Annotated in this window: 52 protein-coding genes and 1 tRNA gene (1 of these 53 running past the window's edge); 36 read left to right on the forward strand and 17 right to left on the reverse strand. The window is 58.1% G+C overall.

What is annotated here, in order from left to right; translation table 11 throughout:
- Positions 1-502: 502 nt before the first annotated feature.
- From I2H19_RS10015 to I2H19_RS05610, 9 genes are all read left to right on the forward strand, one after another.
- Positions 503-1,126: a transporter substrate-binding domain-containing protein gene (locus tag I2H19_RS10015; RefSeq protein ID WP_324252735.1), complete on the forward strand. Its 624-nt coding sequence runs from the start codon at positions 503-505 to the stop codon at positions 1,124-1,126.
- A 5-nt stretch (positions 1,127-1,131) separates the two neighbouring features.
- Entirely contained in the window at positions 1,132-1,512 is a 381-nt protein-coding gene (locus I2H19_RS10020; RefSeq protein ID WP_411266900.1) for a type 2 periplasmic-binding domain-containing protein, read from the forward strand.
- 317 nt (positions 1,513-1,829) lie between these two features.
- On the forward strand, positions 1,830-2,414 hold the full coding sequence (gene hpf, locus I2H19_RS05580) for a ribosome hibernation-promoting factor, HPF/YfiA family (RefSeq protein ID WP_035137685.1): 585 nt from the start codon (positions 1,830-1,832) through the stop codon (positions 2,412-2,414).
- Between the two features lie 79 nt (positions 2,415-2,493).
- Positions 2,494-3,447, forward strand: a complete 954-nt coding sequence (locus I2H19_RS05585) for a DegV family protein (protein WP_006236249.1) — start codon at positions 2,494-2,496, stop codon at positions 3,445-3,447.
- A gap of 99 nt (positions 3,448-3,546) precedes the next feature.
- Positions 3,547-4,626 carry an NAD(P)-dependent oxidoreductase gene (locus tag I2H19_RS05590; protein WP_195621877.1) on the forward strand — a complete coding sequence of 360 codons (1,080 nt, stop codon included), beginning with the start codon at positions 3,547-3,549 and terminating at the stop codon, positions 4,624-4,626.
- 5 nt (positions 4,627-4,631) lie between these two features.
- Complete coding sequence (locus I2H19_RS05595) at positions 4,632-5,060, forward strand: hypothetical protein (RefSeq protein WP_195621878.1); 429 nt, start codon at positions 4,632-4,634, stop codon at positions 5,058-5,060.
- Positions 5,061-5,075: 15 nt separating this feature from the next.
- Positions 5,076-5,774: a hypothetical protein gene (locus tag I2H19_RS05600; protein WP_006236252.1), complete on the forward strand. Its 699-nt coding sequence runs from the start codon at positions 5,076-5,078 to the stop codon at positions 5,772-5,774.
- A 6-nt stretch (positions 5,775-5,780) separates the two neighbouring features.
- Complete coding sequence (locus I2H19_RS05605; RefSeq protein ID WP_195621879.1) at positions 5,781-6,866, forward strand: isocitrate/isopropylmalate dehydrogenase family protein; 1,086 nt, start codon at positions 5,781-5,783, stop codon at positions 6,864-6,866.
- Between the two features lie 126 nt (positions 6,867-6,992).
- On the forward strand, positions 6,993-8,078 hold the full coding sequence (locus I2H19_RS05610; RefSeq protein ID WP_195621880.1) for a hypothetical protein: 1,086 nt from the start codon (positions 6,993-6,995) through the stop codon (positions 8,076-8,078).
- Between the two features lie 114 nt (positions 8,079-8,192).
- Here I2H19_RS05610 and I2H19_RS05615 read toward each other — a convergent pair whose 3' ends face one another.
- Positions 8,193-8,432 (reverse strand): helix-turn-helix domain-containing protein, encoded by a 240-nt coding sequence (locus tag I2H19_RS05615; RefSeq protein ID WP_118388347.1) that lies wholly within the window; start codon positions 8,430-8,432, stop codon positions 8,193-8,195.
- A 9-nt stretch (positions 8,433-8,441) separates the two neighbouring features.
- Positions 8,442-9,080 carry a DUF2975 domain-containing protein gene (locus I2H19_RS05620; RefSeq protein WP_195621882.1) on the reverse strand — a complete coding sequence of 213 codons (639 nt, stop codon included), beginning with the start codon at positions 9,078-9,080 and terminating at the stop codon, positions 8,442-8,444.
- Positions 9,081-9,782: 702 nt separating this feature from the next.
- Here I2H19_RS05620 and I2H19_RS05625 point away from each other — a divergent pair.
- The 8 genes from I2H19_RS05625 (at position 9,783) to nagA (ending at position 16,473) form a co-directional block, all read left to right on the forward strand.
- Positions 9,783-10,226, forward strand: coding sequence for a PTS sugar transporter subunit IIA (locus I2H19_RS05625; protein ID WP_195621885.1), 444 nt, complete (start codon positions 9,783-9,785; stop codon positions 10,224-10,226).
- Positions 10,226-10,507 (forward strand): preprotein translocase subunit YajC, encoded by a 282-nt coding sequence (gene yajC / locus I2H19_RS05630; RefSeq protein WP_117583566.1) that lies wholly within the window; start codon positions 10,226-10,228, stop codon positions 10,505-10,507. The genes I2H19_RS05625 and yajC overlap by 1 nt, the downstream gene beginning before the upstream one ends.
- A 36-nt stretch (positions 10,508-10,543) precedes the next feature.
- Positions 10,544-11,026, forward strand: a complete 483-nt coding sequence (gene agaV / locus I2H19_RS05635) for a PTS N-acetylgalactosamine transporter subunit IIB (protein WP_117716286.1) — start codon at positions 10,544-10,546, stop codon at positions 11,024-11,026.
- 90 nt (positions 11,027-11,116) lie between these two features.
- The gene (locus I2H19_RS05640; RefSeq protein WP_035137676.1) at positions 11,117-11,917 is read left to right on the forward strand and encodes a PTS mannose/fructose/sorbose/N-acetylgalactosamine transporter subunit IIC; all 801 of its coding nucleotides are present in this window, start codon (positions 11,117-11,119) and stop codon (positions 11,915-11,917) included.
- Positions 11,907-12,989 carry a PTS system mannose/fructose/sorbose family transporter subunit IID gene (locus I2H19_RS05645; protein WP_022094609.1) on the forward strand — a complete coding sequence of 361 codons (1,083 nt, stop codon included), beginning with the start codon at positions 11,907-11,909 and terminating at the stop codon, positions 12,987-12,989. The genes I2H19_RS05640 and I2H19_RS05645 overlap by 11 nt, the downstream gene beginning before the upstream one ends.
- Before the next feature lie 184 nt (positions 12,990-13,173).
- The gene (locus tag I2H19_RS05650; protein WP_055310430.1) at positions 13,174-13,905 is read left to right on the forward strand and encodes a GntR family transcriptional regulator; all 732 of its coding nucleotides are present in this window, start codon (positions 13,174-13,176) and stop codon (positions 13,903-13,905) included.
- A 114-nt stretch (positions 13,906-14,019) separates the two neighbouring features.
- Entirely contained in the window at positions 14,020-15,186 is a 1,167-nt protein-coding gene (gene agaS, locus I2H19_RS05655) for an SIS domain-containing protein (RefSeq protein WP_035137674.1), read from the forward strand.
- A gap of 117 nt (positions 15,187-15,303) precedes the next feature.
- Positions 15,304-16,473 (forward strand): N-acetylglucosamine-6-phosphate deacetylase, encoded by a 1,170-nt coding sequence (gene nagA, locus I2H19_RS05660; protein ID WP_117769904.1) that lies wholly within the window; start codon positions 15,304-15,306, stop codon positions 16,471-16,473.
- A gap of 75 nt (positions 16,474-16,548) precedes the next feature.
- Here the strand turns inward: nagA and I2H19_RS05665 are convergent, their stop codons facing one another.
- Positions 16,549-17,133: a flavodoxin domain-containing protein gene (locus I2H19_RS05665; protein WP_229089801.1), complete on the reverse strand. Its 585-nt coding sequence runs from the start codon at positions 17,131-17,133 to the stop codon at positions 16,549-16,551.
- A gap of 157 nt (positions 17,134-17,290) precedes the next feature.
- On the opposite strand from I2H19_RS05665, the gene I2H19_RS05670 reads away from it, so the two are divergent.
- The 4 genes from I2H19_RS05670 to I2H19_RS05685 are packed head-to-tail and all read left to right on the forward strand — an operon-like array spanning position 17,291 to position 19,838.
- Complete coding sequence (locus I2H19_RS05670; protein ID WP_195621886.1) at positions 17,291-18,172, forward strand: aldose 1-epimerase family protein; 882 nt, start codon at positions 17,291-17,293, stop codon at positions 18,170-18,172.
- A 59-nt stretch (positions 18,173-18,231) separates the two neighbouring features.
- Positions 18,232-19,167 carry a hexose kinase gene (locus I2H19_RS05675; protein WP_195621887.1) on the forward strand — a complete coding sequence of 312 codons (936 nt, stop codon included), beginning with the start codon at positions 18,232-18,234 and terminating at the stop codon, positions 19,165-19,167.
- Positions 19,168-19,194: 27 nt separating this feature from the next.
- The gene (locus I2H19_RS05680; RefSeq protein WP_187359589.1) at positions 19,195-19,332 is read left to right on the forward strand and encodes a hypothetical protein; all 138 of its coding nucleotides are present in this window, start codon (positions 19,195-19,197) and stop codon (positions 19,330-19,332) included.
- Between the two features lie 32 nt (positions 19,333-19,364).
- The gene (locus tag I2H19_RS05685) at positions 19,365-19,838 is read left to right on the forward strand and encodes a YhcH/YjgK/YiaL family protein (protein ID WP_055310433.1); all 474 of its coding nucleotides are present in this window, start codon (positions 19,365-19,367) and stop codon (positions 19,836-19,838) included.
- A 214-nt stretch (positions 19,839-20,052) separates the two neighbouring features.
- Here I2H19_RS05685 and I2H19_RS05690 read toward each other — a convergent pair.
- Positions 20,053-20,128, reverse strand: a tRNA-Thr gene (locus I2H19_RS05690).
- A 157-nt stretch (positions 20,129-20,285) separates the two neighbouring features.
- Here I2H19_RS05690 and I2H19_RS05695 point away from each other — a divergent pair.
- Positions 20,286-20,765, forward strand: coding sequence for a PTS system mannose/fructose/N-acetylgalactosamine-transporter subunit IIB (locus I2H19_RS05695; protein WP_195621888.1), 480 nt, complete (start codon positions 20,286-20,288; stop codon positions 20,763-20,765).
- Positions 20,766-20,849: 84 nt separating this feature from the next.
- Here the strand turns inward: I2H19_RS05695 and I2H19_RS05700 are convergent, their stop codons facing one another.
- Positions 20,850-21,902: an aldose epimerase family protein gene (locus tag I2H19_RS05700; RefSeq protein WP_195621889.1), complete on the reverse strand. Its 1,053-nt coding sequence runs from the start codon at positions 21,900-21,902 to the stop codon at positions 20,850-20,852.
- A gap of 205 nt (positions 21,903-22,107) precedes the next feature.
- Between I2H19_RS05700 and I2H19_RS05705 the strand changes: the two genes are divergently transcribed.
- On the forward strand, positions 22,108-22,872 hold the full coding sequence (locus I2H19_RS05705) for a DeoR/GlpR family DNA-binding transcription regulator (protein WP_271745645.1): 765 nt from the start codon (positions 22,108-22,110) through the stop codon (positions 22,870-22,872).
- Positions 22,873-23,144: 272 nt separating this feature from the next.
- On the opposite strand, the gene I2H19_RS05710 is transcribed toward I2H19_RS05705, so the two are convergent.
- Positions 23,145-23,864 carry a GntR family transcriptional regulator gene (locus I2H19_RS05710; protein ID WP_195621890.1) on the reverse strand — a complete coding sequence of 240 codons (720 nt, stop codon included), beginning with the start codon at positions 23,862-23,864 and terminating at the stop codon, positions 23,145-23,147.
- A 72-nt stretch (positions 23,865-23,936) separates the two neighbouring features.
- Positions 23,937-24,857: a DUF7916 family protein gene (locus I2H19_RS05715; protein ID WP_022094155.1), complete on the reverse strand. Its 921-nt coding sequence runs from the start codon at positions 24,855-24,857 to the stop codon at positions 23,937-23,939.
- A 356-nt stretch (positions 24,858-25,213) separates the two neighbouring features.
- Here I2H19_RS05715 and I2H19_RS05720 point away from each other — a divergent pair, with 356 nt between their 5' ends.
- Both I2H19_RS05720 and I2H19_RS05725 read left to right on the forward strand, forming a co-directional pair.
- A complete protein-coding gene (locus I2H19_RS05720) occupies positions 25,214-26,908 on the forward strand; it encodes a PTS lactose transporter subunit IIBC (protein WP_195503282.1) in 1,695 nt (564 codons plus the stop codon).
- A gap of 162 nt (positions 26,909-27,070) precedes the next feature.
- Positions 27,071-27,466: a DeoR/GlpR family DNA-binding transcription regulator gene (locus I2H19_RS05725; RefSeq protein ID WP_271745648.1), complete on the forward strand. Its 396-nt coding sequence runs from the start codon at positions 27,071-27,073 to the stop codon at positions 27,464-27,466.
- Here I2H19_RS05725 and I2H19_RS05730 read toward each other — a convergent pair whose 3' ends face one another.
- The 3 genes from I2H19_RS05730 to I2H19_RS05740 all read right to left on the reverse strand — a co-directional run bounded on the left by I2H19_RS05730 (position 27,467) and on the right by I2H19_RS05740 (position 32,743).
- Positions 27,467-28,723, reverse strand: a complete 1,257-nt coding sequence (locus tag I2H19_RS05730; RefSeq protein ID WP_138340180.1) for an ATP-binding protein — start codon at positions 28,721-28,723, stop codon at positions 27,467-27,469.
- Positions 28,724-29,466: 743 nt separating this feature from the next.
- Positions 29,467-30,888, reverse strand: coding sequence for a 6-phospho-beta-galactosidase (lacG, locus tag I2H19_RS05735; RefSeq protein ID WP_229058862.1), 1,422 nt, complete (start codon positions 30,886-30,888; stop codon positions 29,467-29,469).
- Between the two features lie 76 nt (positions 30,889-30,964).
- Positions 30,965-32,743, reverse strand: coding sequence for a PTS lactose transporter subunit IIBC (locus I2H19_RS05740; RefSeq protein ID WP_195621893.1), 1,779 nt, complete (start codon positions 32,741-32,743; stop codon positions 30,965-30,967).
- 284 nt (positions 32,744-33,027) lie between these two features.
- On the opposite strand from I2H19_RS05740, the gene I2H19_RS05745 reads away from it, so the two are divergent.
- Positions 33,028-34,029 carry a LacI family DNA-binding transcriptional regulator gene (locus tag I2H19_RS05745; protein WP_195621895.1) on the forward strand — a complete coding sequence of 334 codons (1,002 nt, stop codon included), beginning with the start codon at positions 33,028-33,030 and terminating at the stop codon, positions 34,027-34,029.
- Positions 34,030-34,286: 257 nt separating this feature from the next.
- Here I2H19_RS05745 and I2H19_RS05750 read toward each other — a convergent pair whose 3' ends face one another.
- The gene (locus tag I2H19_RS05750) at positions 34,287-36,047 is read right to left on the reverse strand and encodes a PTS lactose transporter subunit IIBC (protein WP_022094682.1); all 1,761 of its coding nucleotides are present in this window, start codon (positions 36,045-36,047) and stop codon (positions 34,287-34,289) included.
- 176 nt (positions 36,048-36,223) lie between these two features.
- Positions 36,224-37,666: a 6-phospho-beta-galactosidase gene (gene lacG / locus I2H19_RS05755; protein WP_195621896.1), complete on the reverse strand. Its 1,443-nt coding sequence runs from the start codon at positions 37,664-37,666 to the stop codon at positions 36,224-36,226.
- A gap of 350 nt (positions 37,667-38,016) precedes the next feature.
- Here lacG (I2H19_RS05755) and I2H19_RS05760 point away from each other — a divergent pair, with 350 nt between their 5' ends.
- Positions 38,017-39,045 (forward strand): LacI family DNA-binding transcriptional regulator, encoded by a 1,029-nt coding sequence (locus I2H19_RS05760; RefSeq protein WP_040358938.1) that lies wholly within the window; start codon positions 38,017-38,019, stop codon positions 39,043-39,045.
- A 276-nt stretch (positions 39,046-39,321) separates the two neighbouring features.
- Here the strand turns inward: I2H19_RS05760 and lacG (I2H19_RS05765) are convergent, their stop codons facing one another.
- Positions 39,322-40,761, reverse strand: coding sequence for a 6-phospho-beta-galactosidase (gene lacG, locus I2H19_RS05765; RefSeq protein ID WP_022094685.1), 1,440 nt, complete (start codon positions 40,759-40,761; stop codon positions 39,322-39,324).
- Positions 40,762-40,827: 66 nt separating this feature from the next.
- On the reverse strand, positions 40,828-42,594 hold the full coding sequence (locus tag I2H19_RS05770; protein ID WP_195621897.1) for a PTS transporter subunit EIIC: 1,767 nt from the start codon (positions 42,592-42,594) through the stop codon (positions 40,828-40,830).
- 357 nt (positions 42,595-42,951) lie between these two features.
- On the opposite strand from I2H19_RS05770, the gene I2H19_RS05775 reads away from it, so the two are divergent.
- The 7 genes from I2H19_RS05775 to I2H19_RS05805 all read left to right on the forward strand — a co-directional run bounded on the left by I2H19_RS05775 (position 42,952) and on the right by I2H19_RS05805 (position 49,066).
- Positions 42,952-43,956 (forward strand): LacI family DNA-binding transcriptional regulator, encoded by a 1,005-nt coding sequence (locus I2H19_RS05775; protein WP_195621898.1) that lies wholly within the window; start codon positions 42,952-42,954, stop codon positions 43,954-43,956.
- A 214-nt stretch (positions 43,957-44,170) separates the two neighbouring features.
- Positions 44,171-44,509 carry a PTS lactose/cellobiose transporter subunit IIA gene (locus I2H19_RS05780; protein ID WP_006234827.1) on the forward strand — a complete coding sequence of 113 codons (339 nt, stop codon included), beginning with the start codon at positions 44,171-44,173 and terminating at the stop codon, positions 44,507-44,509.
- 220 nt (positions 44,510-44,729) lie between these two features.
- Complete coding sequence (locus I2H19_RS05785; RefSeq protein ID WP_195621899.1) at positions 44,730-45,752, forward strand: hypothetical protein; 1,023 nt, start codon at positions 44,730-44,732, stop codon at positions 45,750-45,752.
- A 307-nt stretch (positions 45,753-46,059) separates the two neighbouring features.
- On the forward strand, positions 46,060-46,488 hold the full coding sequence (gene lacA / locus I2H19_RS05790; protein WP_006234830.1) for a galactose-6-phosphate isomerase subunit LacA: 429 nt from the start codon (positions 46,060-46,062) through the stop codon (positions 46,486-46,488).
- A 63-nt stretch (positions 46,489-46,551) separates the two neighbouring features.
- Complete coding sequence (lacB, locus tag I2H19_RS05795) at positions 46,552-47,076, forward strand: galactose-6-phosphate isomerase subunit LacB (protein WP_006234831.1); 525 nt, start codon at positions 46,552-46,554, stop codon at positions 47,074-47,076.
- Positions 47,077-47,195: 119 nt separating this feature from the next.
- On the forward strand, positions 47,196-48,077 hold the full coding sequence (locus tag I2H19_RS05800; RefSeq protein WP_195621900.1) for an aldose 1-epimerase family protein: 882 nt from the start codon (positions 47,196-47,198) through the stop codon (positions 48,075-48,077).
- Between the two features lie 53 nt (positions 48,078-48,130).
- On the forward strand, positions 48,131-49,066 hold the full coding sequence (locus tag I2H19_RS05805) for a hexose kinase (RefSeq protein WP_195621902.1): 936 nt from the start codon (positions 48,131-48,133) through the stop codon (positions 49,064-49,066).
- Positions 49,067-49,322: 256 nt separating this feature from the next.
- Here I2H19_RS05805 and I2H19_RS05810 read toward each other — a convergent pair whose 3' ends face one another.
- The 3 genes from I2H19_RS05810 to I2H19_RS05820 form a co-directional block, all read right to left on the reverse strand.
- Positions 49,323-50,624, reverse strand: coding sequence for an ATP-binding protein (locus tag I2H19_RS05810; RefSeq protein WP_195621905.1), 1,302 nt, complete (start codon positions 50,622-50,624; stop codon positions 49,323-49,325).
- Positions 50,625-50,936: 312 nt separating this feature from the next.
- A complete protein-coding gene (locus tag I2H19_RS05815; protein ID WP_195621907.1) occupies positions 50,937-52,565 on the reverse strand; it encodes a UDP-glucose--hexose-1-phosphate uridylyltransferase in 1,629 nt (542 codons plus the stop codon).
- Positions 52,556-53,761 carry a galactokinase gene (locus I2H19_RS05820; protein WP_195621908.1) on the reverse strand — a complete coding sequence of 402 codons (1,206 nt, stop codon included), beginning with the start codon at positions 53,759-53,761 and terminating at the stop codon, positions 52,556-52,558. The genes I2H19_RS05815 and I2H19_RS05820 overlap by 10 nt, the downstream gene beginning before the upstream one ends.
- A gap of 382 nt (positions 53,762-54,143) precedes the next feature.
- On the opposite strand from I2H19_RS05820, the gene I2H19_RS05825 reads away from it, so the two are divergent.
- Positions 54,144-55,130, forward strand: coding sequence for a LacI family DNA-binding transcriptional regulator (locus I2H19_RS05825; protein ID WP_195621931.1), 987 nt, complete (start codon positions 54,144-54,146; stop codon positions 55,128-55,130).
- Between the two features lie 129 nt (positions 55,131-55,259).
- Positions 55,260-56,195, forward strand: partial view of an FprA family A-type flavoprotein gene (locus tag I2H19_RS05830; protein WP_195621909.1) — the 5' portion only. The gene runs 225 nt beyond the window's last position; only the first 936 of its 1,161 coding nucleotides appear in the window; it begins with the start codon at positions 55,260-55,262; its stop codon lies beyond the right edge, outside the window.

The following is a 56,195-nucleotide window of genomic DNA, read 5'->3' on the forward strand; positions in this document are numbered from 1 at the left end:
GGCGCCTTTAGACGCGTGCCGGAAATCCAAGGGTTATACCCTAAGAGCAAACCACCCCTTTTAGGGGTGGTTTTGATGGGGGCACGAATAGTCCGCTCCGACCTGCAAAATCTGTGCTCACGGTGCGAATGACGCCCCTAACCTTAAACTTTAGCTTGAACTTAGCTATAATGCGCTACGTTCCTGCCAGGCTGTGGTTGCGGACGGACGAAATGTCCATCCTAGTCCAAGACAGACGCGGTCAAAGGGATCCACGTAAGCGACCGCGTGCGCGCGGCGCGATCATGGCGCGTCCTAGATGTAAGCCGCACCGTCCGTTCTACTTTCTTTGGGGCAATACCGCCTCGCGGGCGAGCGGGCCAGTCGTGAAGGTGGCTACGGCCTCCCGAGCAAACACCCCGGTGCGCAAGTGTGGGGTCAAATACCAGGTCAGCTGGTGGGAACACCCGTTATTCCGCGCAACGCACGGATTGTATACGACACAGAAGGCAGGGTAGTGGACATGGTGAGGGGCAGCTTGATGCACGCGGCTCGGTTAAGCGCTGGGACCGCGGCGGTCATTGCCGTATTGGGCTTGAGCGGATGCGCGTTCAACCCACTGTCCACGTTCACGACACCCACGATTGACCAGATCGAGCGCGAGACCGTCACCCCTGCGGTGTCGGACGATGCCCTGGTCACTCCCGGCACCCTGACGGTTGCCCTCGATACCTCCGATGCCCCGCAGGCCATGCAGGGCGCCGATGGCAACCTCACGGGCTACGCGGTCGACGCTGCCCGCGCCCTTGCAAGCCGCATGGGCCTTAAGGTTGCCTTCGTCGATGCGTCTTCTGCCGATTCCGCGCTTGGCGACAAAAAGGCCGACATCTTCATTGGCGACATCAATTCCACGGATGGTGACATCAGCACGCTTGGTACTTGCCTGTACGACGCTGCGGCAGTGTTCGGAAAGACGAGCGACGGCGAGTCGCTGAGCGTTTCCACCGAAACGCTTAACGCCGCTACCCTGGCGTTCAGACCTCTTCGGCCTCGCAGGAAGCGCTCGCCAAGCAGAGCATCACGGCCAACCAAAAGACCTTCTCCAACATCAACGAGTGCTTTGAGGCGCTCGAGTCCGGCGAGATAGACTACGTGATTTGCGATTCCACGGCCGGCGGCTACCTTGCGCGCCTGATGAGCCAGATCTCTTATGTCGGCGCGCTCGAGACGCCCTCGACGCTCGGCGTCGCGGGCCTCGCGGCCAACGATGAGCTGTGCCGCGCCGTGAGCGATGCCCTCGACGGTATCACGGTCGATGGCACGCTCGAGGCGGTCCACTCCGTCTGGTACGGCACGATGCCCTATGACCTCACCACCAAGACGGTCTCGGGTGCCGACGTGCAGTCGACCGATACCGGATCTAGTGAGTCCGCATCCTCCGATTCGAGCAGCGATGGTGCAACCTCCGAGGATAAATCGTCCAGCCAGGAGGGCACCATCACCGACGACGACATTAACAAGCTCAATAGCTAGTTATTGCCAGGGGTGGGGTCTCCTATGCGCTAGGAGAGACGCCTCTTCACGGTTTCAACACGCACTGCCGGGTTTTCCCAACAGGGGAGCCCGGCATTTTCATCCCAATAAAACCAGCAGGTCAAAGCCAATTTTCGGGACCAAAAACAAAGTTGCCGTCGCCCTCCTATAGCGCACTTTGCCATAGAAAAGTGCGAGACTTCGGTATGCGGTATCAAGCAATCGTTATTCGGGTCTTTGGGAATTCGCGTGATTAAATGCACGGCAATGGGTACATAGCCAGTACAGTAAGTCCCCGAGGCAGATTGGAGCCACGTATGGATATCAAGGTTTCTGGACGCAAGACGACGGTAACCGATGCTCTGCGTGCGCATGTGGATGAGAAGATCGGCGAGGCGCTCAAGGTTTTCGATATCGAGCCCATGACGGTCGACGTCGTACTTCGCTATGAGAAGAACCCCTCGAACCCCAACCCGGCAATCGTCGAGGTTACGGTTCGTGCCCGCGGTTCGGTGATTCGCGTTGCCGAGCACGGTGCGGATATGTACGCCGCCATCGACCTCTCCGCCGATAAGGTCACCCGCCAGCTGCGCAAGTTCAAGACCAAGGTCGTGGACAACCGCCAGGGCGGTGCCAGCGCAGCGGATGTCGCACCGGTCGAGCGCGTCGAGGATTTGGCCGACCTGCTGCTGCCCGAGGAGGAGGACGACCTGCTCGTCCGCGAGAAGGTCATCGATGTCACCCCGATGACTGAGGAGCAGGCGCTGGTGCAGACCGATCTGCTGGGCCACGACTTCTACGTGTTCGAGAACGCGACGACTGGCCTCATCAATGTGGTGTATCACCGTAAGAATGGTGGATATGGCATCATCAAGCCCCGCATCGAAACACTTGACGAGTAAAATACGTTAACTTGCATGAGTTAACGGTTGGCGGCCATCCCATGCGGGTGGCCGCCTTTTTACGTAAGGAGTCGCTTTGATGGACAAGGCCGCATCCGCCGGTCATTCGGACCGTTGCCGCATCGTCGTCGATACTTGCTGCGACTTTAGCCCCGAGGTCGCCGCGAACCTCGATGTCGATATCCTGGGTTTCCCCTTCATTATCGATGGCGAGGAGCGCACGGACGATATCTGGTCGAGCATGAGCCCTAAGGAGTTCTACGACCGCATGCGCGCTGGCGCTCGCGTGTCTACCTCCGCCGTGTCGCTCGGTCGCTATATCGAGTTCTTTACCGAGTGCGCCAAAGAGGGCACACCAACGGTCTACCTGTGCTTTACCTCGGCGCTGTCGTCGAGCTACAACTCCGCGTGCCAGGCGGCGGACGCCGTGCGCGCCGAGTATCCCAACTTTGAGCTCTACGTGGTCGACAACGCTCTGCCCTGCGCGACCGGTGCGCTCTTGGCACTCGAGGCCGTGCGCCAGCGCTCGGCGGGACTGACCGCCAAGCAGCTGGTCGACTGGGCAAACGAGGCAAAGACCTACGTCCACGGCTACTTTACGCTCGAGAGCTTCGACGCGCTGGCTGCCGGCGGCCGCATTCCGCCCGCGGCGGCGCAGCTCACGGCAAAGCTCGATGTCAAGCCCGAGCTCTCCTACGACCTTGCCGGCTCGCTGTCGCTGATTGGCGTCAACCGCGGCCGCAAGAAGGCGCTCAAGTCCATCCTCAAGTCGTTCCGCGAGAACTACGTGCCCGACCGCACCATGCCCATCGCCATCATGACGGCCGATGCCGAAAAGGACGGTGACTGGCTCGAAGCCGCCATCCGCAAGGAGGAGGGCTGCGCCGACGTCACGATCATTCGCAGCTCCGTGGGTCCCACCATTGGCTCGCACGTGGGCCCCGGCATGGTGGCCTGCGCGTTTTGGGGCAAGAATCGCGCCGAGAAAGCCTCGCTTTCCGACCGCATCGCGCGCCGCGTGCGAGGCGAGTAGGTAGGCGCTGCGGCTGCAAGTGCCCTCAAGTCACGGCCGAAACGCTGGCACCGAGTATTTTAACCTGGTAACAACACCCAACCCAAAAGGAAAGGTTTCATGGCAAACAAGCTCTCCGTCGCATTCATCGGCACCGGAATCATGGGTGCCCCCATCGCCGGCCACATCCTGGACGCCGGCTACCCCGTCACGGTCAACAACCGCACCAAGTCCAAGGCCGCCGCGCTTATCGAGCGCGGCGCCGTCTGGGCCGATACGCCGGCCGAGGCCGTGGCGAACGCCGATGTCGTCTTTACCATGGTGGGCTATCCCTCCGAGGTCGAGGAGCTCTATCTGGCGGGCAACGGCCTGCTTGCGTGCACCAAGCCGGGCGCGGTCTTGATCGATCTCACCACGAGCTCGCCCGAGCTCGCCCGTGACATTGCCGAGGCCGCCCAGGTTTCTGGTCGCATGGCGTTTGACTGCCCCGTCACCGGCGGCGAGTCGGGTGCTATCGCCGGCACGCTCACGGCTATCGTGGGCGCTACCGAGAACGACATCGCCCCGGTCCGCGACATCCTTGCCACCTTTGCGGCCAACATCTGCTGCTTCGACGGCGCCGGCAAGGGCCAGGCTGCCAAGCTCGCCAATCAGGTGTCGCTGGGCGCCTGCATGGTCGGCATGGCGGACGCCATGGCATTTGCCGAGCTGAGCGGTCTTGACCTGGAGAAGACCCGCCAGATGATCCTGGGCGGTACCGGCAAGTCCGGCGCCATGGAGAGCCTGGCTCCCAAGGCGCTCGACGGCGACTACAAGCCCGGTTTTATGGTCGAGCACTTCATTAAGGACCTGCGTCTGGCGCTCGCCTACGCCGATGATCGCGAGCTCGCGCTGCCCGGCGCCGACGTCGCCTTTACGCTCTATGACATGCTCGACGCCATCGGCGGCGCCAAGCTGGGTACCCAGGCCATCACGGTCCTCTATAAGGAGGAGGCCGACGCCATTGCCGCCGGTCTGGACTGGTCGCAGTATCGTCCCGAAGAGCATGGCGCTCACGAGGAAGGCTGCGGTTGCGGCGAGCATGGCGACGACCACGAGTGCGGTTGCGGCCACCACCATGGCGAGGACCACGAGTGCTGCGGCGGCCACGGCCATGACGACGGCCACGAGTGCTGCTGCGGCCATCATCACGAGGAGTAGCGCCCATGAGCTGGACGTTCGTGGTACTAGCGCTGGTGCTCTTTCTCTTTGCGATCTACATTGGCTTTTTGTGCGGCCAGTGGGCGTGCGAAAAGCGCGTGATCACCAAGCGCGACTACTGGATTGCCAATTTTGCAGGAGCGGCGGCAGTCGTCCTACTGACCTGGGTGTTCTCGCTGTTCCCGCTGGTGCAGTTTGCGCCGATCGGCTGGCTCGGCGGCTTTATCGCCGGTCTTAAGATGAGCTTTGGCGAGTCCGTCGGTCCGTGGCGCAAGCACGACGAGGTCTTTAACGTCAACAAGGCCCACCGCGCCGCCGCCGACGCGGGCGATGCCGAGGAGCGTCGCCGCGCACGCCGCAATGGCGCGGCCGCCCGACAGCTCATCTCGGTCACCGATGACAGCAAGGGTGCTGGCAAGCATGCTAAGAAATAGTAAGAAGAGGTAACTATGGCAGAAAACAAGGAAGAACAGCTCACCGACGAGGAGCTGGCACAGCTTCAGCTGGCAGAGGAGAACGAGAACGCCGTCGACCGTCTGGTCAAGGAGCTCGGCTGCCCCACGCGCCGCATCCGTCAGTTTGCCGCTCGCGTGCTGCACCTGCTTGCCGAGCGCGATCCGCAGCGCGTCGTGCCCTGCGTGCCCGCGCTGATCGAGGCGCTCGACCGCCCCGAGGCTCAGACCCGCTGGGAGGCCCTCGACGCCCTGGCGGCGCTCGCCACCACCTGCCCCGAGCAGCTGGGCGATGCCTTTGAGGGCGCCGAGACCGCGCTGTTCGACGAGATTTCCTCCACGCTGCGCTATGCCGCCTTCCGCCTGCTGTGCGTGTGGGGTGCCACGAGCGTCGAGCGTTCGCGCGAGGCTTGGCCCATCCTGGACGAGGCTATCCAGTGCTACCACGGCGACCTTGAGTATCGCGACATGCTCGGTTGCCTGTACGAGTTTGGCCAGGGCGAGATTGACGCCGAGGTCGCCGAGAAGCTCGCGCTGCGCCTTAAGTTCGACGCCGAGAACGGCAAGGGCAGCTATCTCAAGGCCCGTTCGAGTGAGATTTGCGAAATGCTTGTTAAACGTTTTGGTCTGGATCTCTCCAAAAAGAAGAAGCGTGCTAGCGTTAAAAAATCTGACGACGCCGAAGACGAGGAGTAACAGATTATGGCGCACGATGTAGTCCTGATCCCCGGTGACGGTATCGGTCCCGAGATTACGCAGGCCATGCGCCGCGTGGTCGAGGCCACCGGTGTCCAGATCAATTGGAACGTCCAAGAGGCCGGTGCCGGCGTCATGGACGAGTTTGGCACGCCACTGCCTCAGCACGTGCTCGACGCGGTCGCCGAGACCAAGGTTGCTATCAAGGGCCCCATCACCACGCCGGTCGGTACGGGTTTCCGCAGCGTCAATGTGGCCCTGCGAAAGCACTTCGACCTGTATGCCTGCGTGCGCCCTTGCCTGTCGCAGCCGGGCGACGGCTCGCGCTTCCGCGACGTCGACCTGGTCATCGTGCGCGAGAACACCGAGGACCTCTACGCCGGCATCGAGTTCGATGAGGGCACTGCCGAGGTCGAGGAGCTCTCGCAGCTTGTCGAGCGCTCGGGTCAGAAGACCTTCGCCGCTGATTCCGCCATTTCAATCAAGCCGATCTCCATCGCCAAGAGCCGCCGCATTGTGGAGTATGCCTTTGAGTACGCCCGCCGCTGCGGCCGCAAAAAGGTGACGGCCGTGCATAAGGCCAACATCATGAAGGCGACCGATGGCTTGTTCCTGCGCGTGGCGCGCGAGGTGGCCGCCAACTATTCCGATATCGAGTTCAACGATAAGATCGTCGACGCCACCTGCATGGGCCTGGTCCAGAACCCTAACGACTTCGATGTCCTGGTTCTGCCCAACCTGTACGGCGACATCGTCAGCGACCTGTGCGCCGGCCTGGTGGGCGGCTTAGGGATGGCCCCCGGCTCCAACATCGGTGCCGACTGCGCCATCTTCGAGGCGACGCACGGCTCCGCGCCCGATATCGCTGGCCAGGATATCGCTAACCCCACGGCCGAGATTCTGTCTGCGGCTATGATGCTCGATCACCTGGGCGAGAATGACGCGGCCAATCGCATTCGCGCCGCCGTTTCTGCCACGCTCGACGAGGGTGAGCAGGTTACCGGCGACGTTCGTCGTGCCCAGACCGGCTCCGTTGAGGGTGCTGTGGGCACGCAGGCCTTTGCCGATGCCGTTATCGCGCACCTGGCCTAAGGCATGCAGACTGCAAACGCCTAAATAGTACTTAAGTGTTTGCGTATAACCTGAGAATCAATACGCCCGGCGCTCTGTCGGGCGTATTCTATTGCGGACTATGTTTCCTAACAAGGAGTAACTGATATGGGTCTGATTCAAAAGAAGGACGAGAAGGACGAGATCGACGGCATCCAGATCATCGAGCGCGGCGAAGGCCCCGACGGTGATGAGGAGGAGAAGATCGATCTGGTCGCCGGTACGTCTGCCGAGCACATTGCTGCCGGTACGACGGCCGAGGAGGAGGACGCTCGCCTGGAGGCAAAGATCGCCGCGGACGCCGCCGACGAAAACCTCATGCCCGAGGAACAGGACGAGGACGACGACTCCGACGCGGACGACCATGCATCAAAGCACAAGAAGACGATGATTGCCGCCTTTGTGGTCGCAGTCGTGATCGCTGCCGTGGTCGGCTTCTTTATCGGCAATGGCGGCTTTGGCGGGAAGGGCGTCGGCTCGGCGACCCTCACTGAGGACCAGCTCGATTCGACCGTGGCAAGCTACAGCTACAACGGCAAGAAGAGCGACATCACCGCGCGCGAGGCCATCGAGAGCCAGTACAGCCTCGACACCGTCAAGGATGGCGATGGCAACTACACCGCTCCCTCTGCCGACGTCATCCTGTCCTACGTGCGCAACAAGATTCTGCTCGATGCTGCCGAGGACGAGGGCACCACCGTCTCTTCCAAGGAGATGAAGAAGTACGCCGAGGATTCCATCGGCACCTCCGACTACAAGGCCATGGCCACGCAGTACGGCGTGTCCAAGGACCAGGCCAAGCAGATCGTCCGTCAGTCCGCGACGCTGCAGAAGCTCTACAAGAAGAAGGTGGGCGATAGCTCCGCAAGCATGCCGACCGCCCCGACCGAGCCTGCTGACGGCAACGAGGAGACCGCGAGCAAGGACTACGCCGACTACATCATCAACCTTGCCGGCGACGAGTGGGATAGCGAAAAGGGTACCTGGAAGGACGCCGATAGCACCTACGCTAAGGCCTTCGCTGACGATGCCTTTACGGCCGATAGCGCTACCTACAAGCAGGCCATGACCGCCTATTACACCGCCTACCAGCAGTACTCCTCGCAGGCTTCGAGCGCTAGCTCCAAGTGGACCGAGTACGCCAACGGCCTCTACGCCAAGGCCAACATCAGCATCTACGGCCTGTTTGCGTAAAGAGTCGCACGGCTCATCGAACATCTAGCCGATAGACAACAAATAGCCCGCCAGTACGGAAGTCGTTCTGGCGGGCTATTTGCGTTGAGGGCATGATCGGCGGCTTAATTATGGCTATTCATCTTTAAGCCCAAAAAGGCTATCGGCTTCATCGTCGGATATATATTCCAGCACATCGCCCGGTTGGCAGTCGAGTGCCCGGCATATCGCGTCAAGAGTTGAAAAACGTATGGCAGAAACCTTGCCCGTCTTAATGCGTGACATATTGACCTGGGAGATGCCCACACGTTCCGCAAGCTCTTTGGATGAAATCTTGCGTTCGGCGAGCATGCGGTCAAGCCGCAGAATAATCATGGATTCCCCCTAGAGCAACTCGTCATCTTGCTTTTGCAGGATATACCCGTAGCGGAAGATGCTGGCAATCAGGCAAATAATCAGGCCTGCAAAGAGCATGGAGGGCTCGAATAACTGGCCGACGAACGCATCCGTAAAGCTGCCGCCAAATCCTGAGAGTATCATTCCCGTGATTACGGCACCAAGAAGCCTCACGGCAACGCCGCCGATAAGGAATAAATGTCCTACTCGACGAAGTGTCTGGTTACATTCAAGGTCAAAGGGCCTGCCTTCCTTTTCAATGTTGAAGAAAAGCCTGCGCACGCTTATCGCGATGGTAAGCGCGAGACATGTCATCAAGAGGCTCCCTATGGCAGTGTGACCATCGTGTGCGACGAGCATAAGTGGGGCCTGCGCATCGGTACCGACGATAGCAAGGCATGGCCCCTCGCCGGCTTGAAGTTCTACGGATTGGAGACACGACCCTTGGGAGAGGCCAGGGAATATGAGTAGAAGGTCAATCGCAATGACTGCGAGGAGTCCCAGGGCGAGCGCGGTGGTAATGCAGATCGTGGCCCATTTGCAGATGCGAGCGAGCTTCCTCAGTTTGGCTATTGTCTGTTCGCGGCTGATGGTTTCATTCGATATAGATGCGTTTCGATGGAGCATAACCCCTCCAATCGGCGTTTTGGATGATACTTGTATCTTATCAGAATTAACGATAAACGATAAATAATTACGGATAATGAGTAAGTAATGATCGAAAACGATTAACGTGAGCTATTAGCTCATTTTGAATGCCGGAGTTTGGCGCGCGGGGGATGAGGACAAATGCCAAAACTTCCCGTGATCGCGCAAACGCTCCATCGGGTTCCCCTAATTCATCTGGGAAAACAACTGCAAACGATTGCAAGTGACCGGTGAACGGTCGAAAACTACCGTTCACCGATAATCTCAAAACTGGTTCTAACTGGTATTAAGTCAAAAAGACCAATTCACATATCTTCACAATGACCTGCAATTTTTCTACACGCTATTTTTAGCCGCCCTGCGTTGTTTAGGCGCAGGAAAAGTTCCGATCTTTTGCCAAAGCGTTTCGAAACGGTTTCAAAACCGCAGGTAGAAGTGTTAACGAGCGGTAAACGGTCGAAATATCACCGTGAGCGGTGCAAAAACGTTTTACCGTATGAATCAACGAAAGCGACCTCTTCTGTGGTGATATAGTGACAACAACACATCACGTGGTTACTACCAGTTTAGAAACCACTGGTCTTCAAAGAACGCTTTCCAAGAAGCTTTAAGGGCGATTGCCCGCTGGCTTCCGAAAATCATCGGACTCAGATCGTACACACCTTCGGAAGGGAAATTTGAATGGTTGGCTTTATTCTTACCGGTCATGGACAGTTCGCACCCGGCCTCGCAAGCGCTATCGCTATGGTTGCTGGCGACCAGCCCGCTTTTACCGTCGTTCCTTTTGAGGGCGACCAGGCTGCATCCTACGGTGAGGATCTCCGCGCCGCTATTACCGCCATGCGCGAGGAGTGCGATGGCGTGCTCGTCTTTACCGACCTGCTTGGCGGCACCCCGTTTAACCAGTCGATGATGATTGCCCAGGATGTCGACAACGTCGAGGTTCTGACTGGCACCAACCTTCCCATGGTTATTGAGCTTCTGTTCCTCCGCGGCAATGCCACGCTCGCCGAGCTTGGCGAGCAGGCCGTGACCGTTGGCCAGACGGGCGTCACCGCCCAGACGGTCGCATCCGTTGCCGACTCCGAGGAAGAGGATATCTTCGGCGACGAGGACGGCATCTAATGGCCGATTTCGGAGCCAGCGTCTTGAGCTCCTCGGTCGCCCTTTTAGGCCTGCTTGTCATCATGGGCTTGATTTACACCATCTGGTCGCAAATCAACATGAAGAAGAAGCAGAAGTACTTCAAGGAGCTGCACACCGAGCTCAAGCCGGGTCAGGAGGTTCTTTTCGCCGGCGGTATCTACGGAACCGTCAAAGGCATCGAAGGCGAGAAGGTCCAGATTAAAGTCCGATCCGGAGCCGTCGTAGATGTTTCGCGTTACGCGATTCAGGAGATCAAGTAACTGTCGTCAGCAAATAACGAAAGGAAGCTGATCAACATGGCAGAACCCAACATTCTTCTTACCCGCATCGATAACCGACTGGTTCATGGTCAGGTTGCCACCCAGTGGAACTCCACTCTGGGCTCCAACCTCATCCTCGTCGCCAACGACGACGTGGCGACCAACACCATGCGCCAGAACCTCATGAAGATGGCCGCTCCCGCCGGCGTCGCTACGCGTTTCTTCTCCCTGCAGAAGACCATCGACGTCATTGGCAAGGCGAGCCCGCGCCAGAAGATCTTCATCGTGGCCGAAACACCGGAAGACGTGCTTACGCTCGTCAAGGGCGGTGTGCCTATAAAGAAGGTAAACATCGGCAACATGCACATGTCGGAAGGAAAGCGCCAAGTCGCCACCTCCGTCGCAGTTAACGACGAGGATGTCGCTGCGTTTAAAGAGCTGCAGGAATTGGGGGTGGAGTTGGAGATCAGGCGCGTTCCGAGCACGCCTGTTGAGGACACGAGCAAGCTCTTCTCGTAATCCTCGTGATCCACGTTGTCAGGAGTGAAACCCTGACATTCTGTACGTGATATCCAAAGTGCGTACATACATTTTGAAAGGAGGAGCAAGATGGAATACACGATCTTCCAGGTCGCTCTGGTCTTCATCGTCACGTTCGTCGCGGCAATCGACCAGTTTAACTTCCTCGAGTCTCTCTATCAGCCCATCGTCACCGGCGCCGTCATCGGTCTTATCCTTGGCGACCTCAACACCGGTCTTCTCGTGGGTGGTACTTATCAGCTCATGACGATCGGCAACATGCCGATCGGAGGTGCTCAGCCGCCTAACGCCGTCATCGGCGGCATCATGGCAGCCATTCTCGCTATCGCTACGGGCCTCGAGCCCAACGCGGCAGTCGGCCTTGCCATTCCGTTCGCTCTGCTTGGTCAGCTCGGCGTTACCCTGGTCTTCACGCTTATGTCGCCGCTCATGTCCTCCGCGGACAACATGGCTCACAACGCTGACACCAAGGGTATCGAGCGTCTGAACTACTTCGCCATGGCTCTGCTCGGCCTGATCTTCGCTGTCGTCGTCACCCTGTTCTTCATCGCTGGCGCTACCATCGGTCAGACCATCGCTTCCGCCATCCCGACCTGGCTGCAGACCGGTCTCTCCGCTGCAGGCGGCATGATGCGCTTCGTCGGCTTCGCCGTCCTGCTCAAGGTTATGATGAACCGCGATATGTGGGGCTTCTTCCTCATGGGCTTTGGCCTCGCGCTCATCACCGTTGCCAACGATTCTCTGGCAACCCCTGCCCTGCTCATCCTCGCTCTCATCGGCTTCGGCATCGCTTTCTGGGACTTCCAGCAGCAGACCGAGCTGAAGGGTGCAGCTGTTTCTGACGGAGGTGACTTCGAAGATGGCATCTAATGAGTATGTGATCCCGGAGCACTACGAGGATCTCACTCCTGCTCCGCAGCTCGACCAGAAGACCCTCAACAAGATGGCTTGGCGCTCCTGCTTCCTGCAGGCCTCGTTCAACTACGAGCGTATGCAGGCTGCTGGCTGGCTCTACTCCATCATCCCCGGTCTGGAGAAGATCCACACCAACAAGAACGACCTCGCGGCTTCCATGAGCCACAACCTGGAGTTCTTTAACACCCACCCGTTCCTCGTCACCTTTGTTATGGGTATCGTGCTTTCGCTCGAGCAGAACAAGGTTGACATCCCCACGATCCGCGCCGTCCGCGTTGCCGCAATGGGCCCGCTCGGTGGTATCGGTGACGCTCTGTTCTGGCTGACGCTCGTGCCTATCACGGCCGGCATCACCTCCAACATGGCCATCAACGGCAACGCCGCTGCACCGATCATCTTCCTGGTGATCTTCAACGTCGTCCAGTTCGCTCTGCGCTTCTGGCTCATGAACTGGTCCTACAAGCTTGGCACCAGCGCTATTGACGCTCTGACTGCCAACATGCAGGCCTTCACGCGTGCCGCTTCCATCATGGGCGTCTTCGTCGTCGGTTGCCTGGTCGTCACCATGGGTGGCACCCAGATCAACCTCCAGATCCCCAACGGCACCACCCGTGGCCTCTCCGCTACTACCGTGATCGTCTCCGAGAAGGAGGCCGAGAACTTCACCGGTATGGAGGGCATCGATACCGAGACCGCTGAGGCCGGCACCATCGCCATGACCGATGAGGACGGCAACGCCCTCACCGCTTCCGATGCCGACGGCAACGCTGTCGAGTGCGGCGTCACCGATCTGGGCAACGGCATGGAGTCCGTTACCTACGGCACCGTCACCGAGGATCCGGTCAACTTCTCCGTTGCCGACACCCTCAACACCATCGTCCCGAAGCTCGTCCCGCTTATGCTTACGCTGCTGCTTTACTACATGTTCGCTAAGCACAGCTGGACCCCGACCAAGGGCATTCTCCTGCTCTTTGTCCTTGGCATCCTGGGCGCTGGCCCGCTTGGTCTCTGGCCGAGCATCTGGTAAGGCTCTAGCTTGAGGGGTGTGTCCCTACGCGGCTCACACCCCGACCCCTTAAGCCATGTGTATGTTAAAAGCCGCGTGCTCGAAAGAGCGCGCGGCTTTTGTTATCTTGATGATTCGGGTGTGGCAGACAGATAATGCTAAACACCCAAGGTAGTAGCCGAGTTTGAGAAAATGGGAGGATAGGATGGCAATCGGAGCGCGTAAGCAACCGCTGTACGATCAGCTGGTCGATATTTTGACCGAAAAGATCGACCATGAATATCGCGCCGGTGACATGATTCCTTCCGAGCGCGAACTATCGGAGCGCTATGGTCTCTCGCGCACTACGGTACGCCTGGCTCTGCAGGAACTGGAGCGTTTAGGATTGGTGGTTCGGCAGCACGGTCGCGGTACCTTTGTGACCGACCGTTCGGCAAAGGCAACCAATCTTATGCAGTCCTACAGCTTTACCGAGCAGATGCGCGCGATGGGTCGCGACCCCGAGACCACGATTCTCGAGTTTTGCGAGATGGAGGCCGATAAGAATCTGGCCGAGCATATGGGATTGCGTATCGGCGATCGCATTTTTAAGCTCAAGCGCCTTCGTTCTGCCGACAACATGCCCATGATGGTCGAACGCAGCTATCTACCGGTTCGTCAATTTCTGTCCCTAAAGCGACCGCTACTGGAGCGTAAGCCGCTTTACGATGTGATTGAGCAAGACTTTCAGCAAAAGATACGCGTGGCCGAAGAGGAGTTCTATGCGAGCATAGCCCGTCCCACCGACGCCCACCTTTTGGGAATTGTCGAGGGCTCGCCTGTGCTCGATTTGGTCAGGACTACGTATAACGAGTCAAACGAGGTTGTGGAGTATACACTCTCGGTTGCTCGTGCCGATCAGTTTAAATACAAGGTTTACCACCAGCGTAGCGACTAGTGTTCGCATCGTATCCATATGATGATTCTTTGCATTTAACTGGTTACTACCAGATAACCAACTGAAGTGTATAATTGCACGTCAGAGGATTACTTCTAGAGAGAGGTATTAGAAATGTTCGAGAAGAGTGTCGAGGAGCTCACCGAGCTCGGCGCCCAGATCACCACGGCCGAGATTGCTCAGCAGCCCGAGCTTTGGCGTGATACGCTCAACATCTATCGCGAGAACAAGGAGGCCATCGAGGCCTTCCTGGCCGAGGCTCGCGCTATGGGCGAGGGCCGTCTGTCCGTTGTCTTCACCGGTGCCGGTACGTCCGACTACGTTGGCGATACCTGCGCCCCGTACCTGCGTCACGCTGGCAACACTGATCTCTACGACTTTAAGCCCATCGCCACGACCGACATCGTGAGCGCTCCGCGCGACTTCCTGCGCGCCGAGGATCCCACGCTCGTGGTTTCCTTTGCCCGCTCTGGCAACAGCCCCGAGAGCCTTGCCGCCGTTGCCGTTGCCAAGGAGCTCGTCCACAACGTCAAGTTCCTCAACATCACCTGCGCTCCCGAGGGCAAGCTTGCCGTCGAGTCTGCCGATGATCCCAATGCGCTGACGCTGCTCATTCCGCGCGCCAACGACAAGGGCTTCGCCATGACCGGTTCTTATTCCTGCATGACCCTGCTCTCCACCCTTATTTTCGACACTGCCTCTGACGAGCAGAAGGCCGAGTGGGTCGAGACCATCGCCAAGATGGGCGAGGAGGTCATCTCCCGTGAGCCCGAGATCGCCGATTACCTGGCTGGCGACTTCAACCGCGTGACCTACTTGGGTTCTGGCTCCTTCGGTGGCCTTGCTCAGGAGAGCCAGCTCAAGATCCTCGAGCTCGCTCACGGTCTGGTCGCTACTTCCTACGACACCTCCATGGGCTATCGTCACGGACCTAAGTCCTTCGTCGACGATAAGACGCTCGTCTTCGTGTTCGTCAACAACGACGCCTACACCCGTCAGTACGACATCGACATCCTCAACGAGATCGGTGGCGACGAGATCGCTCAGCACACCATCGCCGTTCAGCAGGAAGGTGCCACCGTCTATGAGGGTGAGTCCTTCACCTTTAAGGGCTACGAGGCACTTCCCGAGGGTTACCTTGCTCTGCCGTTCGTGATGTTTGCCCAGGCTATCAGCCTGCTCAACTCCGTGCGCGTGGGCAACACGCCCGATACGCCGAGCCCCACCGGCACGGTCAACCGCGTGGTTAAGGGCGTGACGATTCACCCCTTCACCGCTTAATCGCGTCCCCCTGTAAGGGCGCCCGTCCGCTCATAACGGCGGGCGGGCGCTTTTTGTTTTACGTGAGCTGGGTATAAGCATCACCACAGTCAACTGCTTTAGAAGCAAGGAGTGCATATGAGCACGTACGCAATTAAGGCTGACAAGTTCTTCTTGCCGGCAGGCCCGCAACTGGGCGGCTATCTTATGGTCGAGGACGGCGTCTTTGGCGCCTGGCAGGCCGACGAGCCCTCTTGCGAGATTAAGGACTACACGGGATCGTGGATCGCACCGGGTATGGTCGATACTCACATCCATGGCTTCTACAACCACTCAACTACCGATAACGATCCCGAGGGCATCGATATCAGCTCAACCGAGCTCGCCCGTCGCGGTACCACCAGCTGGCTGCCCACGACGTTCACCGATGGCGTCGAGCAGATCAAGGACGCCTGCGCCGCTATCGCCAAGGCGGACGAGGGCCGCGGCCCCGACTTCTGCGGTGCTCGCATTCAGGGCATCTACCTGGAGGGCCCCTTCTTTACCATGAAGCACGTGGGCGCGCAGAACCCCGCTTATCTTATCGATCCCTCCGAGGAGGTCTTCGATCAGTGGCAGGAGGCTGCGGGTGGTCGCATCGTTAAGAGCGCCATGGCGGCCGAGCGCGACGGTGCCGCTGCTTATGCGGCTGCTCTGAACGCCAAGGGTGTGGTGACCAGCATCGGTCACTCCGACGCCACCTACGATGAGTGCATCGCCGCCATCAACGCCGGTGCCAGCTGCTTTACGCATACCTATAACGGTCAGCGCGGCCTGCATCACCGTGAGCCCGGTGTCGTGGGCGCTGCCATGTCCACGCCCGAGACCTACGCCGAGATCATCTGTGACGGCAAGCACGTAAACCCTGCCGCCATCAAGGCACTGCTGCAGGCAAAGGGCTGGCAGCACACGGTGCTCATCACCGACTGCCTGGGTTGCGGCGGCATGCCCGAGGGCAGCTACACCAGTGGTGGCATGGACGTCATCATGAAGGACAACCTGTGCTGGCTCGCCGACGGCAAGAGCATTGCTGGCTCGGTGCTCACGCTTGCCCAGGGCGTCAAGAACATTGTCGATTGGGGCATCGCCAGCGCCGATATCGCCATTCGCATGGCAACCGAGGTGCCGGCTCGCTCTGCACACATCGAGGATAAGTGCGGCAGCATCATGCCGGGTCGCGACGCCGACTTTGTCGTGTTCGACCATGAGCTCACCCTCGTCGAGACGTATGTTGGCGGCCAGAGCGTCGGCAACGCCTTTACCGAGTAACGATAGAAAAAGACGGCGGGCCCGAATCTGCTCGGACCCGCCGTATGGGTTAAACGCTCAAAAGCACCTTCACAGTTACAGCTTGTTAGCAATCTTCTTTGCCGTGCGCTTAACGCCGGCCACCAGGCCTCCTGCAGGATGCTCCTTCTCGTATGCTAGGCGCTTCTCGCGCTTGGCGTACTCTTCGACGATGATGTCGCCATACTCGTCTTCGATCTTGTCGAAGAAGTCGACGGCGCCCTTAATTTCCTCAGCGGTCGGGTGTCCCTTTTGCACACCGCCGGTGAGTTTGAACGGACCCCACGTATCAAAGCCGGGGCAGCCGTAGACACCCATAAAGATGGCCTGCCTCATGCGGCAGATGCCATCGATATCCTTGCCGTACCACTTGTTTTTGCCACCGTAGGTCATAAGGCCAAACACCTTGTCCTGCGGCTGCAGCACGTTCGTGAGCACGCGTGCCATGTCCTTGTCGATCTCGGAGTAATAGATTCCCGTGGCGACACCGATCAGATGATATTCGTGCAGGTTGGGATACTCGTTTTTACCGAGTGACTTCACGTCGAGGGTATCGATCTCGGGGTGTGCCTCGACGATGGCGTCCACGAGCTTTTTCGTATTGCCGTGATGGCGCGAGGCGTAGAGGATGATGGTTCGCATAAGAAGGCCTTTCAGCTGTAATTGCATCAATGTCTGTATGGTACCCCGTTGCATGGCTGGGATACCGGACGTATCGATGAACGTGCGGGTTTGTCCTTTGGTCAGGGCCGAGACGGGTTCTTGCGAGCAAAAAAGCAGTTGTTCGAAAGGATGGGCAATGGAATACGCTCTCTCCAACGATTCGATTTCTATTAAGGTGTCCACGGCTGGTGGTTCGTTTACCTCGATTGAGGCCGGAGGTCGCGAGTACTTGTGGCAGGGCGATCCCGCCGTGTGGTCCGGCCAGGCACCGATTTGCTTCCCGATTTGCGGAGGCTTGCGCGACAACAGCGCCATGACATTTGCCGGGCATCATGTAAAGCTCGCTCGCCACGGGTTTGCGCGCAAACAGGAGTGGAAGCTGCTGAGCCAAGGCGAGAACGAGCTGGCGATGTGCCTGGCTTCGGAGGATAATGCCGCGCTGCTGAGCGATTATCCGTACCCGTTTAAGCTTGTCGCTCGTTATACGCTTGAGGGGGATGCCGTGCGCGTCTCCTATGAGGTGACCAACGAGGGAACCGAGGACATGCCGTTCTTTATCGGCGGTCATCCCGGCTTTAGGTGTCCGCTCGATGAGGGCGAGGCCTATACGGACTACGAGTTGCGCTTTGAGAAAGACGAGACTGCGGAGCTCTGCACCGCCGTTCCCTCGACTGGATTGATTGACGTGGCAAACCGCTCCAAGAACCCCATGGTGGGAAAGACGCTGCCCCTGTCGCACGAGCTCTTCGATTTTGCGGAGACCATCTTTGACGTACTCGAGAGTCGTCAGGTCACGCTTTCCAAGAAGGGCGAGGACAAGGGCGTTCGCCTGAGCTTTGAGGGCTTCCCGTATCTCATTGTGTGGAGTAAGCCCGAGGGCGATTTTGTGGCAGTTGAGCCCTGGGGCGGTCTTTCGACCTGCTCCGATGAGGACGACGTGCTTGAGCATAAGCGCGGCTGCCTTGTCGCCAAGCCCAAGGAGACCGTCGTTAGCTCGTTCACGATTGAGATTCTGTAATTCCGTTTTGTCGACTCGTATCGCGAGGCACAAGGAGCCTGCGAGATAAGGAGCTAAAAATGATCCTCACCGTTACGATGAACCCGTCTGTCGATACGCGCTATCAGCTCGATGAGCTCATTATCGACGACGTTAACCGTGTGACGCCCGAAAAGACCGCTGGCGGCAAGGGCCTCAACGTGGCCCGTGTGCTGGGTCAGCTGGGCGACGACGTTGTGGCAACCGGTCTGCTCGGCGGCCACATGGGCGCCTACATGGCTGAGCTCATGGACGCCAACGGTATTAACAACGACTTTGTGCCCATCAAGGGCGAGACTCGCATTTGCCTCAACATCCTCCACGCCGGCAACCAGACCGAGCTGCTCGAGAGTGGCCCGGCAATTGCCCCCGAGGAACTCGATGCCTTTACCGCCAAGTTTACTGAGCTTGCGGGCAAGGCCGACGTCGTCACCATTTCGGGTTCTCTGCCCCGCGGTGTCGAGGCAGACTACTATGCCAAGATCACGGGCATTGCCGAGAACGCCGGCGCCAAGGTGCTGCTCGATACCTCGGGTGCTTCGCTCGAGGCCGCCCTTAAGTCCGAAATTAAGCCCGAGCTGGTCAAGCCTAACCTGACCGAGATCAATGGCCTTCTGGGTACGAGCTTTACCACCGACGATGTGGATGAGCTCCGCGCCGCGCTCGCCTCTGACGCCCGCTTCTCCGATATCCCCTGGGTCGTCGTGTCCATGGGCGCTGCCGGCTCCGTTGGCTTCCACAATGGCCGTGCGTTCCGCGCAAAGACGCCCGATATCCCTGCCGTTAACGCCACGGGCTCTGGTGACTCCACTATCGCAGGCTTCGCACATGCCATCGCTGCTGGCGCAGACGACGAGACGGTGCTGCGTACCGCCAACACCTGCGGCAAGCTCAACGCCATGGATCCCATGACTGGCCATCTGGTCATGGACCGTTGGGACGAGGTCTACAACGGCGTTGTCGTGACTGAGCTGTAAGAGTTTGGGCGACGGCTCCGGCATCGCTTGCTAGCTCATGTTGACGACAAGTGCGGTAGCATTGTGCCGGGGCGCGACGCCGACGTTGTCGTGTTCAATCCCGACCTTACCCTGGTCGAGACGTATGTGGGTGGCAACAGCGTCGGTAACGCGTTTATCGAGTAGCCGCCAAAGGAACGATCCGAGAGGGGATTTAGATGATTTACGGTGCACTGGGCGATATCGAGGAGTACCGCGGAATGCTCAAGGGCCTCGACGTGCTGATTGATTGGCTCGAGGAGAACGATCCGGCGGAGCTCGAGGTCGGCAGCCATCCGATTCTGGGCGACAAGGTCTTTGCGAACGTCATGGCTCCCACGACTCGTCCCGAGGCCGAGGCTCACTACGAGACGCATCAGCGCTATCACGACCTGCAGATCGACATTGAGGGTCGCGAGGCCTTTAAGGTTGCCACGGGCAGCCTGACGCTGGTCCAGGAGTTTGACGAGAAGGACGACTACGATCTGGTCGATTCCGACGCCTCGATCGCCGGCGATCTTGCTGACGACAAGTTTGCGCTGTTTGTTGCCGGCGAGCCTCATATGCCCACGCTCGAGTTCTCGGGCGATGGCGCGCAGCCGGTCAAGAAGATCTGCTTTAAGCTGCTTGCCGACGCTTACTGGGAGGAGTAACACGCTGTTCGTCTGAGCTGTTCGTCTGATGGCGTGATTCCCCTAGGGAAATCACGCAAGGACCCCGCCAAAAGTGTTTCCCCTAGGGGAATCACGTTTGGCGGGGTTTCTGTTTTTGAATAGGGGAACTGTCGACGCGGTGATGCTTGGGTTGGCGCATGCGCACTCAAAATCAGCAACAAAAAAGCCGCCCGAAGGCGGCTATCTTGTGCAATGGAGCCAGCGACCGGGCTCGAACCGGTGACCCCCGCTTTACGAGAGCGGTGCTCTACCAACTGAGCTACGCTGGCGGCCATGTAGTGACGCAACTGGGGCGTCAACGGCTGTCTATGATACGGGACATCGCACATCCGCGCAAGTGTTCTGACGGCTTTTCTCACTTTAAATGCACTAATATTGAAGGCGTGATGTCCCGCTCGTATGGGTCTCAAACAGAATGGGGCGGCGATGGCTCAACCCAAGATTCTTCTCACGCGTATCGATGACCGGTTTATTTACGGACAAGACGTTGAGCTGTGGAACGAAGCCGTGGGTTCCAACCTTGTCCTAATCGTCAACGATGAGATCGCGGCGGATTCACGCCAATGGGCACCCATGAGGGTGGCGGCGCCAGAAGGCGTTTGGACGCGGTTTTTCTCGGTGCAAAGGACTATCGACATCATTCATACCGCAACGCCGCGCCAGTTGATTCTGATCATGGTGGCCTCGCCCGCCGATGCGCTCGCGCTGGTTAAGGGCGGTGTGCCGATAACCAAGATCAGCATTGGCCATATGCAGGCAGGGGAGGGCAAGCACCCCATAACGCCCGCAGTCGCCGTAGACGGCGCAGATGTCGCCTCCCTCAAAGAGCTGCAAAAGCTCGGCATAGAACTAGAAATCCGTTATTTCCCCAGCTCCAATCCCGACCCCATCCAACTAGTCATTTAAGAACGTCCCCAATGACTAGGTAGCAAAGCGCCCGTCGGCGGTGGTGCCGGCGGGCGCTGCTGTGCGATATGTTGCGTTGTGGGCTTAGTGCCTCATAAAGTGGTATTCGATCACATTGCTGTAGGGGTGACCCGGGCCCACAATGCCCTGCGGGAACAACGGCTGGTGCGGCGTGTCGGGGTACATCTCGGCCTCGAGAGCAAAGCCGGCGCCCCAGCCATAGTTAGCATCGTCCTTGGCGTGCTCGTCGCCCAGCCAGTTGCCGGTGTAGAGCTGCACGCCCGGGGCAGTGGTGTAGTAGTCCAGCTCGCGGCCGGTCCACATCTCCTCGACGTGCATCGCGCGGCGGAGATTGCGGCCGTACTGATAGCCATCGATGCACAGACAGTGATCGTAGCCACGGGCCTGCTTAATCTGCGGATCGTCGGTCTCCATGCCAGGCGCGACGGGGCGCAGCTCGCGAAAGTCAAACGGCGTGCCCTCGACCGGAGCAATCTCGCCGGTGGGGATGTTCTGCTCGTTGATGGGCAGGTAGTGGGCAGCGTTGGCAACAAAGAAGTGCTCGCAGTCCATGTCGGCGTTATGGCCGGCAAGGTTAAAGTACGTGTGGTTGGTCATGGACACGTAGGTGGCGCGGTCGCTCTCGCAGCCGTATTCGATACGGAAGCGGCCGGTGCGTGTCACGGTAAACACGGCCGTAAAGGTGCGGTTGCCGGGCAGGCCCAGCTCACCGTCCTCAAGCGAGGTGGTCATGCGCACGGCGTTATGGACCTCGTCGAGCTCAACATCCCACACGCGCTTGTGCAGACCATGCTCAAGATCGCTGTGCAGGTTGTTGACGCCTTCGTTGGCTGGCATATGCCAGTCCGTGCCGGCGATGGTGATCGTGGCGCCCGCGGTGCGGTTTGCCACGGGGCCGATGGTCGCGCCAAAGCAGGCGGGGTTGTCAAAGTAATCCTCGAGCTTATCGAAGCCCAGCACCACATCGCGCACGTTGCCGGGAATGTCGGGCACGTCGATGCCCAGCACGGTGGCGCCATAGTCCATAATGCGAACGCAGATCTCGGGCCCGTTGAGGGTGTAGCGATGAACGGGGGTACCGCACGGCGCGGTGCCGAAAAGCTCGGAAGTGATCATTTGGTTCCTAACATCGAGGTATTTCGGACAAACTGTAGCGCGAACAGGCGAGATTATCACTACACCCCACTAAAGCAGGGGGTATTTTTCTCAAAAAAGTGATGATTGGAGCTGTGCGGGCGTTCATTTCTGACGCGCGCGAGTCTGATACAATTTGTTCGTTATTGTTTGAATTGACGTGAGCGTGGAACAGCGAGGACTCATCGTGATTAAAGCGGAGCGACAGGATAAGGTTCGGCAGCTGCTCGAGGAACAGGGAACGGTCTCGGTCAAGGAGATTTCGGATGCGTTAGGTGTCTCGGATATGACGATCCGCCGTGATCTTGAGGAGCTTGCGAGCCTGGGCGAGATCGAGCGCGTGCACGGCGGAGCCCGCAGTGCGCGGGGCCGTCCACACGCTATGCTGCGCCATGAGTATTCGCACAGCGAAAAGCGCACCAAGCATGCCGAGGAAAAGCTGCAGATCGCGCGCCGTGCTGTGGAGCTTATCGAGGAGGGCTCGACCATCTTTTTGGGTACGGGCACCACGGTTGAGCAGATGGCCTCGATGCTGCCGGCGTTTCGCCTGCGCATCGTGACTAATTCGCTTTCGGTGTTTAACCTGCTCGAGGCGCGCGAAGATTGCGACCTGTGCCTCGTGGGCGGTATGTACCGTCGCCGCACCGCCGCTTTTGTGGGGCCAACGGCTGAGGATACCCTGCGTGCGCTGGGCATCGATGCGGCGTTTATCGGCGCCAACGGCATCTTGGACGGCGACGTGTCTACGTCTAACATGGAAGAGGGCCGCATCCAGCAGCTCGCCTTTAGCAAGGCCGACTCGCGCTATCTGATCGCCGATTCCAGCAAGATTGGCAAGCGCGACTTCTACACCTTCTGCCGTCTGGACAGCCTGGACGCCGTGGTGTGCGAGCCGGGCATCGCCGCCGAAGATCGTGCCGCCATCGAGGAGCATACGCAGGTCATTTGCTAGCTAGCGCTACGGGATTGCCAACGGGCGATGCGGGAGGACTTTTACCTCCTGTCATTGTGGAAACCAGCGCGTCAGCGCTACGCGATATGACGCGCAAATGAGGACTCCACTATCAAATTGTCTCAACCTGTGATATCTAGGCGGCCAAAAGCGAGTCAGATGTTACAGATTGAGACAATTCGGCGTGGTCTACCTTGTTTGTCTCGATCTGTAACGGTTAGGACTTAAAAACTCGGCTACGTGTTACAGATCGAGACAAAAGAAAAAGAACATTAGGACTTGAAAATAAAGTTTTGATAAGGGATTCGCCCAGTTAAGACGGTGCGGCAGACAATTGAGATTAGTTTGCCTCCGGAGTCGTAAGCATAATGAGTCAGTTCGATGACCGGAAGTTTTGCAACACCATAATTACTGGCTTCGGAATCGCTAAGCTGACGTGCTCTATAGCTTTCCCTAACAGATTGGATAGACTTGGACAAGTCGTCCATGGTTCTGCTAAATGCCTGAAAATCTAACTGGTTATTCGGAACGCGCGACTTTGAAATGAAGAACGTATCAGCGCCTATGAAGCTGCCTTCAAGTTCGTAGGTCAATTCAAGACGCTGAATTTCATCGCGACTTTGACATCCAAATTGTTGGAGCATCATTACGGAAATTGGACGACCTGATGTGAGGCCGCCGAAATGTTTGGTGATGGCATCCGGATCAACGCCATCGCAATGGCTTGCAAAGTCAAAGTCTAAAAGTGAATTGAGTTCGCTAACGCGTTTCGGTGCAACAAACGATCCCTTACCTTGGATTCGATAGATACTTCCACGACGCTCCAGCTCACTCATGGCAAGTCGGACGGTTGTTCTGCTTACGGCGTATTCGTCGCAGAGTTCCATTTCTGTTGGAAGTTTATCGTCTGCTTGATATTCATCGACGATCTGCTTGAGCAGCGCGTCGGTGAGCTGTAAATAGAGTGGCCGTTTTTCGTGTGTATCGAGCATTAGAGCCTCAGTTTGCATGTTGGTTATACCTGATGGTTGCCTCAGTCGGGATGTAACGTGGGCAAGGTAACCTTAACGTATCACAGAGCGGCTCAGCATGACGATCTGATGCCTGTATCCACGAAGGGCTTGTCCGAGCGTGAAGATATTCTGGGGCAGGCAGATACCGTTCATGGAGTCCCCGATATGTTGGAGGTCAGCGCCGGCTGCTTTTGCTGCAAGGCCTATTTTCTTAATGGTCTCGCTGTCGCAGGAGTCTTGACTCGTCCCGTTCGCCGCCATGACGAGAACCTTCTCTTCAATTGACTTGCCTACGTTGTGGGATCGTACAAAGTCTACGATGGCGCGCAGGTCTGCTTCTTGGAAGCAAGGGACGGTGTAGGGGGCTGGCACGAGAAGGATATCGACGCCGAGGTCAACAAACTTGCGCGCAATTTCGAGCGTCATGACAGGTTCCGCAACGCCCGCTCCATGCATTTTTCCGGCTATGACCAGGCCATTGAAATGCTCTTTGGAGAGTTTAATCGAATGGGCGATTGCATCGTTGGAGACGCCGGTTCCAGGGTTGCCCGTCAGGCAGATAAAATCAAATCCGAGTTCGTTAGCCTTTTCTAAGGTCTTGGGAGAGACGCGACGACCCATGGGGATTTCCGTTCGGGATTCAGACATCTCTGCCTCGTTATCAACTGGCTCCAGATTGACGCCAATGGGTCTTCCGCATGCTCGCTTCACCCAAGTGACCGGGTTTTCATTGAGATCATCTGGAATACCGGCAATAACTGGATCGAACACATCGAGCGCGTTAAACAGAAGCAGGTCGGCACCTGCGGCACGTTCGATCTCTGCATTAGTAACGCCGCCGAGAAATTGGGAAGAGGGTACGTTTTCCGCCATGATGGTACGTCCCTCGGAAGCCAGAATTGCCTGCTTTAGATCCATGGGTGACGTGGCGGCAAAATCGGATGCGGACATGTTCAGTAATCGTTTGGGCATTGTTACTTCCTTTGACTAGAACGACAGGCTTGTGACATTGTCTCTAATATTGTTACAACAATATATTCAATATGTTATATCCAATCGGTGAACGGTTGCAAGCTTATTGTACTGCTCGGAAAAAATAGCCTTTAGCTGGGAAAACATTATATTTATCAACTAACGTTCACCGAATAAGTATTTGAATTCTTGACATATCGACAAAGCGGAAAAAGAATTGGTTATGACAAATCGCGCAAATGATATTACATTTCGCACAAGAACGTATTCACTTACATACGTGGATACAAACGGGGACGACGACGGTTGAGTCCGGATAAATCGTTACGTGCCCGGGAATCATGAAAGGATGTGTTATGGACGCTATCGTCAAATTCCTTGAAAAACACCAGCCCCTCTTCGACAAAATCTCGAGGAACATTTATCTGGTGGCGATTAAGGATGGCTTTCTCTCGAATATGCCAATTGTGCTGTTCTCGAGCCTGTTCCTTCTTCTTTCGACGCTCCCTGCCTATGTAGGCATCACGCTTCCGCCTGAGGTGCTGGATTTCTTCAATAAAATCTATGCATATACCATGGGGCTTCTTGGCATTATGGTGGCTGGCACCACGGCGAGCTCACTTGCCATGTCGATGAACCGTCGCATGCCTTCGGGCAAATCTCTCAACCCCACCTCGTGCATGGTTTGTGCCATGTGCGGCATGCTCTTGCTATCGGTGACGAACGATGTTGTCTCGATTGGCGGAGCAGATACGTCTGTTTTTGAAACCGGCTATATGGGAACCAAGGGTTTTCTCGCTGCGTTCGTAGCCGCATTCTTGACCGTTAATATCTATAAGGTGTGCATTAGCCATAATGTGACAATCAAGCTCCCCAAAGAGGTCCCTGGCTCTATTGCGCAGAGTTTTCGCGATATCTTTGCATTTGGGTTTTCGATCCTTGCGTGCGCTTTTATCGATCTTGCGAGCCGCAAGCTGCTTGCTGTGCCGTTCGCCAATTTGGTATCCGCTCTCATCTCGCCGCTGTTCTCCGCGGTCGACACCTATCCTGGCATGGCGCTTATCGAAGGCGCGGTCGCACTTTTCCAATTTATGGGTATCCACGGTGCTTCGGTTGTCATGAGTCCGATCAATGCTGCGCTCTACGGCAATACCGTTACCAATCTTGAGGTTTTCCAAGCAGGTGGACACCCGTCAATTGCTCTCACGCAGGACTTTACAAGCTTCATCGGCGGTCTGGGCGGTTCTGGCTGCACGTTCATCGTTCCTATTATCCTGATCATGTTTATGCGCTCCAAGCAGCTTAAAGCCATGGGCAAGGCATCGATTATCCCGGTGATTTTTGGAGTTAACGAGCCCGTTATCTTCGGTATGCCGATTGTTCTCAATCCCTATATGTTCGTGCCCTTCCTAGTGGCTCCTATGGTCAACGCCATTATCGGTAAGTTTTTCATTGACGTCATTGGAATGAACGCCCCCATGTATACCATGCCGTGGGCGCTTCCCGGCCCAATCGGTGCATTCCTCACCACGGGTCTCGATCTGCGTTCTCTCGTATTGATGGCAGTGCTGTTGGTCGTTGACTTTGTGATTTACTATCCGTTCTGCAAGGCGTATGACCATCAGCTTTGTTTGGAAGAGTCTGCAAAGGAGACTGCAGGAACCTCGGATGCAGATGCTATTGCCGCACAGGAAAATGTCGCAAAAGCTCTCGAGGCGGTAAAGGACAAGGCGGAGCAGATCCGAGTGCTTGTGCTTTGCCAGGGTGCCGGCACTTCGACTCTCTTGGCAAATGCTCTTCGCGAAGGTGCCGCTGCTAAGGGTATCGATCTGGTTTCTCAGTCCGGTGCGTACGGAAGCCACTATGAGACGATGGATCAGTACAACGTGATTGTTCTGGCACCCCAGGCACGCATGTACTATGACGCTATGAAGGCCGATACCGATCGCCTTGGAATTAAACTGCTCACCACAAGGGGCAAGGAGTATATCGACCTTACCAACGATCCCGAAGGTGCAATTGACTGGATCGTTCAGGAGCTGGCTAAATAGTGGATGCACTCCGTCGTTGATTCGTCGGTGTATAGTACGGCCCCGCAGCTTATTGAGCTGCGGGGCCGTATTTCGTTGAGTATCTAATTGAGACAATGAGCGCAACCGTCGTGAGATGGCATTGGCGCTCTCCGAGTCACCGACAAGCTGCCTTCCATCTATGTGACCAATTCGCTTTCGGCCTTTAGCCTGCTCGAGGCGCGCGAGGATTGCGAGCTGTGCCTGGTGGGCGGCATGTACCGTCGCCGCACCGCCGCCTTTGTGGGCCCCATGGCCGAGGATACCCTGCGCGCACTAGGGATTGACACGGCGTTTATCGGTGCCAACGGCATTCTGGACGGCGACGTGTCCACGTCCAACATGGACGAGGGCCGCATCCAGCAGCTCGCCTTTAGCAAGGCCGACTCGCGCTATCTGATTGCCGACTCCAGCAGGATCGGCAGGCGCGACTTCTACACCTTCTGTCGCCTGGACAATTTGGACGCCGTGGTGTGCGAGCCGGGTATTACCGCCGAGGACCGCACTGCCATCGAGGAACACACGCAGGTCATTTGCTAGCTAGCGTAGCAGGCGATACTTCTGCCCTCTGCCGGTGCCTTCAACTGTCGCCAGGCCTGTCTCAACGAGTTTTTTGAGGATGCGAAGAAGCTTCGAGCGACTAAAGGTGACTTTGGCCGCAAGCTCGCTTGTCGATTGAGGGTGTACTCCGCTCAGCAGTCCGAATACGATAAGTTCGTCGCCTTTGAGCCCCGGGTTATCCATGAGTAGGGGAAGTGTTACCACAATGGCGTTATCCGAAACTTGAAACCGGGGCTTTCTGACGCTGTCCTTATAGGTATCGCGAATTCGCATGATGCCCGTTCCAAAGGCTTCGATAAGACCCAGGCGCAAAAAGACTTCGGCAAGAATACGATTGCGTCTAACGGATAGCATGTCGGACAGATATTCATCGACGGTCATGCTTGCCGGCAAGCCGCCGGGCGAAGCGACTTCCACACGGTCGTCGAACATCGAGATGCGGATGTGTGCGGGCGCATCCCAAGTCCTATGAACGACTGCATTGGTAATGGCCTCGCGGAATGCTTCGAGCGGAATGAGCTCCTTGCGGATCCGCTCCATCCCCTGGATCTCTTCGTAGCAGTACTGGGCTTCGAAAAGCTCAAGGGCTCCGTCAATTTCCGCTAGAACGGATGCATGTTCAAGAGTCTTGCGCTGCTTAATGAGGTTGATAGTTTCACCAAACACTGCGATGTCGATACCCGGGAAGCCATTCTCGTCCGCGAGCAGTTCTGCCGCGTTGTTGTAGGTTCCGGTTTCATCAAGCAGGCCAAGGGTTTTGAGAGTATCGGTTGTGAATGACTGAAGCGAAAGTTTTGCTGTTAGACGATTCTCTAAAACGGTGAAAGATAAATCTTGTTTGTTTGCCGGGAGCTGCTCAAAGGAGAGGTTTTGACCCTCGAGTACAAGACGCGAAAGGCCTAGGGTATCAACTGGAATGGTCGCGGTGTCATTGCGCTTGTATGCCTTCGAGCGGTATAGGTAAGGCTTCGATCTGCCGGGAAAGACCGTAAGCTCCACGGTTGCATCGGGCTCGTCGATCTTTAGGGAGTAATCGGGCTGGGGGATGATCGAATCGTTAATCTTGTTTTCGATATCCAGGCAGGTCTGCTTGGGGTCATCGAGGCCAACGGCTTCTCCGTCGTCGTTAATTCCAAATAGAACGCGTCCTCCCGTGCCATTTGCATAAGCGGAGACGGTTTTAAGGAACGAATTGGTGACGCATTCCTTGAATTCAAGATCTTTGGATTCTTGCATTGTGATGCTCCGTTTCGCTTCAATTTGACGTGAAAAATAACACGTAAAAATTTTACACGTCATTTTACGCGTCAAAATTATGACACGAAAAAATTTGCGTGTCATTTTGCGTGTCAAAGTGACGTGAAATGACGCGCAAACGCGAATGCATTGGCATTCTGAACAATAACGGAGTTTGTAAGCCTGGGGCTTGATTGGGCTAACGCATGGAATTATCCGTATTCTCGAACACGCTTTCGGTATCATTTTGGCATTAAAAGATACCGAAAGCGTGTTCGTGATGCCGATAATAATTAAGAAAGAGGAGCGCTTCGTAGCTGCCTGGAAAGTGAGGATTTGACCATCTGATTGTCTCGATCTGTAACAACTAGGCGATCAAATGCTCGTTAGATGTTACAGATTTAGATTTTCTGCCTGGCCGATTCCGTTTGTCTAAATCTGTAACGGATAGGGGTGAAATAGTCGTCTAGATGTTACAGATTGAGATTGAATGGATTGGCCTGCGCGTTCGTCTCGATCTGTAACAGGTAGGCGGCCAATACCGGATTTAGTGTTACAGATTTAGATCTTTCGGCCCGGGCGGGCCCGTTCATCTCAATCTGTAACAGTAAGGACCGAAAACCCCTGCTAGATGTTACAGATCGAGAGAAACGCCCCGCCGCCGGCTTGGCCAAAAACAAAACGGCCGCATGCGAACCCGTGGAGGGATTCGCATGCGGCCGACAGGGGGTATGCGGCAAAAGTTAGGCCATGAGCAGGCCGGTCTCCGCGACGTTCTTGTACCAGTACGCGCTCGCCTTGGGATAGCGCTTCTGGGTCTCAAAGTCGATGTAGAACAGGCCATAGCGCTTGTTATAGCCGTTGGTCCAGGAGAACTGGTCCTGCAGCGACCACACAAAGTAACCGTCGACGTTCACGCCGCCGTCGATTGCCTTGAGGATCCACGCGAGATGCTGACGCATATAGTCGATACGAGGGGCATCGTCGATAAAGCCGTCCTCAAAGTCGTCCTTATAGCCCATGCCGTTCTCGGTGATGTAGATCTTCTTGTAGTTGGGGTAATCGTTCTTAATGCGCAGCAGCAGGTCGTACAGGCCCTCGGGATAGATAATCCAGTCCCAATCGGTGGTGGGTACGCCTTCGCGCACGCATGACTCGCCCACGCCCTTGAGGAACCAGCGCGAGGATCCCTTGTCGCCGGTGCCATTGTGGTTGATGTCGTTTTCGCCCTCGGCAGCACGCAGGAACTGGCACTTGTAGGTGTTGACGCCCAGGCAATCGTTGTAGGGGAGCGCGGCGGTCAGCGCGGCGATGTCCTCGTCACGGACGTCGAGCTCGCCGCCGGCGATATGGGCCAGCTTGGTTGCGGCTTCCATGGTGTCGGCTGCATAGTGGCCGCGGAAAGTGGCGTCGAGCACCCAGCGGTTGTTGATGACATCGGCCATGCGAGCTGCCTCGCAGTCGGCAGCACTGTTGGGATCGAGGGGATACTTGGGCTCCAGGTTCTGGACAATGCCGATCTCGCCCTCAAAGCCGCCCTCATGGAAGGCAACGACAGCCTTGGCGTGGGCCACCATCATGTTGTGCATGAGCTGGAAGGCCTTGTCCAGGCGGTACTTCTCGCCGTGCGGCCAGTTGCCGACGATAAAGCTGCCCTCGGCGGTTGCGGGAATCTCGTTAAACGTGAACCAGTGCTTGACCTCGGTGAACTCGGCAAAGCAGAACTTGGCGTACTCGACAAAGGCGTCGATCGTCGTGCGCGTCAGGAAGCCCTCGCCGCCGTTCTGGTAAAAGGCCTCGGGCGTATCGAAGTGATCGAGCGTGACATAGGGGATAACGCCGGCTTTATTGCAGGTGGCAAAGAGCTCGTGATAGAAAGCGACGCCCTCGGGGTTGATCTCGCCAGTACCGTTGGGGAAGATGCGGCTCCAAGCGATGGAGACGCGGATACCGTTGATGCCGAAGCGCTGGCACAGGTCGATATCGACCGGGTACTTGTTGTAGAAATCGCTTGCGGGATCGGGGGAGAAGCGACCCTGAGCTGCCAGGAAATCGTCCCAGGGCACTTTGCCCTTGCCGTGCGTGCGGGTCTCGCCCTCAACCTGGTAAGCGGCGGTGGCGCCGCCAAACACAAAGCCGTCGGGGAACTGCATGGGGTTGGTCATGAGTCATCCTTTCTGTGGGATTCGAATAGGGAGGGGTGCCCGAACTGGGGATCCGGGCACCAACAGAGGGAGGAACCTAGTCGAGGTTCTCGCGGAGCCACTTAATGGCGCCAGCGGGGTCGCGAGTAAGGTCGATATATTCCTTACCGCGCGGGGCGAGCAGCTTAATGCCCAGACGATCGGTGTCGGCCTTCATGTCGTTGTAGTAGCTACGGACCTGCGGGGCAAGCACGATAACGTCGTACTGATCCATGATGGCAGTGTGCTGGCCATAGGCGCCTGCGGAGGAAGCGATGTTCTCTCCGGTCTGCGCAGCACCTTCCTTGATGGCGTTGGCAAGCATGGCAGAGGTGCCGGCGCCGGCGCACAGGACGAGGACCTTCAGACCGTCGACATCCTTCTTAGCGGATGCTTCGGCGGCGGGCTCGGGCTGATCGGCGACAGGCTCGCTGTCGGTGGCGGCAACGGTTGCCTCGACGGAAGCGGCGGTCTGCTCGACAGCGGGCGCAGGGGCGTTGGCGGCGATGGTGGCGGCACCATTGGACTCAAGACCCAGCTCGGCGGCGCGCTCGGCCTCCTGGTCGCAGAGCAGTTTATCGTATGCCTTCAAGAACGGCAGGTAGATGATGGCGTCCAGCAAGATGATGATCGCGACAAACACCAGGGCGATAAGCTGGAAGTTCGTGGTGATGAAGATGCCGATGGGGGCAGGGGTAGCCCAAGGCACCACGAAAGAGAAGCCGTTCATGCCCACGTTATCGATAAAGAACTTGGCAACACTCACGTTGACGCAGCCGGCGGCAACAAAGGGGATGAGCATGTAGGGGTTAAGGATCATCGGCGCGCCAAAGAGCAGCGGCTCGTTGACGGCGAAGGCAACAGGGACAATCGAGGCCTTACCGACGGCTTTGAGCTGCTTGGACTTCATAAAGAGAATCAGCAGAAGCGGCACGATGAACGTGGCGCCGGTGCCGCCGAACTCACCCACGAGCGACATGTTAAAGGTGAGGGAGTGGGCGGGGTGGCCGCCTGCCAACAGAACCTGCAGATTCTCGGCCTGGTTGGCAAGACGGATGGGGTCGATGCCCGGCTGGACGATCGAGGGGCCGTGGACGCCGATGAACCAGAAGAACGCGGTGGCTGCCTGGATAAGGATAAGGCCAGGATAGGTTTCTGCAGCGGTAAAGAGCGGGGAGAGCAGTTTGATAAGCAGCTCGGAGAACGGAACGCCCATGAGGTTGCGCACAACCACATCGATGATGCCGCAGATGATGACGGCGCCGCCAAAGGGGATGATGTCGCGGAAGTTCTGAGCGATGGCGCCCGGGACCTCCTTGGGCAGCTTAATGGTCAGATCGCGCGAGACGCAGAACTTATAGACCCACACGGTAATGAACGCGGCGATATAGGCCGAGAACAGGCCGCGCGTACCCATGCTGGTGCAGTCGAAGACCGAAAGCTCGGAGCCGTCGAGCTTGGTGGTGAACTGCGTAACAGCGAGCAGCAGCATGCTGCACTGGGCGGCCACCATGGTGGAGCCGTCGTTGAGCACTTTGCCAGCGGGCATGCGACGGTTCATGGAAGCCGTAAAGTTCTTGGCGGTGGTGCCGGCAACCATGATGCCCATGACGCCCATGGTGAAGTTATACAGCTTGTTGCACCAGTCGATGAGCGGCTGGGGCAGCGTAATGCCAACTACGCCGGGAAGCGTGGCGATCAGCAGAAAGATCGAAGAGGTAAGGACGATGGGCATGCACCCAAGGAATCCGTCCTTGATGGCCTGGAGGTAGACGTTCCTCGAGATCTTCTCGAAGAACGGTTGATGCTTTTCGAGCATCTTTACGATGGCGTCCATAGAGCTCCTTTGCTACTTGATGCGCGATGCATGTGGATGGAACTGGTCGTCGATGGATGGTCAGGACTGCCCGGAAACCTTCCTGCTTAAGGAAGGCATTGCGAAATGACAACGTTGTCATTTCGTTAATGACAACGTAAGACATTTTTGGAAGAGCAACAAGGATATACGGGTGAGTGGTCGATATTGTTCGGTAAACGGTTGATTTATCAGTCAGGCAGGTGGTGTATGCTAGAACGCAAAAAACAAGCGATAGAGAACCGAGTGGAGAAGCAGTGACAACGATGGACAAGAAAAACGTTTCGATGAACGACGTGGCGATTGCCGCGGGTGTTTCTCTCAAGACGGTGTCGCGCGCGATCAACGAGCCCGATAGCGTGCGAGAGTCGACACGCGATAAGGTCCATTCGGCAATGGAGGCGCTCGGATTTCGAACCAACTTTGCCGCGCGTTCGCTCAAGTTGGGCCGTTACGGGTGCATCGGCGTTGTGCTGTTTCACTTGTCAGGCGGTGCCGTGGACATGATTGACGGTATCGCCGATGCCGCCGAAGAGCGAGGCTTTGCGCTCACGATGATCAAAAAGCGGGCGGGGGAGAAGATGACCCTTGCCGAAGCGGCGCGTAGGATGTCGCAGCTGCCTGTTGATGGCATGATCTTCAACCTGCGTCAGATGGTCGATGACTTTGATACCTTTGAGGCACCGAAGGACCTCAAGACGGTGATTATCACGCCGATGGAGCATCCTACCTGCTCCACCGTCAGTGACGACCAAGAGGGCGGCGCGCGCATGGCGTGCGAGTACTTCTTAAATCGTGGGCACAAGAACGTATACTTCATCTCTGGTAAGAAAGAGGCGCTGTCGAGCCAGTGTCGTATGAAAGGTTGGCGTGCGGCACTCGAGGCGCGTGGCATTGAGCCGCCCGAGCCTCTGCAAGGCGATTGGAATGCGGATAGTGGCTATGCCGCGGGCCTTGTGCTTGCCGATAAGCCCGATTGCACGGCGGTCCTCGCTGCTAACGACTGCATGGCAAACGGCGTGATGATGGCTCTACGTGACAAAGGGCTCAGTGTGCCCGACGACGTGTCCGTGATCGGATTCGACGATGAGCTCTACAAGACGATACCTAATTCGATTCTGACGTCGGTGAAGTTTCGCCACCGCGAGCTGGGCGTCCGTGCGCTTAACGAGGTCGTCGCAGGTCTGGAAGCCCCGAGCTCCAGAAGCCGTACGCTCGTCTCGGGCGTGTTGGTCGAGCGTTCCAGCGTAAAGGACTTGCGGGCGTAGACGTGCTCGGCTTATTCCGTTTGTCTCGATCTGTAACAGCTAGACGGTCAAAAGTGGTCTACATGTTACAGATTGAGATTTTCGGCTTGGCCTGTGCGTTCATCTCGATCTGTAACAGCTAGGACCGAAAAACTCGGCTAGATGTTACAGATTGAGATGAACAGGAGGACGGGTGCGGTCTAAACAAAATGGCCCGCGCATCACACATCGATGCACGGGCCATTTATTGTCTGCAAGCGGCAGGTGGTGTCAGCGTCTTATGCCTCGAGGTTTTCCTCGATCCAGGCGACGGCACCCTTGGGATCCTTAGTGAGGTCGATGTACTGTTTGCCCTTGGGCGACAGCAGCGTGATGCCCAGGCGGTCGGTGTCGGCCTTCATCTCGTTGTAATAGGTGCGAACCTGCGGAGCCAGGACGATGACGTTGTACTGGTCCATGATGGCGTAGTGGCTGCCGTAGGCACCGGCGTTGGCGGTAATGTCGATGCCCAGCTCGTCGGCGCCTTCCTTAAGCGCGTTGGCGAGCAGTGCAGAGGTGCCGGCGCCAGCGCACAGAACCAGAACCCTCAGATCCTTGCCCTTAAGGGCGGACGGAGCTGCGGAGGCCTCAGTGGCAGAAGCGGTCTCGACAACAGGAGCCTCAACGGCGGGGGCGGCAGCGGTCTTGACGGCCTTGGTCTCCTCGGCCTCTTCTTCGGCCAGGGTCTCGGCCTCCTGCTTGCACAGGACGTTGTCGTAGGCCTTGCAGAACGGGTAGTAGATCAAGAAGTCAACGACCAGCAGGACGACAACCAGGACCAGAGAGATCGGCTGGAAGTTGGTGTCGATGAAGGTGCCGATCGGTCCGGGGAGTGCCCACGGCATGGCATAGATAAAGCCGTTCATGCCCAAAAAGTCGATGAAGAACTTACCAATGAGGACGTTGGCCACGGGGGCAAACAGGAACGGGATCAGGAAGTACGGGTTGAGGATGATGGGCGCGGCGAACAGCAGCGGCTCGTTGACGGCGAACATCACGGGCACGACAGAGGCTTTGCCGACGGCCTTGAGCTGCTTGGAGCGCATAAAGAGCAGGAAGATGATCGGGACAATGAACGTGGCGCCGGTGCCGCCGAGTTCGCCGATGTAGTTACCGAAGTTTTCGGTCAGGGCGAGGGCGGGGTGACCGCCGGCCTGCAGCGTGGCGAGGTTGGTGGTGATGTTGCCAAACAGCGCGGCGTTGAGGGCAGGCTTAACGACCGAGGGGCCGTGGATGCCCATGAACCAGAACAGCGGGATCATGAACCAGATGAGGGCGAGGCCGGCGTAGGAATCGGCAGCGGCGAACAGCGGGCTCACCAGCGTGGAGATGACGTTGGCAAACGGGACGGCCAAGCAGGTGCGGCAGATAACGTCGATGACGGCGACAAACAGGATGGAGAAGCTGAAGGCGAAGATGTCGCGGAAGTTCTGGGCGATGGCGCCGGGGACTTCTTTGGGCAGCTTGATGGTGATGTCTCGCTTAATGCAGAAGGCATAGATGTTGACCGTGGCAAATGCGGCGACAAAGGAGCTCAGCAGGCCCTTGGTGCCCATGTTGTCGGTAAAGAACACCGAGACATCGGCGCCGTCGATCTTGGCACTCGTCTGGGTAACGGCCAAGATGAGCATAGCGCACATGGCGGCGACCATGGTGCTCGTGGCGTTGATGGCCTTGCCGGCAGGCATGCGGCGGTTCTTGGAGCCGGTCAGCGCGCTTGCGGTGGTGCCGGCGACCATGATGCCCACGACGCCCATCGTGAAGTTGTAAACCTTGTTGCAGAAGTTCACGACGTCGACGTTCCACCAGTCGGGCAGCGTAAAGCCGCCGACCGTGGCGACAACGCCCGGCAGGGTCGAAATAAGCAGGAAGACAGAAGAAGACAGGATAATGGGCATTGCTGCCAAAAAGCCGTCTTTAATGGCCTGAAGGTAGATGTTCTTAGAGACCTTGTCGAAGTACGGCTGACCTTTCTCCAAGAACTTAACGATCGATTCCATAGTTCACGCTCCTCTTTGCATGAAATCTTAATGGCATGGACGTTGAAAACCTATATGGTCTCCCACTTGCTAAAAGCCCGGGTGCAGGCGGGGTCGGTCCCAGGGGGAGAGAGGGGAGCGGCTGGGTTTGTATCGCATAGGGCCGCTCCCCTCTCGGGGGAAAGCGAGGCGATGCGCTACTGCGCGTCCGCCATAGTGTCGGCGAGCTCCTTGTACCAGAGTGCCGACTGCTTGATGTAGCGTTTTTGCGTGTCGAAGTCGATGTAGAACAGGCCGTAGCGCTTGTTATAGCCATTGGCCCACGAGAACTGGTCCTGCAGGCTCCAGATAAAGTAGCCCTGGACGTCGACGCCCTCGGCGCGCGCCTGGAGCACCTTCTCCATGTGCTGGTCGACAAAGTCGATGCGCTCGGGATCGGCGACGATGCCGTTTGCGTCGGGCTCGGGGTCCTTGTGGCCCAGGCCGTTTTCGGTGATATAGATGACGGGGAGGTTGGGATAGGTGGCGCTGATGTGCTTGAGCGTGTCGTAGAGGCCTTGCGGGTAGATGAGCCAATCCCAGTCGGTGGTGGGGATACCCGGCATATCGACCTGCTGCCCGACGCCCTTAAACTTAAAGCACGAGGTGCCCTTGTCTCCGGTGCCGTTAAAGCTGTTGGTTGACTCGCCATCGTAGGCGGCGATAAACGCCGACTGATAGTAGTTGAGGCCGAACATATCGTTGCGGGGCGCCGCCTTGGCGAGCTCCTCCATGTCGCTGTCCTCAACCGTAAGTGTGGCGTTGTTGGCACGCAGAATCTCGTTGATGAGTGAGAGGGTGCGCGCGGAGTAGTGACCCAGGAAGGCGCCGTCCATGATGAAGTCGGTGTAGAAGGCGTTGTACAGGTCGGCGGCGTGCTGGTCGGCGGGCGAGTCGGTGGCAGGATATGCCGGCGTCAGGACGTTGACCATGCCAATGCGTCCGCCCAGGTGCTCGGTCTCGTCAAGATCCTTATACAGGTTGACGGCGCGGGCGTGGGCAACGAGCTCGTTGTGCTGGCTCTGGATGCCGCTCGTCACATCAAAGTGATGGTTGGGCGGGAAGTTGCCTTGGATGTATTGGGAGTGCGAGAGGCTGATGAGCTCGTTGATGGTGAACCAATTCTTGACCTCGCGGAACTCGCGGAAGCAGAACTCGGCATAGCGCACATAGGCGTCGACGGTCTTGCGGTTGAGCCAGTCGCCCTGGTTGAACAGGGCGGCGGGGGAGTCAAAGTGATGCAGGGACACATAGGGCTCGACGCCATACTTTTTGCAGCAGGCGAACAGCTCGTGGTAGTGCTTAACGCCCTCGGAGAGGGGTTCGGCATCGTCGCCGTTGGGGAAGATGCGGGTCCAGGCGATGGACACACGAATGGCGTTGAGTCCATGCTCGGCAGAAAGGCGGATATCCTCCTCGTAGCGGTTGTAGAAATCACTGGCCGGGTCGGGCAAAAAGCGACCCTGGGCGACAAGGTAATCGTCCCACATGGTCTTACCCTTGCCTGCCACCTTCGTGGAACCTTCCGTTTGGTACGCGGCGGTTGCGGCGCCCCAAACAAAGCCCTTCGGCAGCTGCTGTACGCGGTTTAGCAAAGACATATGCATACACCCTCTCGTCTCGCTGTTCGATATTGTGCGTTTGCGCTCAGGAGGCTCCCTGGTTAGCGTTCAGCGGTGAAAAAGCCCGATAAACACTATCTTAAAATGATTAGAACCAAAATGAGCACGTGAACATTTGACAATGAGCACGTTAACATCCGGCTGGGATGTATAGAAACAAAACAACTTCAAACAGCCGCGAACGGTTGTATTTGTTCGGTAAGCGGTTTTGATTGACAGAAGTTTTCATGTTGTGGTATATGGCTCGGGTATCATGAGCACGTTATCAATGTATGTACGATGCGCCATGGGCGCGGGGAATAGTTGGGAAGCAGGTTAGCGTGGAAGGCATGGATCAGCAGACAAGGAATGGTCGTTCGGCGAGCGCGGCAGAGGTTGCGGCGCTCGCTGGCGTGAGCCGCCAGACTGTGTCTCGCGTGGTCAACGGTATGCCCAACGTGACGGAAAAGACGCGCAAGCGTGTGCTGGCCGCCATGGAAGAGCTGGGCTTTCGTCCCAATTTTGCTGGAGCGGCGTTGCGCGGCGGGTCGTATCGTTCTATTGGCCTGTGCATGTACAACATCACACGTGTCGGTAACCTGGCGACGCTCGAGGGTATCATGCAAGCGGCGCGCGAGCACGATTTTGCCGTCACTATGATCGAGATGGGCGGCGACAAGCCCTATGCACTTGCCGATGCCTCGCGCCGCATGGTCGAGCGACCCGTCGACGGCATGATTCTCAACATGAACCGCATGGCTCCCGATTTTGAGGAGTTTGTTCCCCAGCCGGGAGTGCGAACGGTCATCCTGTCCATGTATGCGCATCCGCGCTGCACGACGATCGACTCCGACCAGTATGGTTCGTGCGAGCTGTTGACCAATTATCTGCTGGAACATGGTCACTCGAATATGCGGTTTGTGGCGGGTCCGGAAAACTCGATTTCCTCGCGTTTTCGTGAGGCCGGTTGGCGCGATACGCTGGGTCGTGCTCATGTCGATGCCGCTCCGATGCTGCGTGGCGATTGGAGTGCGGACAGTGGGTACGCCATGGGCGAGCGGATTGCGGCCGAGGTGCTTGCCGGCGGGTCGCAGGCGCCGACTGCCGTGCTTGCGGCAAATGACCAGATGGCGCTGGGCGTTATCGCCGCGCTCGAGAACGCGGGCCTGTCCGTGCCCGACGACGTGAGCGTGGTTGGTATCGACGACGCACTCGAGGGACTTGTTCCTCACAATCGGCTGACGACGCTGCGATTTGATTTGCGCGGTGTCGGTAAGCTTGCGTTTGAGGCGGCGATTGGAGAGAGCTCGTCTATCGAGGCGATTCATGTGCCGAGCACGCTGGTCGAACGCTCGACTGTTAGGGACATACGGGGTTAGGTCCTACTCCGTTTGTCTCGATTTGTAACAGGTAGACGGTCAAAAGCGGGCTACGTGTTACAGATTTAGATTCTTCGGAAAGAGCAATCCTGTTCGTCTCAATCTGTAACAGCTAGGACCCAAAAACTCGGCTAGATGTTACAGATTGAGACAAACGGACCCCGAACCGCCCAAAAAGACCGGGGGCGGCGCGCCGTGTGACGTGCCGCCCCCGGCTGAGAAATGGGGACAGGTTATGTGAGCGGGGCAATTCCGCCAACCGCTAGTTGAAAGCCGCTAGTCCAGACGACGGGTCTGCGCCACGTGCTTATACCAGTATGCGCTTGCCTTGGGCGTGCGCTTCTGGGTTTCAAAGTCAACGTAGAAGAAGCCGTAACGCTTGTTGTAGCCATTGGTCCAGGAGAACTGATCCTGCAGGCTCCATAGGAAGTAGCCGCCCACGTTGACACCCACCTCCATGGCCTTGAGCAACCAGCGCAGGTGCTGCTCGATGTAGTCGATGCGCGGCTGGTCGTCCACAAAACCGTCCTTGTAGGGGTCCTTGTAGCCCATGCCGTTTTCGGTGATGAAGATCTGCTTGTAGTTGGGGTAGCGCTGCTTAATGTAGACGAGCAGATCGAACAGACCCTCGGGATAGATGATCCAGTCCCAGTCGGTGGTGGGGATGCCGGGCTTGTTCACGTGCTCGCCAATGCCCTTGACGCGCCAGCGGCCGGTGCCCTTCTCGCCCGTACCGTTGTGGTGCAGGTCGTTCTCGCCATCGTAGGCCTTCAAGAAGCGGCACTGGTAGTTGTTAACACCCAGGTAGTCGTTGTAGAGCGCGGCTTCGCGCATGATTTCCAGATCCTCGTCTAGGATCTCGATGGTGCCGCCCGAGACGGCGGCCAGACGGTTGGCGCACTCGAGGGTGTCGGGCGCGTAGTCGCCGCGGAAGGTGGCGTCGAGCAAAAACTGGTTTTGCAGCACGTGCTCGTTGTTGGCGGCTTTGATGTCGGCGGGGTCGTTTTCGTTGAGCGGGTACTTGAACTCCAACGACTGAATGACGCCGATTTTGCCCTTAAAGCCGCCGTTGTGGAAGGCCAGCACTGCCTTGGCGTGGGCGAGCATCATGTTGTGCTCGCACTGGAAGGCCTCGGCAAGATGCGCCTTGACGCCACCGGGGAAGGTGCCCTCGATGTAGGTGTTGGAGGCGTCGGCCCAGATCTCGTTAAAGGTGAACCAGTAGGTCACCTGGTCGGCGTACTCCTTAAAGCAGAAGGTGGCAAAGTCCACAAAGGCATCGATGGTCTCGCGGTTGAGGAAGTCGCCCTTCTCAAAGAGGGGAAGCGGCGTATCGAAGTGATGCAGCGTGACAAACGGCTCAACGTGGTGCTTGTGGCACTCGGCGAAGAGATCGTGATAGAACTGCACACCCTCGGGGTTGATTTCGCCGGTGCCGTTGGGGAAGATGCGGCTCCAGGCAATGGAGAGACGGATGCCGTTGATACCGAACTCCTCGCACAGCTCCAAGTCGACGGGGTACTGGTTGTAGAAGTCCGAAGCGGGATCGGGGGAGAAACGGCCCTGGGCCTCCAGGAAGTCGTCCCAGGCAACCTTGCCCTTACCGTGGGTGCGGGTCTCGCCCTCTACCTGGTAGGCAGCGGTGGCGCCGCCAAAGACAAAGTCCTCGGGAAACTGCGCAGGCGGGTTGGTGACGCTAGCAGGGTTAACGGACATGATGATCCAATCGTCTAAATCGAAGGGCCAGCCGGTCTTGGATGGTCGGCTGGCCCTGAGCGTTACTTACTTCGAAAGCTGCTCGGAGACGAAGGCGAGAGACTTATCGCCGTTCTGGGAGAGCTCGATGTACTGCTTGCCACGGCAGGCGACGCACTTGTTGCCCACGCGTTCGCAGTCCTTCTGCAGGTCGGCCAGGTAGCTTGCGGCCTGCGGGGCCAGGACGACCAGGTCGAAGTCGGGGAGCATGTCGACGTGGTTGCCATAGGCCTCAGCAGCGGTCTCGAGGTTAATACCGCGCTCCTTGGCAGCCTTGGCCAGCGCGTTGGCGAGCAGGCCCGAGGTGCCGCCGCCCTGGCAGAGTACGAGCACGCGCTTGCCGTTGAGGTCGCTGACGGTCGTTGCCTCAACGGCGACAGCGGCGGGAGCATCGGTCTTTACAGCCTCGGCAGCGGCGCCGGCGGCAACGCTCTTGGCATCGGCCTTGCCCTGGAAGGCGTCGTTGAGCTTGGCAGCCTTCTCGGCGTTCTTGGCGGCGAGCTCCTCCTGGGAGATCTCGGCCTCCTCGGCGCACTTCTGGGCGTCATAGGCACGGAAGAACGGATAGTACAGGGCAAAGTCGACAACCAGGATAAGGGCGAGCATCACAAAGGCGAGCGGCTGGAAGCCCAGGCCCATGATGGTGCCGATGGGGCCGGGGACGGTCCAGGGTAGGGTGTACATAAAGCCGTTCATGCCCAAGAAGTCGATAAAGATCTTGAGGATCCAGATGTTGGCGATCGGGGCAAAGACAAACGGGACAAAGAAGACGGGATTGAGCACGATGGGTGCGGCGAACAGTAGCGGCTCGTTGACGGCAAAGCACACGGGGACGATAGCGGCCTTACCGACGGCGCGCATCTCCTGAGACTTGGCCAAGAAGCAGAACATAAAGACCAGGACGAGCGTGGCGCCGGTGCCGCCCATGCAGACGACGAAGTACTGGGCACCCTGGGTCAGGACAGCGGAAGCGTGCTGACCGGCCTGGAACGCAGCCAGGTTGTCGGTCATATTGGCAACGAGAGCGGCAGCGATGGCGGGCTCGACGATCGAGGGGCCGTGGACGCCGACGAACCAGAACAGGCTCATGGCGCCGTAGATCACAGCGAGGCCGATGTAGCCGTCGGCAGCGGTGAACAGGGGCTGGAACACCTGGATGACGCCCTGGGCAAAGCAGAAGCCAAAAGCAGCGCGGAAGACGATGTCAAAGACCCAAAAGACGGTGATGCAGACGGAGAAGGGGATGATGTCCTTGAAGGTCTGCGAGATGTTGGGCGGAACCTGCTCGGGCATCTTGACGGTGATGTTGCGCTTAATGAAGAACTTGTAGATGATGCCGGTCACAAACGCAGCGATGAAAGCGGTCAGCAGGCCCTTGGAACCAAGGTAGGTGGTGTTGAAACCGCTGGCGGCGTCCGTGGCGATCGTGTCGCTCGAAAGGAGCAAGAAGCCGATGATGGCCGCGCACATGCATGAGATAAAGTTAATCTGGTTATTCTTGGGCAGGTCGCGGTTCTGAGCGTCGGCGAAGTGCTTGGCCGTGGTGGCGGCGCAGGCGATGGCCAGGATGCCCATGGAGTAGTTGTAGCACTTCCACAGAGCGTTGTTGATGTCATCGGGCCAGTAGAAACCCCAGATGTTGGGGACCGAGGCTACCAGGCAGAAGATGGACGAGAAGATGATGATGGGGATGACGGAGATAAAGCCGTCGCGGATCGCCTTGAGGTACTTGTTGCGGGCGATCGCGTTGAAAAAGGGCTGGCCCTTTTCGATAGTGGCGATGAGTTGCTCCATGCAAAGCTCCTAAGAGTCGGTGGGTTAGCAACGATGGTAGCTTTTGACGTTTGCTTGCCAAAATGTTGACGTTGCCATTTTGCGACACAAAAAAAGACGCGAACCGGTGGTTCCTGTGCCTGCGAACCGTCGATTCCTTACGCGTAAACGTTTGAGCCGCCCAGTGGCTCTTTGTTTGCACAATGGCAACGTTAACATTTGGGCGACAAAAGCCGTTCGGGGAAGCAAAAATGTCGGTGAACGGTAGGTTTTGGGTGGTGAGCGTATGGTGGGGGAGGCGTTGGATATACTTGAAGGCGTTAAAAATGACTGCGCAAGGTGCCACCAATGGCATCGTTGACATAGAAAGATCGACCTATGGCCGCTGTTAAAAAATCGGTATCCGTCAAAGACGTAGCGCGTCTCGCGGGCGTCTCGGAGCAGACGGTCTCGCGCACCGTGCACGATTCGCCCAGCGTGCGCCCCGAGACCAAGGAACGCGTGCGTGCCGCCATGCGCGAGCTGGGGTATCGCCCAAACTTTGCCGGTCGATCGCTGCGCCGCGGTAAGTTTAAGACCGTCGGCGTCGCCATGTTCAACATTACCGGTACCGGTAACCTCGACCGTATGGAGGGCTTTGCCGCCGCGGCCGACAAACATGGCTATGCCATCACCCTCACTAAAGTAGACGGGCATCCGTATACCCTCGAGAGCGCATCGTCACGCATGAGCGCGCTGCCGGTAGACGGTATAGTCGTGATCATGAACCGCATGCCGGCGGACTTTGGCACCTTCGAGCCGCTGCCCGGTATGCAGACGGTGCTCGTTACGATGCTGGAGCACCCGCTCTGTTCAACGGTCGATAACGACCAGTTCGATTGCTCGCGCCAGGTGGTCGAGTACTTGCTGGGGCGGGGGCACAAGACCGTGCACTTTATCTCGTGTCCCGAGCGTTCGCTTTCGGGCATGCGGCGCGAGGAAGGCTGGCGTGAGACATTGCGTGCGCATGGCATTGAGCCCCCGCAGCTCGTGCGCGGCGACTGGACGGCGCAGAGTGGATATGCTGCCGGCCAGGCTCTGGCGGACGATCCGACCTGTACGGCCATTTATGCCTCCAACGACGCCATGGCCTACGGCTGCATTCGCGGGCTCGAGTCGCGCGGAAAGCGCGTGCCCCAGGACGTGAGCGTGGTGGGTGTTGATGACAGTCTGGGCGACATCGTGCCCGATTGTCGCCTGACTACGGTGCGCTTTGACAACAAGCGCGTCGGCATGTGGGCGGTCGACAAGATTGCCGGCGCCGATGGGGGCGCGTCTGGCGTGGAGCACATGCTGATCCCCGGTGTGCTTGTAGAGGGCGATACGGTGCGCGATTTGTGTTAGGGTGCGGTCCTGTTTGGGTTGCCGATAATTGTGTTTGATATTGTTCAGATTGGTTTAAAAACCGTTCACGGGCGAAAAGTGACCGTTCATAGCTCGAAATTACGTTTTGAGCTGTTCTTTTTTGTTTGAATGTTATTGTTTCTGTCATACACAACGCAGCGCGTATGCCCGGACGCGATGCTCTCCATTGGTTCATATGTGAAAGGAACGCAATATGGCAACCAAAGAAGAAATCTCGATGGTTGGATTCGAGATCGTCGCATACGCAGGTGACGCCCAGACCGATCTGCTTGCAGCGCTCGATGCTGCTCGCGAGGGTGACTTTGAGAAGGCCGAACAGCTGCACAAGGATGCCAGCGATGCGCTCATCGGTGCCCACGACACGCAGACCAAACTGCTTTCGCAGGAGGCCGGCGGTGGCGAGATGGAGATGACCTTCATCATGGCTCACGCTCAGGACACTCTCATGACCACTATGATCCTGGAGAAGCAGACCCGCTTTACCATCGATGCCTACAAGCGCATCGCCGAGCTCGAGGCCAAGCTCGCCTAACGAGCCCTCACAACCAAGTCCCCTTCCAAAAGCTCTGCCGCTACCCGCGGCAGGGCTTTTTCTGTCCCTCAGCCTAAGTTGCGGTGAAATAGGGACTGAAAAGGGGTTGGCAGGCATAAAACAGTCCCTATTTCACCGCAACTTATTGGGCGCTGTTGGACATTTTGCTTCGTGGGTATACTTCCATCCGCAATACAGACCGGAATGAGGAGGTATCCAAATGCCGGACAACGGACTGATGCAAAAGAGAGACGCGCACGCGATGGATCATGGGCGCCCTGTCCAGATTACCGAGTCTACGACAGTGGTTGAGCTGCAGCCGAGCCTGTCCGATATCGTGTGTGCAAACAAAATACTGCAGATCGGTATCATCGTCGCCCTTGTGGTAATGGCGCTCCTGTCGGGCTTTGTCGCACGCCCGCATTTTGCCGATACCAAGACATGGGACTCCACCATCGAGGTTATCGATCAAAAGAAGGGCAACGTTTTGGCGCTCACGACCTCGTGCGTTGCCCTATCTGCAGGTATCACGGCGCTGCCAGGCGATACGGGAACGCCGGTTGCCGAGCAGCTCGCACAGCTTTCAGGCAACCTTGGTATCGTGCTTGCCGTGCTATACCTAGAGAAATATTTGCTCACGATTTTGTGGTCGGTTGGCCTGGGCATCTTAATCCCGTTTGCGTTGGTGCTCTTTGCGGTGTCGCTCGGCATTCACGGGCGCTGGAGCACGAGCACTGTCCTGCGCCGTGTGGCGACGCGCGTGCTGGTGGTTGCCGTGATCGGCATGGCGCTCGTGCCCGCGAGCGTATGGGTGTCGCAAAAGGTCGATGAAACGTATCGTGTAAGTATTGAGCAAGCTGAGCAAAAGGCTGCGGACGCGGCCGACACCACGGACAAGTCAGCCGAGACCAGCTCAAAATCGAACAAGAAAAAATCCGAGGCCACGGAGTCCAAAAACGTGCTCGAGCAGTTGACTGATGGGGCATCGAGCCTTGTTACGTCGGTGACCAGCGGCGCCAAGCAGATGACCGATGAGATCGTGCGGCAGGTGACCGATCTCATCGAAGGCGTCATTGTGATGATCGTGACCTCGTGTGTGATTCCTCTACTGGTGCTCGTGGCGTTCCTGTGGCTGGGCCACGTGCTGCTGGGGATCGATATTTCCGGCCCGGCGAACTATTTGACGGGTCGTTTCTTGAGCGCTCCTTCCAAGCACGCCAAAAAGGGTGGGCAGTCTGAGTAGGCGGCAAAGCGATCTTTGGAAAACCAACCGTAAGAAGGGCGGCCGAGATGCGTTCTCGGCCGCCCTTTTTGTTTGTTGAATACATGGTCGCTACGTCCGCGCCGGCTCAAACGGTCAGCAATCATCCGTAAACGGTATTTGTTCAAAAAAGAACAAAGATAAACAAATAATTCTTGCAGTTACTGTTCGAATGTGTTCAAATAAACACGAACAGTGAAGAACCGCACATTCAGATGCCCGGACCTGAACGCGATTCAACACTTCCAAACAGAAACTACGCACCTGCGTATCTCTCAAGGAGGATGTCATGAGGGTTGTAATCGCTTCCGATGCCGACGGTATGTCGATGAAGGAGTCCATCAAGGAGATGCTCATCGCCGACGGTCACGAGGTCGTCGACTATTCCGAGACCCCTGCCGCGGACTTTGTCGATTCCGCGACCGCCGTTGCCAAGGACCTGCTGGAGCACAAGGATTCCCAGGGCTTCGCATTCGATAAGTACGGCGTCGGCTCCTATATGGCCGCCGTCAAGATAAAGGGCATGGTCGTCGCCAACATTTCCGATGAGCGTTCCGCCTACATGACCCGCGAGCACAACGGCTCGCGCATGGTCACCATGGGCCCGGGCGTTGTGGGCACCGAGGTCGCCAAGAAGATCGCCCGCGAGTTCCTGCGCGCCCAGTACGCCGGCGGCCGTCACCAGATCCGTGTCGACATGCTCAACAAGATGGCCTAACGAGAGCCACCGAGAACTCGAACTTCTATCTCAACTTGTGAATTCAGACGAAAGGACGTTCTGATGAAGAAGACCATCGCAATCGGTTGCGACCATATCGTTACGGACGAGAAGATCTATCTGGCCGACCGCCTGGAGCAGGCTGGCTACAAGGTGCTCGACTGCGGCACCTACAGCCACACCCGTACGCACTATCCCATCTACGGTAAGGCCGTGGGCGAGGCTGTTGCCAGCGGCAAGGCCGACTTTGGCGTGGCCCTGTGCGGCACCGGCATCGGCATCACCAACGCCGTCAACAAGGTTCCCGGCGCCCGCTGCGCCCTGGTTCGCGACATGACCTCTGCCCTGTATGCCCGTCGCGAGCTCAACGCCAACATCGTGGGCTTTGGCGGCAAGATTACCGGCGAGTTCCTGATGGCCGATATCATGCTTGCCTTCCTGGAGGAGCCCTACGAGAAGACCCCCGAGCACGATGCCCTGATCGCCAAGATCGATGCCTGCAATAAGGCCGACGCCGAGGCTCAGGCTGACCCGCACTTCTTTGACGAGTTCCTCGAGAAGTGGGACCGCGGCGAATACCATGATTAGCGGGTATCCGGCGTAATTAACTAGTCCGTTGACGGCTCGCGTTTCTGTGAGGGGGCGCGGGCCGGTTTTCTATCAGCCCTATTGACTTGGCGGGCTGTCGTAAGAAAGGGAAGGCTCCTATGGAGTTTGTTCTTGATAACGGTTCTATCCGCGTAGCACTGAGCGCGGCGGGCGGCTCGTTCACCTCAATTGTGGCCAACGGCCGTGAGTACCTGTGGCAGGGTGATCCGGCGGTCTGGTCGGGCCAGGCACCTATTTGCTTCCCGATCTGCGGTGGCCTTCGTGACGGTCACGCAATGACCATGGGCGGCCGCGAGGTAAAGCTCGCCCGCCACGGCTTTGCGCGCAAACAGGAGTGGAAGCTCGAGGAACAGAGCGACAACATGGTTGCGCTGAGCTTAAGCTCTGCCGACCATGCCGAGTTGCTCGAGCAGTACCCGTATCCGTTTAAGATCGTTGCTCGTTACACGATTGATTCGGAAAAGGTGGCCGTGTCGTACGAGGTGACCAATGAAGGCACCGAGGACATGCCGTTCTTTGTGGGCGGTCACCCCGGCTTTAAGTGTCCGCTCGACGAGGGCGAGTCCTATGACGACTACGAGCTCCGTTTTGAACAGCGTGAGGCCACCGAGCTCTGTACTGCCGTTCCCTCGACGGGCCTGATTGATGTTGAGCATCGCAGCAAGAACCCCATGATCGGCCAGAACCTGCCGCTTACCCATGAACTCTTTGACTTCGCGGAGACCATCTTCGACGTGCTCGAGAGCCGCGTGGTTACGCTGACCAAGAAAACCGAGAACAAGGGCGTGCGCCTGACGTTCCCCGATATGCCGTACCTGATTGTGTGGAGCAAGCCAGAGGGCGACTTTGTGGCTGTTGAACCGTGGGGTGGTCTGTCCACCTGCTCCGACGAGGACGATATCCTGGAGCACAAGCGTGGCTGCCTGGTGGCTAAGCCGGGGGAGACTGTTACCCGCGGCTTTGAGATCGAGATCCTTTAACGAGTTATCGTATGTTTGGGGCGGGTCATGCCGCCCCGGAACAGGAGTTCAACATGATTCTGACCGTTACCATGAACCCGTCGATTGATACGCGCTATCAGCTCGACAAGCTGATCATCGACGATGTTAACCGTGTGACGCCCGAAAAGACCGCTGGCGGCAAGGGCCTCAACGTGAGCCGTGTGCTGCTGCAGTTGGGCGACGATGTGCTCGCGACCGGTCTGCTCGGCGGCCACATGGGTGCCTATATGGCCGAGCTTATGGATGCCGACGGCGTCAAGAACGACTTTGTGCCCATCGCCGGTGAGACGCGCATTTGCTTGAATATTCTGCACGAGGGCAATCAGACCGAGCTGCTGGAGAGCGGCCCGCAGATCGCTCCGGCCGAGCTCGAGGCCTTTACGGCCAAGTTTGCCGAGCTTGCAGCGAAGGCGGACGTTGTGACGCTTTCGGGCTCGCTGCCGCGTGGTGTCGATGCCGGCTACTATGCCGAGCTCGTCAAGATCGCCGAAGAGGCGGGCGCTAAGGTGCTGCTCGACACCTCTGGTGCATCGCTGGAGGCCGCGCTGGAGTCTAACGCTAAGCCCGAGCTCGTAAAGCCCAACCTGACCGAGATTAACGGCCTGCTGGGTACGTCCTTTACGACCGATGATGTCGATGCCCTGCGCGAGGCGCTCGCCGCCGATGGCCGCTTTGCCGGTATTCCCTGGGTTGTCGTTTCGATGGGCGCTGCCGGTTCGGTGGGCTTCCATGAGGGTCGCGCGTTCCGCGCCAAGACGCCCGCGATTGCGGCTGTGAACGCGACGGGTTCCGGCGACTCGACCATCGCCGGCTTTGCGCATGCCATCGCTGCCGGTGCCGACGACGTCACGGTGCTCAAGACCGCCAATGCCTGCGGCAAGCTCAACGCCATGGATCCCAAGACCGGCCACCTGGTCATGGATCGCTGGGACGAGGTCTACAACAGCGTTGAAGTAACGGAGCTTTAGGGTTACGCGGTTCTACGAACCGCGTAACCAGCCGACGCTGCGCGGGCCGCATTTGGACAATCTGACGTTCAACTTCAAGGGCGCGACCAGAAGGTCAGCGCCCTTTCGTTTCACGTCACCTTGTCTCAAATGCGGCCCGCTCGCTGTCGTTTCCAAGACATCGGCGTTGCCTTGCTTCGGGAATGCGGCAGATAGGGACGTTCCTTTTCTGCCGGCAGTTTGGGACACTCCTTACGGGACACCCCCTCCACAGCGCCTATGCCAGCTTGTCGATTTGCCCAATCTCCCAGAGCGGAATGTTGACGAGCGTGCCCTCGTCTCTATATGCCGCTAACGATGTTCTCACGCAGCGCTCGAGCTTGAACTTCTCGCAGGCAATCCTCAGGCTCTTTGCTTTGAGGTTCTCTGCCGCCTTGACCTCGAGCGGAAGCACGATCCCCGCATGGTCGATGGCAAAGTCAGTCTCTGCATTGCCGGAGGAGGATGACCAATACGCGGGAGTTTTGCCTTGGAGCAAAAGCTCCTGTGCGACGTATTGCTCGGTCAGCGAGCCTTTGAACTCCGTAAAAACAGCGGGCCCGTTCAGAACAATGGCTGGCGAGAGGCCGGAGAGTGCTCCGAGGATGCCGGTGTCGATGCAGAACAGCTTGAAGCCCGAGAGATCCTCGTAGCTTGTGAGCGGTGCTCTTAGGGCGGAAACACGTGGTACCTTATGAACGATTCCATAGTCCATGAGCCACTGGAGGCTTTTCTCAAAATCGCGTGCGCGCGCCTCGGGACGAAGCGCGCCGTAGACGAACTTCTTGTTTTCCTTTGCGAGCTGGCCGGGAAGGGATTTCCAAACCAGCCTCATGCGCTCGACGATGCGGGCTGGTGCATGCTTACCAAAATCGGATTCATAAGCTTCGATGATTTGCTGCTGAAGCCTGCGGGCCTCGATGAAATCGTGGGAGGCGGCGAAAGCGGAGACAACTTCTGGCATGCCACCGACGACGAGGTATTCCTTGAGCAGGCGCTCGAGCTTTTCGGAAACGTTTGCCAGCAGGTCCATGTTTGCGGCAAGGATGGCATCTGCGAGCGGATCGCCATCGACGGCACGAACGAACTCGACAAACCCCATGGGGCGCATGGTAAGCTGGTCGATCTTGCCGACGGGGAACGACTCGTTTTCGCGTCGGAGCGCGAGCCCCATATAGGAGCCGGCTGCCACGATATGGTATTCCGGCGCCAGCTCGTTGAAGTATTTGAGCGAGGTGATGCCACGCGGTGCCTCTTGGATTTCGTCGAAGATGATGAGCGTGTCTGTCGGCGTTATGGTCTGGCCGTGCAGGAGCTCTATCTGGGAGATGATGCGTTTGGGGTCAAGGCTTCCGTCGAACAGCGAACGTGCGCCCGGTTCGAGCATAAAGTCAAAACGGATGACGTTTTGATACTGCTGGCCTGCGAATTCGTTGAGAAGCCAGGTTTTTCCCGTCTGGCGGGCCCCCTTAAGCAGGAGGGGCTTGCGATTTGCCCTAGATTTCCAAGCGATGAGTTCGTCCATTAGCTGTCGCTGCATACTGCCCCCTAACGATCATGGTTAGTATAAGACCGTCTTGGTCTTTCCATCGAAAAATGTGGGAGTAAACCACGTTTTTCCATCGAATAATGTGGGAGGCAACCACGTTTTTCCATCGAATAATGTGGGGGTGTAGGTCGGCACCTGGGGGCGTTCCTTCTCTGCCGGCAGTTTGGAACACTCCTTGTTTTGGTGCAAATTAGCTACCCTTGCATCAGAAAACGGCGCCCGTCGGCGATGTTGCCGGCGGGCGCCGTTGCCGTGTAGGTGGCTATGTCGTGCGGGCTGCTGTTGAACGTTCGGGCCCGTGCTCTATAGCGAGTCGATAAAGCGCTGCTGGGCGGCGCGTCCTGTCTCGTCCCACTTAAAGACGCCGGCGTTGTCGAGCACGTGGCCAAACACCACGCCGACCTCCTCGTGCAGGATATCGATGGCGTTGTCGGCCGTAAGCTCGTCGGCGCGGCGGGCAAAGACGTCTTCGGCCCACGCGACATGGCTGCGGCAAAGGTCGTCGCCCTCGAGCGCGCCAGCAAGGTCGTAGCTGGCATCGGCCTTGGCTGCCAGCAAGTGCTCACGGACAGCGCCGAGCTCGGGAACCAAGCGCGGCGGCAAAATGGCCAGGCCCATGACCTCGATCAGGCCGATGTTCTCCTTTTTAATATGGTGATACTCGGCATGCGGGTGGAATACGCCCAGCGGATGCTCTTCGCTCGTGATGTTGCAGCGAAGCGCCAGGTAGGCCTCGTAGATCTCGCCGCCGGCATTGCCGCGGGAGTCGACGCGGCGGATGACGGGCGTCACGGTGTTGTGCGCCACGCCGTCGGCTGTGTGCGCGATGACGCCAACCGATTCATCGGTCCACTCGCGCCAGGCGAGGATAATCTTCTCGGCAGCGTCGAGCAGCTGAGCGCGGTCATGCGAGCGCAGGCGCAGCACCGAGAGCGGCCACTGCAGCACGGTACCGCTGACCTGGTCAAAACCGGGCACGCTAAACTGCGAGACCTCGGCGGCGTGCATCATGGGGAACTCGTGCGCGCCGCCCTGGAAGTGGTCGTGCGACAGAATCGAGCCGCCCACGATGGGCAGGTCGGCGTTGGAGCCAATAAAGTAGTGCGGGAACAGGTCGACAAAGTCGAGCAGGCAGGTCAGACCCTTGCGGTCCACGTGCATCGGGCGATGCTCGGAGCTCATGGCAATGCAGTGCTCATTAAAATACGCATACGGGCTGTACTGGAAGCCCCAGCGCTCGCCATTTAGCTGAATGGGAATAACGCGCAGGTTCTGACGGGCGGGATGGGCGCCGCCGTCGGCTGCGGCGGAGCGTCCGGGATAGCCCTCGTTTTCGATGCAGAGCTGACAAGCGGGATACTTCTCGCCCGTGTTCTTGGCTTCACCTGCTGCGGCAATATCGCGCGGGTCCTTCTCGGGCTTGGACAGGTTGATGGTGATCTCCAGGTCGCCCCAGTTGGCGGGGGTGCTCCATTTGATGTTGCGCGCGATAGCGGCACGGCGCACGTAGCCGGCGTCGCAGCACAGGCCGTAGAACCAGTCGGTCGCGGCGCGGGGCTCGTTGACGCCCATACGTCCGTTGAATTCCTCGTTTACAACCGAAGGCCTCGGCATGAGCGCACCCATGATGCGCATGGCGATGCGGTCGCGGCCCGACGCCGTGTCCTCGGCAGTACCGTTGGCAACGGCGGCCTCGGAAAGTACGGCGAGCGTGCCCTCAAGGTCAAAGTCGGGGAGTGTGCCAGGGTGCAGAAGCGAAATCTTCTCGGTCTGCAGCGCCCAGGCCATGTCGAGTGCGGGGCCCGTGGCGCCGATACACTCCAAAATGGTGTTGTATGCCCAGATGCGATCGTTCTGGCCGATCATCGATCGGTGAATAGCGTACTCGATCAGGTTCTGCGCAGCCTCGCGCACGTCGGTCATTACAGCCATGCCGCGTAAGCCCCCTTGTCAGTAATTGCGTAGTGGCGGGCAGAGCCTTCGCCCAGCCAGCCGTTCATCTTGGCAATGAAGGTGTCGACAAGCTCGAGCGGCACGAAGGCCTGGATGGTGCCACCAAAGCCGCCACCGTGGATGCGGACGGCGCCGCGGCCGTCGAGCACATGCTCGGCCAGCGCCAAGGCATACATGGAAGGTTGCTCGGAGCCCAGCTTGGCAACGACATTCTGCAGGTACATGGCAGAGCTGGCGCCGGACTCGCGCGTCAGGACCAGGAACTGGTCGATGTCGCCGGCGTTCAGGGCCGCCCAGCGCTTGTCGACCAAGCCGTTCTCGTACCAGTAGTGAACGGCGCGCAGGCAGGCACGGTCGCCCAGCTTGGCGCGCAGCTCGGGGAGCTTGGCGTCAAAGTCGGCAACGTCGACCTCGCACAGGCGTGCCTTGCCAAATTCGGCGGCGACGTCTTGCATCTCGCGCGGAACGGCAGCGTAGTCGTCGGTGGCGGCCACGTGGTCGGCACCGACCTTAACGAGCACGAGCGCATAGCCGTGATCTTCAAAGTTGAGCTCGAGCTTCTGGGTTTTAGGCTGAGCCTGGTCCTCAAAGTCCATGTAGGCAAGGCCGCCCAGGCAAACAGCGGCCTGGTCCATTAGACCGCAGGGCTTGCCGTAGTAGTTGTTCTCGGTGCGCTGGCTCATCTGGGCGAGTGCGACGGGCTCAATCGCGGGCGCGCCCCAGAGCGTCTCCATGGCACGACCGTACGCGGCCTCGACGGCAGCAGAGCTGGAAAGGCCGCCGCCCGAGGGAACGGAGCAGGTGAAGGCGAAGTCGAAGCCTTGGGGCTCAACGCCCAGAGCGGCGATTTCATGGGCCATGCCGCGGACGAGGCTCGCGGACGTGCCCTTCTCGGACTCCTGAATGTCGAGCGTGTCGAGCGTGATCTCAAACGTAGGATAGCCCTCGTCGGCGACGCGAATCTTGTTGGAATCGGTTGCCACGGCGATGCCATCGACGGCGACATCGAGCGAGCCGGCGATAACGTGGCCGCCCTCGTGGTCGGTGTGGTTGCCGCTGATCTCGGAACGGCCGGGCGCGTGCACGTAGAGCACCTGGCGGTCGCCGATGGGGCCAAACTCCTCTTCAAATAGCTTGGTGAGCATGGCGAGCGTCTTTTCGTCGGGGGCGGTCATGAGGGTCCTTTCCTTGGCGCGTACAGGGAGTTTTGCGTCGTTATGAGTACGTTAACAATTTGAAGCGGCGTGAACTCAGCATCCACGATGCCGCACGTTACGGGCTATGTTAACGTACTCATAACATAACGCATATCACTTTTTGAGAATCTGGTAATCGGTCGAAATTCGGCCGTGAACGGTAGTGCCGTATGGACTTATAGAGCAGAAAAGACGCAGCTAGAAAAAGTAGAGTACGTTAACATGCGTCCGACGATAGCGACCCTCCGCGCGGGCTCTATTTCTGCACGGGTCGGCATGCACGCTATTTTGATCTCGCAAAGATGAAGGTGATCTTGTGGCAAGGCGCCCCTCCAACGATACAGGCTCGCGTCCGGTCTCCATGGCCGACGTCGCCCGCGCTGCCGGCGTTTCGCAGCAGACGGTCTCGCGCGTCGCCAATGGTCTGCCTAACGTTAACGAGCAGACGCGCCAGCGCGTGCAAGCCGCCATGCAGGAGCTCGGCTTTCGCCCGAGCTATGCCGGCCGTTCGTTGCGCGACGGTCGCTACCATTCGGTTGGCCTATGCGTCAACGATGTCACCAAGTTCGGTAACCTCACGATGATTGACGGTATCGCTAGTGCCGCACGCGAGCATTCTTGCGCCATTACGCTGGTCGAGATGTCCAAGACCGAGGAGTTTTCGCTTGCGGAGGCCACGCGGCGCATGGCGGCGCTGCCGGTCGATGGCATCATCATCGGCATGAGCCGCATGGCGCCCGACTTTGAGACGTTTGATCCGCTGCCGGGTATCGGCACGGTTATCGTCACCATGTACGCGCATCCCCGCGTGACCACGGTCGATTCTGACCATTACGGCTGCTCGCTGCTACTTATGGACCATCTGTTTGAGCTGGGCCACGAGCAGATCCGATATATCGGCGGTCCGTCCTTTTCGGTGGACGAGCAGTTCCGTCGTGCCGGTTGGCAGGATGCGCTCGAGCGCAAGCATATTGAGCCAACGGAGCCGCTCGAGGGCGACTGGTCTGCCAACAGCGGCTACGAGGCCGGCAGGTATCTGGCCGAGCACGATCGCACCATGACGGCGATCTATGCGGCAAATGATCAGATGGCAAATGGCGCCATCGCCGCGCTGCGCGATAGCGGCCTACGCGTGCCCGAGGACGTGAGCGTGGTGGGCGTCGACGATTCGCTCGATGATTTTGTCGCACACAACGAGCTCACGACCGTGCGGTTCGATCTGCACCAGCGCGGACGCGAGGTGTTTGAGCATGCGGTTCCCGAGGCGGGTACGGCGGGCAAAACCGTTGTCATTCGTATTCCCGGCCAGCTCATCATTCGACATAGCACGGCGATACCGCGCTCATAGTTTGTGCTGGTAAACGGCGGTTTATCGCATTTCAATAACAATCGGTAAGGATGCCGGCAGATAGCTGTTGGGATGCAGCCGAGTGCTATGATAGACGGGCTCTTTTGTCTATCTAGGAGGCTTTGCCTGATGGAGATCACCAAGGATATCCGCTACGTTGGCGTCGACGATCACGACATTGACCTGTTCGAGGGCCAGTACGATGTGTCCGAGAACGGTATGGCATACAACAGCTACGTTATCTTGGGCGAAAAGATCGCTGTCGCCGATTCGGTCGACGGCGGTTTTGTCGACGAGTGGCTCGGCAACCTCGAGGCCGTGCTCGATGGCCGTACGCCCGACTACCTGGTCGTCCATCACATGGAGCCCGATCACTCTGCTGGCATCGCCGCCTTTATGGAGCGCTATCCCCAGGCGCAGATTGTGGCCAGCATGGGCGCCTTCCGCATGATGGTCAACTACTTTGGCACCGATTATCCCGAGCGCAAGATGGTCGTCAAAGAGGGCGACGTGCTCGACCTGGGCGGCCACAGCCTGACGTTTGTCGGCGCTCCCAACGTTCACTGGCCCGAGGTGCTGTTCTCTTACGAGGCCACCGACAAGGTGCTCTTTAGTGCCGATGGCTTTGGCAAGTTTGGTGCCAATGACATCGAAGATCCGGAAGGGTGGGCCTGCGAGGCACGCCGTTACTACTTTGGCATCGTGGGAAAGTTCGGCAAGTTCGTGCAGGCCGTGCTCAAGAAGGCCGCCGATCTGGACATCCAGGTTATCTGTCCACTCCATGGCCCCGTGCTAACCGAGAACCTGGGCTACTACCTCGACACCTACAACACCTGGTCGAGCTATCAGCCCGAGGACGAGGGAATCACCATTGCCTACGCGAGCGTGTACGGCCATCTGAAGGCTGCCGTTGAGGAGCTTGCATCTGCGCTCGAGGCCCGCGGCCAGAAGGTCTCCGTTTTTGACTTGGCTCGCGACGACATGGCCGAGGCCGTTGAGGATGCGTTCCGCTATGACCGTCTGGTGCTCGCTTCCATCACCTATCAGGGCGAGATCTTCCCGTTC

Origin of the sequence: Collinsella aerofaciens, from assembly GCF_015560135.1 — a bacterium.
GTDB classification, from domain to species: domain Bacteria; phylum Actinomycetota; class Coriobacteriia; order Coriobacteriales; family Coriobacteriaceae; genus Collinsella; species Collinsella aerofaciens_AN.

Excerpts from the sequence above, each read along its gene's own strand:
- I2H19_RS10015 (WP_324252735.1), top strand. The coding sequence starts at position 503 with ATGGTGAGGGGCAGCTTGATGCACGCGGCTCGGTTAAGCGCTGGGACC.
- hpf (WP_035137685.1), top strand. The coding sequence starts at position 1,830 with ATGGATATCAAGGTTTCTGGACGCAAGACGACGGTAACCGATGCTCTG.
- I2H19_RS05585 (WP_006236249.1), top strand. The coding sequence starts at position 2,494 with ATGGACAAGGCCGCATCCGCCGGTCATTCGGACCGTTGCCGCATCGTC.
- I2H19_RS05590 (WP_195621877.1), top strand. The coding sequence starts at position 3,547 with ATGGCAAACAAGCTCTCCGTCGCATTCATCGGCACCGGAATCATGGGT.
- I2H19_RS05595 (WP_195621878.1), top strand. The coding sequence starts at position 4,632 with ATGAGCTGGACGTTCGTGGTACTAGCGCTGGTGCTCTTTCTCTTTGCG.
- I2H19_RS05600 (WP_006236252.1), top strand. The coding sequence starts at position 5,076 with ATGGCAGAAAACAAGGAAGAACAGCTCACCGACGAGGAGCTGGCACAG.
- I2H19_RS05605 (WP_195621879.1), top strand. The coding sequence starts at position 5,781 with ATGGCGCACGATGTAGTCCTGATCCCCGGTGACGGTATCGGTCCCGAG.
- I2H19_RS05610 (WP_195621880.1), top strand. The coding sequence starts at position 6,993 with ATGGGTCTGATTCAAAAGAAGGACGAGAAGGACGAGATCGACGGCATC.
- I2H19_RS05615 (WP_118388347.1), bottom strand. The coding sequence starts at position 8,432 with ATGATTATTCTGCGGCTTGACCGCATGCTCGCCGAACGCAAGATTTCA.
- I2H19_RS05620 (WP_195621882.1), bottom strand. The coding sequence starts at position 9,080 with ATGCTCCATCGAAACGCATCTATATCGAATGAAACCATCAGCCGCGAA.
- I2H19_RS05625 (WP_195621885.1), top strand. The coding sequence starts at position 9,783 with ATGGTTGGCTTTATTCTTACCGGTCATGGACAGTTCGCACCCGGCCTC.
- yajC (WP_117583566.1), top strand. The coding sequence starts at position 10,226 with ATGGCCGATTTCGGAGCCAGCGTCTTGAGCTCCTCGGTCGCCCTTTTA.
- agaV (WP_117716286.1), top strand. The coding sequence starts at position 10,544 with ATGGCAGAACCCAACATTCTTCTTACCCGCATCGATAACCGACTGGTT.
- I2H19_RS05640 (WP_035137676.1), top strand. The coding sequence starts at position 11,117 with ATGGAATACACGATCTTCCAGGTCGCTCTGGTCTTCATCGTCACGTTC.
- I2H19_RS05645 (WP_022094609.1), top strand. The coding sequence starts at position 11,907 with ATGGCATCTAATGAGTATGTGATCCCGGAGCACTACGAGGATCTCACT.
- I2H19_RS05650 (WP_055310430.1), top strand. The coding sequence starts at position 13,174 with ATGGCAATCGGAGCGCGTAAGCAACCGCTGTACGATCAGCTGGTCGAT.
- agaS (WP_035137674.1), top strand. The coding sequence starts at position 14,020 with ATGTTCGAGAAGAGTGTCGAGGAGCTCACCGAGCTCGGCGCCCAGATC.
- nagA (WP_117769904.1), top strand. The coding sequence starts at position 15,304 with ATGAGCACGTACGCAATTAAGGCTGACAAGTTCTTCTTGCCGGCAGGC.
- I2H19_RS05665 (WP_229089801.1), bottom strand. The coding sequence starts at position 17,133 with ATGCGAACCATCATCCTCTACGCCTCGCGCCATCACGGCAATACGAAA.
- I2H19_RS05670 (WP_195621886.1), top strand. The coding sequence starts at position 17,291 with ATGGAATACGCTCTCTCCAACGATTCGATTTCTATTAAGGTGTCCACG.
- I2H19_RS05675 (WP_195621887.1), top strand. The coding sequence starts at position 18,232 with ATGATCCTCACCGTTACGATGAACCCGTCTGTCGATACGCGCTATCAG.
- I2H19_RS05685 (WP_055310433.1), top strand. The coding sequence starts at position 19,365 with ATGATTTACGGTGCACTGGGCGATATCGAGGAGTACCGCGGAATGCTC.
- I2H19_RS05695 (WP_195621888.1), top strand. The coding sequence starts at position 20,286 with ATGGCTCAACCCAAGATTCTTCTCACGCGTATCGATGACCGGTTTATT.
- I2H19_RS05700 (WP_195621889.1), bottom strand. The coding sequence starts at position 21,902 with ATGATCACTTCCGAGCTTTTCGGCACCGCGCCGTGCGGTACCCCCGTT.
- I2H19_RS05710 (WP_195621890.1), bottom strand. The coding sequence starts at position 23,864 with ATGCTCGATACACACGAAAAACGGCCACTCTATTTACAGCTCACCGAC.
- I2H19_RS05715 (WP_022094155.1), bottom strand. The coding sequence starts at position 24,857 with ATGCCCAAACGATTACTGAACATGTCCGCATCCGATTTTGCCGCCACG.
- I2H19_RS05720 (WP_195503282.1), top strand. The coding sequence starts at position 25,214 with ATGGACGCTATCGTCAAATTCCTTGAAAAACACCAGCCCCTCTTCGAC.
- I2H19_RS05730 (WP_138340180.1), bottom strand. The coding sequence starts at position 28,723 with ATGCAAGAATCCAAAGATCTTGAATTCAAGGAATGCGTCACCAATTCG.
- lacG (WP_229058862.1), bottom strand. The coding sequence starts at position 30,888 with ATGACCAACCCCATGCAGTTCCCCGACGGCTTTGTGTTTGGCGGCGCC.
- I2H19_RS05740 (WP_195621893.1), bottom strand. The coding sequence starts at position 32,743 with ATGGACGCCATCGTAAAGATGCTCGAAAAGCATCAACCGTTCTTCGAG.
- I2H19_RS05745 (WP_195621895.1), top strand. The coding sequence starts at position 33,028 with ATGGACAAGAAAAACGTTTCGATGAACGACGTGGCGATTGCCGCGGGT.
- I2H19_RS05750 (WP_022094682.1), bottom strand. The coding sequence starts at position 36,047 with ATGGAATCGATCGTTAAGTTCTTGGAGAAAGGTCAGCCGTACTTCGAC.
- lacG (WP_195621896.1), bottom strand. The coding sequence starts at position 37,666 with ATGTCTTTGCTAAACCGCGTACAGCAGCTGCCGAAGGGCTTTGTTTGG.
- I2H19_RS05760 (WP_040358938.1), top strand. The coding sequence starts at position 38,017 with ATGGATCAGCAGACAAGGAATGGTCGTTCGGCGAGCGCGGCAGAGGTT.
- lacG (WP_022094685.1), bottom strand. The coding sequence starts at position 40,761 with ATGTCCGTTAACCCTGCTAGCGTCACCAACCCGCCTGCGCAGTTTCCC.
- I2H19_RS05770 (WP_195621897.1), bottom strand. The coding sequence starts at position 42,594 with ATGGAGCAACTCATCGCCACTATCGAAAAGGGCCAGCCCTTTTTCAAC.
- I2H19_RS05775 (WP_195621898.1), top strand. The coding sequence starts at position 42,952 with ATGGCCGCTGTTAAAAAATCGGTATCCGTCAAAGACGTAGCGCGTCTC.
- I2H19_RS05780 (WP_006234827.1), top strand. The coding sequence starts at position 44,171 with ATGGCAACCAAAGAAGAAATCTCGATGGTTGGATTCGAGATCGTCGCA.
- I2H19_RS05785 (WP_195621899.1), top strand. The coding sequence starts at position 44,730 with ATGCCGGACAACGGACTGATGCAAAAGAGAGACGCGCACGCGATGGAT.
- lacA (WP_006234830.1), top strand. The coding sequence starts at position 46,060 with ATGAGGGTTGTAATCGCTTCCGATGCCGACGGTATGTCGATGAAGGAG.
- lacB (WP_006234831.1), top strand. The coding sequence starts at position 46,552 with ATGAAGAAGACCATCGCAATCGGTTGCGACCATATCGTTACGGACGAG.
- I2H19_RS05800 (WP_195621900.1), top strand. The coding sequence starts at position 47,196 with ATGGAGTTTGTTCTTGATAACGGTTCTATCCGCGTAGCACTGAGCGCG.
- I2H19_RS05805 (WP_195621902.1), top strand. The coding sequence starts at position 48,131 with ATGATTCTGACCGTTACCATGAACCCGTCGATTGATACGCGCTATCAG.
- I2H19_RS05810 (WP_195621905.1), bottom strand. The coding sequence starts at position 50,624 with ATGCAGCGACAGCTAATGGACGAACTCATCGCTTGGAAATCTAGGGCA.
- I2H19_RS05815 (WP_195621907.1), bottom strand. The coding sequence starts at position 52,565 with ATGGCTGTAATGACCGACGTGCGCGAGGCTGCGCAGAACCTGATCGAG.
- I2H19_RS05820 (WP_195621908.1), bottom strand. The coding sequence starts at position 53,761 with ATGACCGCCCCCGACGAAAAGACGCTCGCCATGCTCACCAAGCTATTT.
- I2H19_RS05825 (WP_195621931.1), top strand. The coding sequence starts at position 54,144 with ATGGCCGACGTCGCCCGCGCTGCCGGCGTTTCGCAGCAGACGGTCTCG.